This is a genomic window from Bacillus sp. FSL H8-0534 (assembly GCF_038005885.1).
GTDB classification, from domain to species: domain Bacteria; phylum Bacillota; class Bacilli; order Bacillales; family Bacillaceae_G; genus Bacillus_A; species Bacillus_A pseudomycoides.
Window position 1 is genome coordinate 5,114,313 of the sequence record NZ_JBBOUC010000001.1, and the last position, 57,671, is coordinate 5,171,983.

The 57,671-nt window shown below is 34.9% G+C and carries 52 protein-coding genes and 2 pseudogenes (2 of these 54 cut by a window edge); 42 read left to right on the forward strand and 12 right to left on the reverse strand.

Translation table 11 applies throughout. The features are described from left to right. The 9 genes and pseudogenes from MHH71_RS26255 to MHH71_RS26295 form a co-directional block, all read left to right on the forward strand. Positions 1–43 carry the 3' portion of an RNA polymerase sigma factor gene (locus tag MHH71_RS26255; protein ID WP_033799033.1) on the forward strand. The gene continues 491 nt to the left of window position 1, outside the view, so the window shows 43 of its 534 coding nt (coding positions 492–534); the start codon falls outside the window, past its left edge; the stop codon is at positions 41–43. Between the two features lie 9 nt (positions 44–52). Beyond that, positions 53–1,054, forward strand: coding sequence for a hypothetical protein (locus tag MHH71_RS26260; protein ID WP_006095578.1), 1,002 nt, complete (start codon positions 53–55; stop codon positions 1,052–1,054). A 61-nt stretch (positions 1,055–1,115) separates the two neighbouring features. Further along, positions 1,116–2,165, forward strand: a complete 1,050-nt coding sequence (locus MHH71_RS26265) for an LCP family protein (protein WP_006095579.1) — start codon at positions 1,116–1,118, stop codon at positions 2,163–2,165. 89 nt (positions 2,166–2,254) lie between these two features. Next, positions 2,255–2,433, forward strand: a pseudogene (locus MHH71_RS26270) (cation:dicarboxylate symporter family transporter); the annotation flags it as partial. 145 nt (positions 2,434–2,578) lie between these two features. Continuing rightward, positions 2,579–2,722: pseudogene (locus MHH71_RS26275) on the forward strand (C4-dicarboxylate ABC transporter); the annotation flags it as partial. A gap of 353 nt (positions 2,723–3,075) precedes the next feature. Next, the gene (locus tag MHH71_RS26280) at positions 3,076–4,782 is read left to right on the forward strand and encodes a peptide ABC transporter substrate-binding protein (protein WP_006095581.1); all 1,707 of its coding nucleotides are present in this window, start codon (positions 3,076–3,078) and stop codon (positions 4,780–4,782) included. Positions 4,783–5,165: 383 nt separating this feature from the next. Next, complete coding sequence (locus MHH71_RS26285) at positions 5,166–6,872, forward strand: peptide ABC transporter substrate-binding protein (protein WP_006095582.1); 1,707 nt, start codon at positions 5,166–5,168, stop codon at positions 6,870–6,872. 551 nt (positions 6,873–7,423) lie between these two features. Then, positions 7,424–9,130, forward strand: a complete 1,707-nt coding sequence (locus tag MHH71_RS26290) for a peptide ABC transporter substrate-binding protein (RefSeq protein ID WP_006095583.1) — start codon at positions 7,424–7,426, stop codon at positions 9,128–9,130. 151 nt (positions 9,131–9,281) lie between these two features. Further along, on the forward strand, positions 9,282–10,001 hold the full coding sequence (locus MHH71_RS26295; RefSeq protein ID WP_006095518.1) for a class I SAM-dependent methyltransferase: 720 nt from the start codon (positions 9,282–9,284) through the stop codon (positions 9,999–10,001). Between the two features lie 229 nt (positions 10,002–10,230). On the opposite strand, the gene MHH71_RS26300 is transcribed toward MHH71_RS26295, so the two are convergent. Further along, the gene (locus MHH71_RS26300) at positions 10,231–10,605 is read right to left on the reverse strand and encodes a hypothetical protein (RefSeq protein WP_006095519.1); all 375 of its coding nucleotides are present in this window, start codon (positions 10,603–10,605) and stop codon (positions 10,231–10,233) included. A gap of 137 nt (positions 10,606–10,742) precedes the next feature. Between MHH71_RS26300 and MHH71_RS26305 the strand changes: the two genes are divergently transcribed. The 5 genes from MHH71_RS26305 to MHH71_RS26325 all read left to right on the forward strand — a co-directional run bounded on the left by MHH71_RS26305 (position 10,743) and on the right by MHH71_RS26325 (position 17,303). Beyond that, positions 10,743–11,078: a hypothetical protein gene (locus MHH71_RS26305; protein ID WP_029427152.1), complete on the forward strand. Its 336-nt coding sequence runs from the start codon at positions 10,743–10,745 to the stop codon at positions 11,076–11,078. Positions 11,079–11,109: 31 nt separating this feature from the next. Next, entirely contained in the window at positions 11,110–11,295 is a 186-nt protein-coding gene (locus MHH71_RS26310; RefSeq protein ID WP_123767148.1) for a P1 family peptidase, read from the forward strand. Between the two features lie 317 nt (positions 11,296–11,612). Then, positions 11,613–13,712 carry a vWA domain-containing protein gene (locus MHH71_RS26315; protein WP_033799018.1) on the forward strand — a complete coding sequence of 700 codons (2,100 nt, stop codon included), beginning with the start codon at positions 11,613–11,615 and terminating at the stop codon, positions 13,710–13,712. A gap of 29 nt (positions 13,713–13,741) precedes the next feature. Continuing rightward, the gene (locus tag MHH71_RS26320; RefSeq protein ID WP_006095523.1) at positions 13,742–17,104 is read left to right on the forward strand and encodes a tubulin-like doman-containing protein; all 3,363 of its coding nucleotides are present in this window, start codon (positions 13,742–13,744) and stop codon (positions 17,102–17,104) included. Between the two features lie 58 nt (positions 17,105–17,162). Continuing rightward, entirely contained in the window at positions 17,163–17,303 is a 141-nt protein-coding gene (locus MHH71_RS26325) for a hypothetical protein (RefSeq protein ID WP_003199007.1), read from the forward strand. A 34-nt stretch (positions 17,304–17,337) separates the two neighbouring features. Here MHH71_RS26325 and brnQ read toward each other — a convergent pair whose 3' ends face one another. After that, entirely contained in the window at positions 17,338–18,684 is a 1,347-nt protein-coding gene (gene brnQ / locus MHH71_RS26330; RefSeq protein ID WP_006095524.1) for a branched-chain amino acid transport system II carrier protein, read from the reverse strand. 661 nt (positions 18,685–19,345) lie between these two features. Between brnQ and MHH71_RS26335 the strand changes: the two genes are divergently transcribed. From MHH71_RS26335 to MHH71_RS26355, 5 genes are all read left to right on the forward strand, one after another. After that, entirely contained in the window at positions 19,346–20,728 is a 1,383-nt protein-coding gene (locus MHH71_RS26335) for an APC family permease (RefSeq protein WP_006095525.1), read from the forward strand. A 225-nt stretch (positions 20,729–20,953) separates the two neighbouring features. Next, positions 20,954–21,208 carry a DUF1294 domain-containing protein gene (locus tag MHH71_RS26340; protein WP_033799019.1) on the forward strand — a complete coding sequence of 85 codons (255 nt, stop codon included), beginning with the start codon at positions 20,954–20,956 and terminating at the stop codon, positions 21,206–21,208. Positions 21,209–21,432: 224 nt separating this feature from the next. Beyond that, positions 21,433–22,374, forward strand: a complete 942-nt coding sequence (gene rarD / locus MHH71_RS26345) for an EamA family transporter RarD (RefSeq protein ID WP_006095526.1) — start codon at positions 21,433–21,435, stop codon at positions 22,372–22,374. A gap of 77 nt (positions 22,375–22,451) precedes the next feature. Continuing rightward, positions 22,452–22,877 (forward strand): divergent PAP2 family protein, encoded by a 426-nt coding sequence (locus tag MHH71_RS26350; RefSeq protein WP_006095527.1) that lies wholly within the window; start codon positions 22,452–22,454, stop codon positions 22,875–22,877. Between the two features lie 156 nt (positions 22,878–23,033). Continuing rightward, the gene (locus MHH71_RS26355; RefSeq protein WP_006095528.1) at positions 23,034–24,893 is read left to right on the forward strand and encodes a terpene cyclase/mutase family protein; all 1,860 of its coding nucleotides are present in this window, start codon (positions 23,034–23,036) and stop codon (positions 24,891–24,893) included. A gap of 83 nt (positions 24,894–24,976) precedes the next feature. Here MHH71_RS26355 and MHH71_RS26360 read toward each other — a convergent pair whose 3' ends face one another. Continuing rightward, the gene (locus tag MHH71_RS26360; RefSeq protein WP_003198992.1) at positions 24,977–25,126 is read right to left on the reverse strand and encodes a YfhD family protein; all 150 of its coding nucleotides are present in this window, start codon (positions 25,124–25,126) and stop codon (positions 24,977–24,979) included. 132 nt (positions 25,127–25,258) lie between these two features. Here MHH71_RS26360 and fabG point away from each other — a divergent pair, with 132 nt between their 5' ends. Next, the gene (gene fabG, locus MHH71_RS26365) at positions 25,259–25,999 is read left to right on the forward strand and encodes a 3-oxoacyl-ACP reductase FabG (RefSeq protein ID WP_003198990.1); all 741 of its coding nucleotides are present in this window, start codon (positions 25,259–25,261) and stop codon (positions 25,997–25,999) included. A 109-nt stretch (positions 26,000–26,108) separates the two neighbouring features. On the opposite strand, the gene MHH71_RS26370 is transcribed toward fabG, so the two are convergent. After that, on the reverse strand, positions 26,109–27,593 hold the full coding sequence (locus tag MHH71_RS26370) for an aldehyde dehydrogenase family protein (RefSeq protein WP_003198988.1): 1,485 nt from the start codon (positions 27,591–27,593) through the stop codon (positions 26,109–26,111). Between the two features lie 274 nt (positions 27,594–27,867). Between MHH71_RS26370 and MHH71_RS26375 the strand changes: the two genes are divergently transcribed. Together MHH71_RS26375 and panF are read left to right on the forward strand one after the other, a co-directional pair. Further along, positions 27,868–28,146, forward strand: a complete 279-nt coding sequence (locus MHH71_RS26375; RefSeq protein ID WP_003198986.1) for a YhdT family protein — start codon at positions 27,868–27,870, stop codon at positions 28,144–28,146. A gap of 3 nt (positions 28,147–28,149) precedes the next feature. Next, a complete protein-coding gene (gene panF / locus MHH71_RS26380; protein WP_018781507.1) occupies positions 28,150–29,586 on the forward strand; it encodes a sodium/pantothenate symporter in 1,437 nt (478 codons plus the stop codon). Positions 29,587–29,878: 292 nt separating this feature from the next. Here the strand turns inward: panF and MHH71_RS26385 are convergent, their stop codons facing one another. Further along, positions 29,879–30,394 carry a DoxX family membrane protein gene (locus MHH71_RS26385; RefSeq protein ID WP_033799020.1) on the reverse strand — a complete coding sequence of 172 codons (516 nt, stop codon included), beginning with the start codon at positions 30,392–30,394 and terminating at the stop codon, positions 29,879–29,881. A 251-nt stretch (positions 30,395–30,645) separates the two neighbouring features. Here MHH71_RS26385 and MHH71_RS26390 point away from each other — a divergent pair, with 251 nt between their 5' ends. The 4 genes from MHH71_RS26390 to MHH71_RS26405 all read left to right on the forward strand — a co-directional run bounded on the left by MHH71_RS26390 (position 30,646) and on the right by MHH71_RS26405 (position 35,635). Then, entirely contained in the window at positions 30,646–31,578 is a 933-nt protein-coding gene (locus MHH71_RS26390) for a nucleoside hydrolase (protein ID WP_078211701.1), read from the forward strand. Positions 31,579–31,704: 126 nt separating this feature from the next. Next, the gene (locus tag MHH71_RS26395) at positions 31,705–32,814 is read left to right on the forward strand and encodes a serine hydrolase (protein WP_003198980.1); all 1,110 of its coding nucleotides are present in this window, start codon (positions 31,705–31,707) and stop codon (positions 32,812–32,814) included. 228 nt (positions 32,815–33,042) lie between these two features. After that, the gene (gene argH / locus MHH71_RS26400; RefSeq protein WP_033799021.1) at positions 33,043–34,551 is read left to right on the forward strand and encodes an argininosuccinate lyase; all 1,509 of its coding nucleotides are present in this window, start codon (positions 33,043–33,045) and stop codon (positions 34,549–34,551) included. Positions 34,552–34,798: 247 nt separating this feature from the next. Further along, positions 34,799–35,635 (forward strand): GNAT family N-acetyltransferase, encoded by an 837-nt coding sequence (locus MHH71_RS26405; RefSeq protein ID WP_006095533.1) that lies wholly within the window; start codon positions 34,799–34,801, stop codon positions 35,633–35,635. 35 nt (positions 35,636–35,670) lie between these two features. Here MHH71_RS26405 and MHH71_RS26410 read toward each other — a convergent pair whose 3' ends face one another. Both MHH71_RS26410 and ric read right to left on the reverse strand, forming a co-directional pair. Next, positions 35,671–36,423: a (S)-benzoin forming benzil reductase gene (locus MHH71_RS26410; RefSeq protein ID WP_003198974.1), complete on the reverse strand. Its 753-nt coding sequence runs from the start codon at positions 36,421–36,423 to the stop codon at positions 35,671–35,673. Between the two features lie 124 nt (positions 36,424–36,547). Continuing rightward, positions 36,548–37,255: an iron-sulfur cluster repair di-iron protein gene (ric, locus tag MHH71_RS26415; RefSeq protein ID WP_006095534.1), complete on the reverse strand. Its 708-nt coding sequence runs from the start codon at positions 37,253–37,255 to the stop codon at positions 36,548–36,550. Positions 37,256–37,514: 259 nt separating this feature from the next. Between ric and MHH71_RS26420 the strand changes: the two genes are divergently transcribed. The 5 genes from MHH71_RS26420 to MHH71_RS26440 all read left to right on the forward strand — a co-directional run bounded on the left by MHH71_RS26420 (position 37,515) and on the right by MHH71_RS26440 (position 40,732). Further along, complete coding sequence (locus tag MHH71_RS26420) at positions 37,515–37,856, forward strand: ASCH domain-containing protein (protein ID WP_006095536.1); 342 nt, start codon at positions 37,515–37,517, stop codon at positions 37,854–37,856. After that, positions 37,853–38,269, forward strand: coding sequence for an NUDIX hydrolase (locus tag MHH71_RS26425; RefSeq protein ID WP_033799022.1), 417 nt, complete (start codon positions 37,853–37,855; stop codon positions 38,267–38,269). The genes MHH71_RS26420 and MHH71_RS26425 overlap by 4 nt, the downstream gene beginning before the upstream one ends. A 68-nt stretch (positions 38,270–38,337) precedes the next feature. Beyond that, entirely contained in the window at positions 38,338–38,955 is a 618-nt protein-coding gene (locus MHH71_RS26430; protein WP_003198966.1) for an acetate uptake transporter, read from the forward strand. Between the two features lie 408 nt (positions 38,956–39,363). Continuing rightward, complete coding sequence (cspB, locus tag MHH71_RS26435; protein ID WP_003198964.1) at positions 39,364–39,564, forward strand: cold shock-like protein CspB; 201 nt, start codon at positions 39,364–39,366, stop codon at positions 39,562–39,564. 322 nt (positions 39,565–39,886) lie between these two features. Next, a complete protein-coding gene (locus MHH71_RS26440) occupies positions 39,887–40,732 on the forward strand; it encodes an exonuclease (protein WP_033799023.1) in 846 nt (281 codons plus the stop codon). A gap of 930 nt (positions 40,733–41,662) precedes the next feature. Here MHH71_RS26440 and MHH71_RS26445 read toward each other — a convergent pair. Continuing rightward, positions 41,663–42,391: an RNA-guided endonuclease InsQ/TnpB family protein gene (locus tag MHH71_RS26445; RefSeq protein WP_255261231.1), complete on the reverse strand. Its 729-nt coding sequence runs from the start codon at positions 42,389–42,391 to the stop codon at positions 41,663–41,665. Between the two features lie 107 nt (positions 42,392–42,498). Here MHH71_RS26445 and MHH71_RS26450 point away from each other — a divergent pair, with 107 nt between their 5' ends. The 8 genes from MHH71_RS26450 to MHH71_RS26485 all read left to right on the forward strand — a co-directional run bounded on the left by MHH71_RS26450 (position 42,499) and on the right by MHH71_RS26485 (position 51,513). Then, entirely contained in the window at positions 42,499–44,589 is a 2,091-nt protein-coding gene (locus tag MHH71_RS26450) for a right-handed parallel beta-helix repeat-containing protein (RefSeq protein ID WP_006095541.1), read from the forward strand. A 450-nt stretch (positions 44,590–45,039) separates the two neighbouring features. Further along, positions 45,040–45,591 (forward strand): AarF/UbiB family protein, encoded by a 552-nt coding sequence (locus MHH71_RS26455; RefSeq protein WP_006095542.1) that lies wholly within the window; start codon positions 45,040–45,042, stop codon positions 45,589–45,591. A 163-nt stretch (positions 45,592–45,754) separates the two neighbouring features. Continuing rightward, entirely contained in the window at positions 45,755–46,411 is a 657-nt protein-coding gene (locus MHH71_RS26460) for a PIG-L deacetylase family protein (RefSeq protein ID WP_006095543.1), read from the forward strand. Beyond that, positions 46,408–47,736: a glycosyltransferase family 4 protein gene (locus MHH71_RS26465; RefSeq protein WP_018781522.1), complete on the forward strand. Its 1,329-nt coding sequence runs from the start codon at positions 46,408–46,410 to the stop codon at positions 47,734–47,736. The genes MHH71_RS26460 and MHH71_RS26465 overlap by 4 nt, the downstream gene beginning before the upstream one ends. After that, positions 47,726–48,901, forward strand: coding sequence for a carboxylate--amine ligase (locus tag MHH71_RS26470; protein WP_033799024.1), 1,176 nt, complete (start codon positions 47,726–47,728; stop codon positions 48,899–48,901). Before MHH71_RS26465 ends, MHH71_RS26470 begins: the two co-directional genes overlap by 11 nt. A 5-nt stretch (positions 48,902–48,906) precedes the next feature. Next, a complete protein-coding gene (locus MHH71_RS26475) occupies positions 48,907–49,962 on the forward strand; it encodes a phosphotransferase (protein WP_006095546.1) in 1,056 nt (351 codons plus the stop codon). Positions 49,963–50,000: 38 nt separating this feature from the next. Next, positions 50,001–51,329 carry a glycosyltransferase family 4 protein gene (locus MHH71_RS26480; protein ID WP_006095547.1) on the forward strand — a complete coding sequence of 443 codons (1,329 nt, stop codon included), beginning with the start codon at positions 50,001–50,003 and terminating at the stop codon, positions 51,327–51,329. A 7-nt stretch (positions 51,330–51,336) separates the two neighbouring features. After that, positions 51,337–51,513: a hypothetical protein gene (locus MHH71_RS26485; RefSeq protein WP_006095548.1), complete on the forward strand. Its 177-nt coding sequence runs from the start codon at positions 51,337–51,339 to the stop codon at positions 51,511–51,513. Positions 51,514–51,731: 218 nt separating this feature from the next. Here MHH71_RS26485 and MHH71_RS26490 read toward each other — a convergent pair whose 3' ends face one another. Both MHH71_RS26490 and MHH71_RS26495 read right to left on the reverse strand, forming a co-directional pair. Continuing rightward, entirely contained in the window at positions 51,732–52,793 is a 1,062-nt protein-coding gene (locus MHH71_RS26490; RefSeq protein WP_006095549.1) for a DUF3900 domain-containing protein, read from the reverse strand. 161 nt (positions 52,794–52,954) lie between these two features. Then, entirely contained in the window at positions 52,955–53,281 is a 327-nt protein-coding gene (locus MHH71_RS26495; protein WP_018767401.1) for a hypothetical protein, read from the reverse strand. A 406-nt stretch (positions 53,282–53,687) separates the two neighbouring features. On the opposite strand from MHH71_RS26495, the gene MHH71_RS26500 reads away from it, so the two are divergent. Continuing rightward, entirely contained in the window at positions 53,688–54,599 is a 912-nt protein-coding gene (locus MHH71_RS26500; RefSeq protein ID WP_018781528.1) for a VanW family protein, read from the forward strand. A gap of 773 nt (positions 54,600–55,372) precedes the next feature. Here MHH71_RS26500 and MHH71_RS26505 read toward each other — a convergent pair. Beyond that, the gene (locus MHH71_RS26505) at positions 55,373–55,825 is read right to left on the reverse strand and encodes a DinB family protein (protein WP_003198931.1); all 453 of its coding nucleotides are present in this window, start codon (positions 55,823–55,825) and stop codon (positions 55,373–55,375) included. Between the two features lie 19 nt (positions 55,826–55,844). Continuing rightward, a complete protein-coding gene (locus tag MHH71_RS26510) occupies positions 55,845–56,378 on the reverse strand; it encodes a GNAT family N-acetyltransferase (protein WP_003198930.1) in 534 nt (177 codons plus the stop codon). A 236-nt stretch (positions 56,379–56,614) separates the two neighbouring features. Between MHH71_RS26510 and MHH71_RS26515 the strand changes: the two genes are divergently transcribed. After that, a complete protein-coding gene (locus MHH71_RS26515) occupies positions 56,615–56,830 on the forward strand; it encodes an alpha/beta-type small acid-soluble spore protein (protein ID WP_018767404.1) in 216 nt (71 codons plus the stop codon). 442 nt (positions 56,831–57,272) lie between these two features. Next, on the forward strand, positions 57,273–57,671 hold the 5' portion of the coding sequence (locus MHH71_RS26520) for a TrmB family transcriptional regulator (RefSeq protein ID WP_006095550.1). Its footprint extends 387 nt past the window's final position; the window shows 399 of its 786 coding nt (coding positions 1–399); it begins with the start codon at positions 57,273–57,275; the stop codon falls past the right edge of the window.

A 57,671-nucleotide genomic window follows, 5' to 3' on the forward strand; every position in this document is an offset into this window, starting at 1 on the left:
ACGGGCAAGAGAACAATTGCAGAAGCAATTACGAATGGAATAGGAGGTGTATATGTTGGATAAGGATGAATTATTTGATGAAAAACTGAAAAAGCGAATAGACCGAGAGAAAACAATGTTACCGGAGCATTTGAATCGGAAAATTAATGATACATTACATAATCTCCCGGTTAAGAAGAAGTCTTATAGAGTTCAAGCTATGGCTGTTAGTGTGGCAATAATGGCATTGTCAATCGTTTCTATGTTTGAATTTTCTGTGCAAAGTTTTGCGCAAAAAGGTGGAGTATTTGAATATGTAACGAAAAAGGCATTTTCAGATTATGAAAATGAGGAAGAAACAAAATCTAATGTAAATTATCCTGAAAAAGAAAAAATTCACAAAAAAATGCTGGATTCAATCGATCATTTTAAAAATGTTAAGGGGCAATTTGAAGAGTACTCTAGTTCATCTCGCCTAATTACTACTTATAAGTACGCAATTGATACAAGGAATCAGAGAGGGATTTCTTCTAAAGAGGATCGTCAGTCAAAAAAAATGACAGTTTTATATAACCAAGGGAAAAAACAAGAATTTAATGATAAAGATTATACATATAAAGAAGTGAGATGGAAGTCAGAACCTAAAAATATAGAGTTACTAAAACTAACACCTACTGAAAGAGCATTTAATAAAGTGGGGGAGAAAAAGCGGTATGATGATGAATATGTCGGACTAGCAAAATATAGTATTCAATCGGAGTTTGCAAATTTGTTAATTCGATATAAAGATTGGAATTTTAAAGAAACAAAGTATCTTGGATTAGACTGTTATAAAATAGAGGGCGTTATAAACATAGAGATGCCTTTAAGTACATCTGAAGACTTAAGAGGAAAATTCGAAATGATTGTAGAAAAAAATACGGGGATTATGTTGAATTTTCTTAGTTTTCATAATGGAATGATCCAGTATTCTATTACTACGGAAAAGATACAAATAAACAAAGGGATTGATGAGAACGTATTTCAAAAAGATGTTTCTTCATACGAAAAATTGAAAAATGTATTGAATAAATAATGATCTTGTTATTTTGATAGTTTTTAATTCGTATAGAATAATAAATATCGGGGGAGCTAATATGGAGAAGAATTTATCTTCACGTGAAAAAAAGAATAAGAAAAAATATAAAAAAGGAAAAGTGATAGGGATATTTGTAGGGGTGTTGTTAGCTGTTGGAATAGGATATGGTGCGTATCTGTATAATAAAACTTCAAATGCGGTACAAAAAGCTTCTCTCAGTCTAGCACGTGGTGAGAAATCTGATTTGCGTGAGGAAGTTGTAAAGCCAATAACAAATAATGTTTCTCTTTTAATTATGGGCATTGATGAAAATCAAGAGCGTCAAAAAGAATATAATGGTGCATTTCATACAGATGCATTATTACTAGCTACTTTTAATAAGGATGATAAGACAGTCAAGTTAATAAGCATACCACGTGATACGTATACATATGTTCCAATCGAAAAGAAAAAGGATAAAATAACACATGCATATGGTAGGGGCTTTGTAAAGAACGGAAAGGATGGAGGACCGCAAGCGTCTGTTGAAGCGGTAGAAAAATTATTACATGTACCAGTTGATTATTTTGTGAAATTCAATTTTAATTCATTTATAAAAATTGTTGATGATTTGGGTGGTATTGAAATAGATGTTCCAATTGAGTTTTCTGAACAAAATAGTAAAGATGAACCGGAGGCTATTCATTTAAAAAAAGGAATGCAAACATTAACTGGTGAACAAGCACTTGCTCTTGCAAGAACACGTCATATCGATAGTGATGCTATGAGAGGACAGCGTCAGCAGCTTGTCATTGAAGCGATCTTAACAAAATTAAAAAGTGCGGGATCTGTTACGAAAATAGGAAAGATGATTGATGCTGTAGATGGTGAGTTTAAGACAAACTTAGCTTTGGCTGATATGCTGTCGTTTTATAAATACGGATTAAATGCTTCAATTGAGAAAATTCAATTAGCTGGAGATGATTTGTATTTACCGAATGGGCCGAAAGGTGAACGAGTCTATTATTATAATCCAGATACAAAGAGTTTGAGAGAACTTAGTAATATACTTCGAATACATCTTGGATTAAGTGAACAGCAAATTAAAAAAGAAGATGGGGAGAGTTAAAGTATATGAAAAACATAATATAAAATATTTTTTAGTAAAGCAGATCATTATAAATATCTGCTTTTTTGTTTGAATGATACAGTGAAGGTTTTTACCTCGATCTTTCGCTTGGTCAACAATTAACAACAATAGCTATTTTGTTAGTTACTTTAAAAGGGGAAGTTGCTGTAACTGGCGAGGGCTTTATGCATTGGCATCAACTTTATCAGCGATGCGTGTTATTCCGTTAGAAGGATTAGCTCGTCTATTAGGGGGGGATCGTTTTATCCCGCATTAATGGGCAGTAAGACCCACACCTCAAAATTTGGCAAAAGCAAAGAAGTTAGGTGGGGGATGAACTGCCCGTAAAAGCCCGATTGGTTCAACTAATAATCAGTGGGGGATGAAGAAAACCCCACTGATTAAAGTTTCACTTTATGTCAGAAACGCGCGCTATCGTAAATTTAATTGGTAATGGTATTGCAACTGTAGTTGTTGCGAAAAGCGAAAATGAATTTAATGAGGGGAAAGATAAACAGATGCTAATAGGTATGCAAAAAGAAAAAATAGCCGGATAAAAAGGTCAGTAAAGCTGACCTTTTTTATTTTGTTAAGAAAGGATTTACTAGAATTATACATTATTTATTAACAATAATTCAGAAGAGTTTTCTTTACAATTGGAATAAATAGAAGAAAAATCAAATGCATATAGTAATACAAGAAAATTCTATATCAACGTAATAGAATGTTTATGAATATTACTGTAATAAAATAATTTTTACAAAATTTTTAATAATAATACTTTACAAAAAACAAAAAATTAGTAGAATAATAGTTAATAGGAATCTTTTGATAAGAATATAAAGAAAAACAGAATTATCAGAAATTTCTTAATCTAGAAACGTACAGGAAATTAGGGAGGGTACAAAAAATGAAAAAGAAAAAGATGAAGAAATTAACAGCAGTCGTAGCACCAGTTTTAGCAATGAGTATGGCATTAACAGCATGTTCTACAGGTGGAGACAAAAAAACAAGTACGAATTCAAGCGGAAGTGATAGCAAATCGGATGCTAAATTAGCGGCAAAGCAAGTGCTGAATCGTACAGAAACAAACGAAATTCCAACAATGGATACTTCGAAATCAACAGATACTCTTGGATCACAAATTTTAGGGAATACAATGGAAGGGTTATATCGCCTTGATAAAGATAATAAGCCAATCCCAGCTGCAGCTGAATCAAGTACGAAAAGTGAGGATGGCAAAAAATATACATTTAAACTTCGTAAAGACGCAAAGTGGTCAAACGGTGACCCAGTAACAGCGAAAGATTTCGTGTTTGCATGGCAACGTTTGTTAGATCCAAAGACAGCTGCTGAGTATTCGTTTATTGCATACTATATTAAAAATGCAGAAGCGATTAATAAGGGGAAAGCGGAAGTATCTACGCTAGGTGCAAAAGCGGTAGATGATTATACACTTGAAGTTGAACTAGAAAACGCAGTTCCGTATTTCTTAAACTTAACAGCATTCCCATCGTACTATCCATTAAATGAAAAGTTCGTAAAAGAAAAAGGAGATAAATTCGGTTTAGAATCTGATACAGTTGTTTACAATGGACCGTTTGTTCTTACAGATTGGAAGCATGAGGAAGGCTGGAAGCTGAAGAAAAATGATAGTTATTGGGATAAAAAGAATGTGAAGTTAGACGAAGTTAACTATAGTGTTGTAAAGGATATGGCAACTCGTGTAAATTTATATGATAGTGGCCAAATTGACTTTACTTTATTAGCTGGAGAGTTTGTTGACAAATATAGAAATAAAAAAGAAGAATATGGAGTATATTCAGAACCAAGTACGTTCTACTTACGTTTAAATCAAAAACGTGCTGGCCAAGATACACCACTAAAGAGCAAAAAATTACGTGAAGCAATTGCGTTGTCAATTAATAAAAAAGATTTAACGAATGTAATCTTAAATGATGGTTCTAAACCTGCTGATTACTTAGTGCCAAAAGGATTAGCGAATGGACCAGACGGTAAAGATTTCCAAGAGACGTTTAAAACTGGCCTGAAAAATGACACTAAAAAAGCAGCGGCAGCTTGGGAAGAAGCGAAAAAAGAGCTTGGTAAAGATCAAGTGACACTTGAGTTCTTGAACTATGATACAAGTAATGCGAAAAAAGTTGGAGAATATGTAAAAGACCAAATTGAGAAAAACTTAAAAGGTGTAACAGTTAATATTAAAATGCAGCCGTTCAAACAAAAGCTGAAATTAGAATCTGAACAAGATTATGATTTCTCATATGGTGGCTGGAACCCAGACTATGCGGATCCAATGACATATTTAGATATGTTCGAATCAACAAATTCTCAAAACCAAATGAGCTACTCAAATCCAAAATATGATGAAATCATCAAAAAAGGAAAAACAGAGTTAATGGCAGATGCGAAGAAACGTTGGGAAGAGTTAGGAAAGGCAGAAAAACTGTTGCTTGAAGAAGATGTAGCGCTTGTACCGTTATACCAAAGTGCTAAATCGTATGTAATGAAACCAAACGTAAAAGGTGTTGTAAAACATAACATCAGTCCAGAATACAGCTTCAAGTGGGCTTACGTAACAGAAGAAAATAGTAAGTAATAGAAAGATAGAAAAGCATTTCTAAAGGTAGGTTGTCTACTTTTGGAGGTGCTTTTTTCTATGTAATGAATCTTGTTTAAAGAGACTTTAGATATTAGAAGTGGTGTTTGATATAAAATTTATATATGAATAATTTTATATTCATTTAAATGAATGATAAGAAGGGTATTGCTGTCATATAGTGAATGGAGAGATTTTGTAAAGTAGTGTGACTAAAATATACTATCATTATAGTAGAAAATATTTTCGAGATTAAAAAAAATAACTTTACAAAACATAAAAAAATAGTAGAATATTAACTAATAAGAATTTTCTGATAATACAAATATATCAGAAATCTAACAAGGTTATCATCGTACATATAATTTAGGGAGGGTACACAAATGAAAAAGATTAAGAAGTTAACAGCGGTTGTAGCACCAGTTTTAGCAATGAGTATGGCATTATCGGCATGCTCGGGATCAGGTGGGGATAAGAAGACAAGTACAACGTCTAATAGTGGTGAAGAGAAAAAATCTGATATTAAATATGCAGCAAAACAAGTATTAAATCGTACAGAAAATCAGGAAATTCCAACAATGGATACTTCTAAAAATACAGATACTCTTGGGTCGCAAATTTTAGGGAATACGATGGAAGGGCTATATCGCCTTGATAAAGATAATAAACCAATCCCAGCTGCAGCTGAATCTAGCACGAAAAGTGAGGATGGTAAAAAATATACATTTAAGCTTCGTAAAGATGCAAAATGGTCAAATGGTGATCCAGTAACAGCGAAAGATTTCGTGTTTGCATGGCAGCGCTTACTTGATAAAAACACAGCTTCTGAATATGCGTTTATTGCTTACTATATTAAAAATGCAGAAGCAATTAATAAAGGAGAAGCAGACATATCTACATTAGGTGCTAAAGCGGTTGATGATTATACCCTTGAAGTGGAATTAGAAAAGCCTGTTCCGTATTTCTTAAATTTAACGGCATTCCCATCATACTATCCATTAAATGAAAAGTTTGTAAAAGAAAAAGGGAATAAATTCGGTTTAGAGGCGGATACAGTTTTATATAATGGACCATTTGTAATGTCTGAGTGGAAGCATGAGCAAGGTTGGAAGTTGAAGAAAAACGATAATTATTGGGATAAAAAGAGTGTGAAACTAGAGGAAATTAACTATAGTGTTGTAAAAGACGTAGCTACAAAAGTGAACTTATATGATACTGACGCAATTGACTTTACATTATTATCAGGAGAGTTTGTTGATAAATATAAACCGAAGAAAGATGAATATGGTGAGTATGCAGAATCAAGCACTTTCTTCTTACGTTTGAATGAAAAACGTGGTGGCCAAGATACGCCGCTGAAAAATAAAAAGTTACGTGAAGCAATTGCATTGTCAATTGATAAAAAAGGTTTAGCAAATGTTATCTTAAACAACGGTTCTAAAGCAACGGATCAATTAGTACCAAAAGGACTAGCAACTGGTTCAGACGGTAAAGATTTCACAGAAACATTTAAAAATGGTTTAAAGCAAGATACGAAAAAAGCAGCTGCAGCATGGGAAGAAGCGAAAAAAGAACTTGGTAAAGACCAAGTGGCAATTGAATTGTTAAGTTATGATGATGGAACAGCGAAAAAGGTTGCTGATTATGTAAAAGACCAAATTGAGAAAAATTTAAAAGGTGTAACAATTAATACGAAAATCCAGCCGTTTAAACAAAAGTTAAAACTAGAGACAGCGCAAGACTATGAAATCTCTTACGCAGGTTGGAGCCCAGACTATGCAGATCCAATGACATTTATCGATATGTTTGAAACAAAGAGCCCTTATAACCAAATGAGCTACTCAAATCCAAAATATGATGAAATGGTTAAAAAAGCAGGAAATGAATTAATGTCTGATCCGAAGAAACGTTGGGAAGAGTTAGGAAAAGCAGAAAAATTATTGCTTGAAGAAGATGTAGCAATGGTGCCACTATATCAAACAGGTAGAGCATATGTAATGAAACCAAATGTAAAAGGAATTGTAAAACATAATATTAGTCCAGAATACAGCTTTAAGTGGGCGTATGTAGAGGAAAAAGGCGGAAAATAATATGAAATTAGAAAAGAGCCTCCGGAAGTAGGTCAACTACTTTTGGAGGTGCTTTTTCATGGAAAGAATCTTGTTTATAATTTGTTTTATTGCTAAAAGGATAAAAATTCATAAATACTACAATAAAAGTAGTATTTATGAATTTTTAAGATAATATAATCTCATCTCATATTGATTAAGAATGGCAGTGAGGGATTAAAAGGCAATAAGACTCCTACCACAAAAGTTAGTGAAGGTGGGGGATGAAGAAAACCCACACTGATTAAAGTTTCACTTTATAGAGAGAAAGGAGGTTATATATAATTCGAAAAAATAGAGATGAATAAGAAAGCTTTAGTGCTCATATAGTAGATGGGGAGAATCTTGTAATTGTGCTATTAAAAAGCGAATCATTATTATAGAAAAACTATTTTCAGAATTTTGAAAAATAACTTTACAAACTTGAAAAAAATAGTAGAATATTAATTAATAAGAATTTTCTGATAATATCATAAGTATTAGAAAATCTCTCAAATGTATCATCGTACATATAATTTAGGGAGGGTACACAAATGAAAAAGATCAAGAAACTAACAGCGGTTGTGGCACCGGTTTTAGCAGTAAGTATGGCGTTATCGGCATGCTCGGGGTCAGGTGGGGATAAGAAGACAAATACAACGTCTAATAGTGGTGAAGAGAAGAAATCGGATATTAAATATGCAGCAAAACAAGTACTAAATCGTACAGAAACAAACGAAATTCCAACGATGGATACTTCTAAAAATACAGATACTCTTGGGTCACAAATTTTAGGGAATACAATGGAAGGGTTATATCGCCTTGATAAAGATAATAAGCCAATCCCAGCTGTGGCAGAATCAAGTACGAAAAGTGAGGATGGAAAAAAGTATACATTTAAACTTCGTAAAGATGCAAAATGGTCTAATGGAGATCCTGTAACAGCAAAAGATTTCGTATTTGCATGGCAACGGTTAGTAGATCCAAAGACAGCTGCTGAATACGCATTTATTGCTTATTATATTAAAAATGCAGAAGCAATTAACAAAGGAAAAGCAGAAGTATCTACTTTAGGTGCAAAAGCAGTAGATGATTATACACTTGAAGTTGAGCTGGAAAGCGCAGTTCCATATTTCTTGAACTTAACGGCATTTGTATCGTATTACCCACTAAATGAAAAGTTCGTAAAAGAAAAAGGAGATAAATACGGTTTAGAATCTGATACGGTAGTTTACAATGGGCCGTTTGTTCTAACTGACTGGAAGCATGAAGATGGTTGGAAGTTAAAGAAAAACGATAATTATTGGGATAAAAAGAATGTGAAACTAGAAGAAATTAACTATAGTGTTGTAAAAGACGCAGCTACTCGTGTGAATCTATATGATAGTGGTCAAATTGACTTTTCTTTATTAACTGGGGAGTTTGTTGATAAATATAAATCGAAGAAAGATGAATTTGGAACATATCTGGAACCAAGTACATTCTACTTACGCTTGAATCAAAAACGTGCTGGTCAAGATACACCACTAAAGAGCCAAAAATTACGTGAAGCAATTGCGTTGTCAATTAACAAAAAGGATTTAGCAAATGTAATTTTAAATGATGGTTCCAAACCTGCCGATTTCTTAGTTCCAAAAGGATTAGCGAATGGACCGGACGGTAAAGATTTTCAAGAAACGTTTAAAAACGGTTTAAAACAAGATTCTAAAAAAGCAGCGGCGGCTTGGGAAGCAGCGAAGAAAGAGCTTGGTAAAGATCAAGTGACACTTGAATTCTTAAACTATGATACGAGTAATGCAAAAAAAGTTGGTGAGTATGTAAAAGATCAAATTGAGAAAAATTTAAAAGGTGTAACAGTTAACATTAAAATGCAGCCATTTAAACAAAAATTAAAATTAGAATCTGAGCAAGATTATGATTTCTCATATGGTGGTTGGAACCCAGACTATGCAGATCCAATGACATATTTAGACATGTTTGAATCAACAAATTCTCAAAACCAAATGAGTTATTCAAATCCAAAATATGATGAAATGATTAATAAAGGGAAGAAAGAATTAATGGCAGATGCGAAGAAACGCTGGGAAGAATTAGGGAAGGCTGAAAAACTATTGCTTGAAGAAGATGTAGCGCTAGTACCGTTATTCCAATCAGGTAGATCTTATGTATTACAACCAAATGTAAAAGGAATTGTAAAACACAATATCAGCCCAGAGTATAGCTTTAAGTGGGCATATGTAACAGAGAAAGATAGCAAGTAATTAAAAAAGCATTTCCAATGGTAATTACTTTACCTTGGAAATGCTTTTTTATGAGTAATGTGGGAGCTACTTTGAGAAAATAGTACGTTATTTTTGCACAGTACATTACGTTTATGCATATAGGTATTCTAGAAAAAAGAAGGAGAATCTTATGAAACGGAATGTATACATTGACTTTTTAGCTTATTACGGAATTGGAAGCGCACATCCTGGTGGTTTTACATTAACGAAACAGTTATTGGCACAGTTGCCATTATACCGTGAAGCAAATGTGCTTGAAATAGGATGCGGAACAGGGCGTACAGCAGCTTATATGAAAAAACAATATGGTTATAACGTCACAGCAGTTGAAAATAATGAAATTATGATTCGAAAAGCAAAAAATAGATGGACACAAGAACAATTATCGATTGAACTGATTAAAGGAACTGCTGAACAGTTGCCGTTTTTAAATGAGAAGTTTGATCTTGTATTAGGTGAATCTGTACTTGCTTTTACAAACAAAGAACAGGTGATTCCTGAATGTTATCGTGTCTTGCAAAAGAACGGGAAACTTGTTGTCATTGAAATGATAATTGAGAAGCACTTAACAAAAGAAGAAGAGGAGAAAATACTGCAATTTTACGGAATAAAGGAGTTACACACAGAAAAGGAATGGATTGATTTATTTCAAACGACAAACTTCAAAAGGATAACGATTGTAGGTGGAGGAACGATTGCCGAAACGATTGCAGGACAAATGGAACAGCCAGAATGGAACCTGTCAAATTTTATTCCGGCTGAATTGTACGATGCATGGGTGCAGCACGAGCAAGTATTGCAAATGTATCAACATATTTTAGGGCATCGTGTATTTATTTGTGAAAAATAAAAAGCAGATTAAAAAATCTGCTTCATTTATCCTACTATTTGTGGGCAGTAATATTCTCACCTCAAAATTTAGCAAAAGAACAGAAGTTAGGTGAGAGATAACCTACCCGTAAAGGCCCGATTGAGGATGGGTGATTAAAGTTTCACTTTATTCGCGTATGATATGATAACTGTATTTCATTATTTTTGAAAAGGAGTTGACTAAAAAATATAGTCGGCTTCTTTGTATATTAGATGAAAAATAATGCAGCTAAAGCAATACCAAAAATAAATCCGAAAGCTAATTCAACGGCACCACTTCCGCAAAATCCTCCTCCACAGCCTCCATCAAAACCAAAGCCTCCATCAAAACCAAAGCCTCCATCAAAACCAAAGCCGCAATGGTTACATTGACCTAAACCACCACAAAAATCACAGCCACCACCTGCATATGCATCATTGTAACCAAATCCTGTATCAAAAGAGGATCTATAGGGTTCAATCCAAACAGAATCATTTGTCACATCAACAATCTTACCGATATGAACATAACCATCTACATCTTCAATACGTACAACTTTACCAAAATAACGATGACAAGTATTGTAACATTTTTGACAATGCATGTTCTTGCCTCCTTCCATATACAGTAATACGATATGTTATCGGGACAAGTGCGGCTTGTACGATTGACCTAAGTTTCATAATTGTTACGAGAAAGGGGGAATATATGGTGAAAGTGTATGAAAAAGGAGTGGGAAATATGGAATCTAAAGATCAATTCCAAACATATGAAGTTCCTTGGAATGAATTTACGAATGCCCTTCGTAGTGAAATGGAAAAACAAGTAGGAGCAGATATCATTGACCAGGTTGTTTGTGATTTAAAGGATGGGTTTGAAGTGTATACATATATACAAGGAGATTTGGATTTTGAATATAAAGAAGAACTTGAACGAAAATTTGGGAGTGATGGAAAAATTCCTAATTTATTAACTGTTATGTTATTAGCGAGTATTTATCATACAAGTGAAGAGAATATTCGTCTGCATGCGGATCGTAAAGACAATCCTATTGTTGAAGTATATGTGAAACAATAAAACACGCTGTTATAGGCGTGTTTTTATTTGTATGGAAAAATGTAAGGAAATTCACACTTTAAGGAGAGGGGATATTGTGGTTGCTTTTTCAACAGCGCATCGTATTCCTCATACCATTGCTACAGAAACTTTACAATATTCTTTTTTACGTGAAGATGGTAAGGAAGTTTCATATCTGTTTACGATGACTGTAGAAGTGATAGAAGAGGCTATTTAGAAAGCTTTATGCATAGCAAAAATGACAAGTGGAAGTAGGGAATATTTAAAAAAACACCGTATTTAAAGGTGGAAAGTTATTTTTAATAGAAGAGAAAATCAAACTTTTTTATAGGGATTTTTTGTATGAAGAGTCTGTTTTGATTAATTCTCTTTCAAAACAAGATCGTTACTGAAAAGGAGGTTATCATTCCAGTAGTTTAGTTTACATAATGACATTGTAATAATCTACATATCCCAAAATACAAGTCATATATCTTGTTTCTTTTCATAAATTTAAACATAGGAATTTGTCTACAAAGGTGGCGAAGCCTCATCATGAAGATTCGAATTTGTGCCACATTCATCTTTTTTCTATTATTGTGTTTGAATCCTTTTTCAACTTTTGCAAAAGGAGAGGAGGCAAAAGAAAGGGTCGTTTCACTTGTATATGATGATTCTGGCAGCATGAGAAATAACGATCGCTGGAAATATGCCAACTATGCTTTGCAAAGTTTAGTTGCATTATTAGATGAAAGAGATAGATTTTCATATGTTCCAATGAGCCGTCCTACTGAAGCGTTAAATGTCACGCTAACAAATGAGAAAAGACAAATAGAAATTGATCAAATTGGAGCGTGGAAGAATTATTTAAATACGCCGTTTAACGCAGTAGAGACCGCGATGCAATCTATTAAAAAGGAAGCAGACATAAATGGAAAACGTGAATTTTGGCTTATTGTATTAACTGACGGGGCATTTAACGAATTAGAAAAAGAAAAGAATGGTGGTAAAGAACAAATCACGCAGAAACTGGAACAGTTTAAAAAAGAAATGGAAGCGAAAAAAATATCATTGCATCCGGTTTTAATAACAATGGAAGAAAACTTAGGACAGCAAGAGCAACAACAGATGAATACGTTTAAAGAAATTTGGAAGCAAGAGATAAATGGTATCGTCATGCCAACGAGTGGAGAAGATGGAGTTATTCAAAGTGTAAATCAAGCTGCAGCCTTGGTTGCGAATCGAGATCCATTTTCTTCTGTTGAATCTGTCGTGAAAACGACTATATCGGGTAACAAATTAGAGATTACTACACCGTTCCCATTAAAACGAATGACACTGGTACAACAATCTTCTACTGCATCGCAATATCGGATAGAACGATTTTCTAAACCGTTAGCAGTACAATCTTCCTTTTCAATTCACGCACCAGGAGAATCAAAATTATATGGTGGTATTACCCATATCGGCGCTACGAATCATGAAATAATTAAATCAGGGACATACACGTTAGAAATTGATAGTGGTATTGTGAAAGAAGGATTGAAAGTACTTGTTGAACCAGCGCTTGACTATACCGTTTCTACTTATGATAAAGAGGATAAAGCGAAAAAAAACGTTGAGAAAATGTATGAGGGAACGAAAGCAGTGATTGAAGCGAAACCGACGGATTTACCAATACAATCTTCTTATTTCCAAGCAGAAGTAGAACTAGATGGAAAGCTGTATCCGATGAAATGGGATGATAAAGCACATGTGTTTTACTATGAATTACAAATTAAAAACCAATTTGTACGTGGGAAAGTTCATATGAATATAAAAGGGTTTTACAGGCAAACGAGAGAATTTCGAATTGATCCGATACCAAAGGCAAAATTATCTTTGCAAGTCATTACGAAAGATTATGAAGAAAAGGTGACGAATTTAGACAAGAGTAAACCATTTGTCCTGCAGCCATTACTGAATGGTGAACCAATGACAGAAGTGGAGGTAAAAAAGCTACTGCAATCTACTGATGTCACATCGCATCAATCGATTAACTACGAATTGCGGCAACATGACAATCAAATTTATGTGTATCCTCGTCCTTACTACTCCGATACATTCAATTTTACAGATACCGGCACCATAGAAGCTACCATCACTATAAACGATTCAAAGTTACAAGAAGTGAAGAAAACGATTTCGTTTCATATTCAAAATGCACCATTTTGGGAACGGTATGCGCTAATTTTTCAATTTGTAATCCCGGTTGCGTTACTGCTTTTGCTTGTTGCGATTCTTATTTTAGGGTGGATTGTCCGGCCAAGGTTTCATCGTAAAGCAATGTTATATTACGAATGGGATCAAGAAGTAGCAAAAGATTGGCTCTATCAATCTGAACCAGAATTATTAAGAAACAAGTGGTGGAAACATTATTTTGGTATTCCATTTCGAGCAGAACGAAAGACGGTACAATCAGTAACTTTTATAGCAAAAAAAGGTTCGAAGTCTATATTTGTAGCAAAGGAATCACAAGTGATTGGTATGATTATTGACGGTATGTTTATAACAGAGGAAGAGGTCGGAAATGAGCATAAGACATTATATCCGAACGAGATTTTACTAATTGATCGTGGGTATGGAAAAGAAATTTATCGATATGAATGTGAATAATAGGAAGTTCAAATAGGAAGGTGGTTCACATGACATTACAAGTTCCAACAATTTTAATTGGCTTAGGTGGAATCGGGAGTACCGTTACACACCAAATATATGAGAAATTGCCAGAGGAACGACGTAAAAAGGTAGCGATGCATGTCTTTGATACAGATGTGAATACATTAAGTAAATTTGAGCATATTCGTAAGTTCAAGACACAAACGAGCTCTAGTAAAACGCCGCGAGAATATATTGCAGGGGATCCAACGATTCCGGAATGGTTTCCAATGGACCCCACTATTCTAGATAAGCCGTTAACTGAAGGAGCTGGTCAACTGCGTGTGATTTCACGCTTAGCTCTTCGGGCAGCGATGAAAGAAGATAAATTGACTGCTTTTTGGCAAGAAATAGAAAAGATTTTTCCTGTCACAAGTGATCAAACAGAGTATGGTGTTCGAGTTATTATCGTTACATCGTTAGCTGGTGGTACCGGTTCGGGTATGTTCTTACAAATTGCGTTGTACCTACGTGAAATGCTTCGGAAAAAACTGCAGCATCATAACATTTTAATACGCGGTGCGTTTTTAATGCCGGATGCACTTGTTAAGACACGTACCATTAGTGCGAAAGAATTTGAAACTGTTCAGGCAAATGGTTATGCGTCATTAAAAGAACTTCATGCGATTACACTTGGCTCAACGGGTGAATTATCAAAGCGGGGCGGTGTAACAATTGAACTAGAGTATCGTCCAGATCAAGTGGATGAAGACGGAAGAACGAATCATACAATTAAAGAGCATCATTTACCATATAATTATTGTTTCTTATATGATTATGAAAATTTACACGGTCATCATTTACACAATCTGTCAGATTACATGGAACAAATGACAAACACGATTTATTTACAGCTATTTAGTCCGATGTCCACAAGTCATTTTGCACAAGAAGATAATCAGATTCAGCAATTGGCAGAATCGAATGGAAAAGCACGTTATTGTGGTGCTGGAACTGCAAAGCTTATTTATCCATATGAGCATGTGCTAAAATACTGTGCCTTGAAATGGGCTGTGCAAGGATTAGATGAATCCTGGCTACATTTAGATCAATTGTTTCAAGAGAAAAAACAGCGGTATGAACAAGATGTTCGTCGTGGTATGCAGCGTGAGAAGCCAGAGCGGGGAAAGAGTTATTTAGAAGATTTAGAGCATCTTGCCACTCGCCCAGAGCAAGCACATATTTTCTATAGACAAATGTACAATGAAACACGCGAAGGTGCAGAAGGTGGTAAGGTAGGCGTTGCGAAATCCAAGTTATTTTTAGAAGCGGTTGAAAGTTATGTACAGCGTACTGTACAAAAAGATGAAGAATTAAATAGGTTGCAGCATGAGTGTAAAATATCTGCCGCAAAGCTTAAAATGATGGAGCAAATGAAGGGTGAAGTGGCGAGAGTTGATCATGCTGTTAGGTTGTATGCCTATGCGATACCAAGCCGTGTGCATGAGCACGTGACGACACTTTTATATGACATGATAGAATCAGATCGATATACACCGAGTGGATCAGAGGGACAGTCATACCAACTAAATACATGGTTTTTAAAGAAAACAGAAGCTGTTCATCCAGTGGCTGCTCGTTTTATGCTATATGAAATTCGGAAACAATTAGTAGAGAAAATGAATCGTTTACATGAGAATAATGAACAGAAGCGTAATTTAATTCAAAACTATGATAAGAAATTTAATGTAAGCAATATTGATGGTACAGTTACAGCAGTGCGACGTGTTGAGCTGGCGCAACAACAAGGCTGGTTTGGAAAAATGTTCTATAATCAACAGCGTACGTTCCGAAAAGAATTTGAAGATATAGTCACGCAATATGTGCATAAGTTGAATGAATATCGTAAAGAAATGTTACTGGAACTCGTTTATCAATCGCTATATCAGGCAGTAAATAAAATGATCCAACATTGGGAAAGATTCTTTGATAATTTACAAGAAACACGTGAAAATTTGCTGTTTGAAATTCAAAAACGCAGCAAAGAATTTGAAGGGAAAACAAATCCGACGAATGTATATGTGTTAGCAGATGAAAAACTACAAGAAAAAATATGGAAAGATATGCAGCAACATTTAAACTTAGGTGTGCTTCCAAAGGATATATCAGCAGAGATGTATATGAGCTTGTATGCGGAATATTGCCGCGATGCACAAGCAGAGGAAAGTCAATCGAAGAAAGTAGAGGATTTTTATCGAGAGCATATTTTAACATATTGTTATAACGAGCTCCAAGTCCGATATCGTGACAAATTAGAACTCAATATTATTGAAGCATTGCGAAAAGAAGCTGATTTTAAAAAGCGTGATCGTAATGAATATGTGAGAGAAAAAATTGAAGATCTCTTCCATCTAGCAAGCCCATTTATCCCGAAGGTAGCCCATCATCGAGAGTTACAATATTGGGGTATACATCCATCACTAAAACAGGAACTACAGGAAGAACTATTGCAAGAAATGTTTCAAGAAAAAGATACAGTGAATGAAGCATTTTCACCATTTGAAGTAATTTGTTACCGAGCTCATTATGGATTATCATTACAAGATTTTCCTAAGCTTTCATCTGGACATCTTGCAAATGGTTTTATGAATGATAAAGGAGATTATTTTCAGTCTTATTATCGCCGTGTAAATAAATTAAATATCAAAAAATCGAATTTGACACCGCATTTAGATAAATATTGGCACTTACCAGCTTTTATGCCGGACTTAAATGCAACCCAGACGAAGTTAGATTATGATAAATGTAATCGTGCTCTTCTTTATGCATATATGTACCGGTGGATTAGTCTTGTCGCTGTCGATGGTCAGTTTGTCTATCAATATAACGGTGTAGGACGCAGCTTTTTAATTCAGTCCATGGGGAAAAATATTTCAAGTGAAAGTTATAAGTTACATCGGGCATTGCTTCATAATCCGTTTATTTATGAAAATATTCTGTCCCGTTTTGAAGAAGAACAGGAAAAAGCAATGCTTCAAGGTGGACATTTGTATACACAGGCCTTTGTATTAGGGGCTCAAGATGTAAGATGGCTTAGAAAAGAGCACGTTCATAATATTTTAGACATTATTTTAATGTACGACCGGGAGGCAAAATACGATCCAACGTTAGAAGAAACATCAGATGAATTATTGCGATTACTTCTTGATGAAATCGAGTTGTATTTCCAAAATTATTATGGAACAGGTGCAGATATGGTTGCAAAGAAAGAGAAAGAAATGTTTGTAAAACAACTATGGGACCGTTCGTATGCGAAAGGGTATGTTGATCCAAATAGTGCGCCTTATAAAAAATGGCAGCACTTATTACATGTTCAAGATGAAGAACAAGATACAAAAACGAATGTGTAGGGGAAAGATAGGGAACCCTTAAGTATGGAAATACTATTTATGAAAAGAGGGGTTCCAGGTGCCATTTTTAGGAAGTGTGTATCAAATATTTGGATTATATCCGGAGATTTATCATGCGATGATTTCTGTGGAAATGCAGGAAGAAGAATTACGTAATGAGCATGTGGAAAAGAGAAATGAAATAGAAATGGAAGATTAAGAAAAAACCATGCAGATTTTTATCTGCATGGTTTTTAATGATTCGTTTTCGGAGTACCAGTAATGAATTTCATTCGGAATACAAAAATAAAGTAACCAATACACCCTCCAATAAATGCAGGACAGATCCAGCCTAAACCTGCATCGTATAAAGGAAGAATTTTAGAAAAAGTAACATTGATTGCTTGAATAGGTATATTTGCTGCATTTAGTCCATCAAACAAACTAACGACAAAAGTTAGGAGTAAGCTCCATTGATATACCTCTGTTCTACCTTTAAATATAGGGTGTAGAAATGTTAAAACAATTAGCATAATTGCTAGTGGATATATCGCTGTAAGTACTGGAACAGAAACCGCAATTAATTCTGTCAAACCAAGATTTGCAATCAATGCGCTAAAAATAGAAAGCATAACAGCAAATGTTTTATAAGATATTTTCGGGAATACTTTATGGAAGTATGAAGAGCATGCTGTTACAAGTCCAACGCTTGTTGTTAAACATGCAACAGTAATCATTAAGCCTAACAATAAGTTTCCTAAAGAACTAAAATAATAATTAGCTACTTTAGCTAATACTTCTCCTCCATTTGTTAAGTGCCCTAGTTTAGATACGCTAGCGGCTCCCATATAAGAAAGGGAAGTATAGACAATTGTTAATACAATTGCTGCAATACCAGCAGCCTTTGCACAAACGCTCACTATTTCTTTTTTATCATAAGTACCCTTCTCTTTTATAGCATTGATAATAATAATACCGAATACAAAAGATGCAAGTGTATCCATTGTTAAGTAGCCTTCTTGGAAACCTTTAAAAAAAGAATTGTTCACGAATTCTTTTGTAGGTGCCTGAATAGGGCCGATTGGTTGGACAAACGCTGCAACTACTAAAATCCCGATGAATGTAAGTTTGATAGGTGTTAAAAGTTTCCCAACAACATCTACAATTTTCGTTGGATTAAATGAGAACCAACATGTAATACTAAAGAAAATGATTGTGAAAATAAGTAATGCAACCGTTTCTGTTCCGTCAGATAAAAATGGTTTTACACCTATTTCAAAAGAAACACTTCCAGCTCTAGGGAGTGCAAATAACGGACCAATTGCTAAATAAAGAATAAATGTGTACACAGCACTGAACCAAGGATGAACACGATTCGCTAATGTTTGTAAATCATCACTATCAGAAATGCCAAATGCTAGAACGCCTAGTAAAGGAAGACCTACTCCTGTAATTAAAAATCCAGCAGTAGCAATCCACACATTATGCCCAGCTGCTTGTCCTAACATAGCTGGGAAAATTAAATTTCCAGCACCAAAAAACAGTGCAAATAACATAAGGCCGATTACAAGGATACGAGAAAAGGGTACTTTATTTGCCAACTTAAAACCTCCATTGAAATAATTCTTTAAAATACCATAATGCCACATAGAAAATTCTGAATTTTAAAATTGTTATATTCACAACGTTTTTTATTATACTCATATGAAATTTATATAGCAACCAAAAAAAAATTTTTTGAATTAATAATAAAAAGTAAATTTATGATATGAAATTTATATCATGCAAATAATAGAGTTAAGATACAATCAAGTGACTATGGTTTTTATTTCACAAAAATAATTTCAATTATGAAATAGTTGAGCGTACATGTGTCTTGTAGGGGATAATGAATAAAACATTAATATTAGAAAAATGAATCAAGGGATATTCCTGGTAATAATTGAAATTTAATAATTTGGATTTGTAAAACAACACTCTTTATTACATAATTATCCATTCTAGAGTGATTGATCTTATTATTGACAATTGAATTAATTATATGATAAATTCAATTCTGTTTCTTAGTGATGCATCATTTGAAAGAATATCGTATAGATAATTTCAAATGTGCATTTCGAAAAATTCTGTTTTTTCGAAATGCAAAGTTTAGAAATAAGTAAAAATTATAGCTATTGAAAAATAATAATTATAAAAACTTTAAAAAGGAAAAGAAGAAGTTGTACTTAGTAAGGGATTATATTGAAAACGAGGTTTCTATTAATGAGTCTACTAATTAAAAAGGAAATGAATGAAGAAAAGAAAAGGGTATTGAACCAAACGTTAGGAGCATTTGATTTAACTCTTTTAGGAATCGGGGCAATTATTGGAACTGGTATTTTTGTATTAACAGGTATTGTGGCAGCGAAACATGCTGGCCCGGCAATTGTTCTATCTTTTGTATTGGCTGCAATTGTTTGTGCATGTGTGGCATTTTGTTATGCTGAATTTGCTTCTACTGTTCCAGTATCCGGTAGTGTATATTCTTATACATATATTACATTAGGAGAAATTTTTGCTTTTATAGTTGGTTGGTGTGTCATGTTAGAGTATTTATTAGCGACCTCTGCGGTAGCAGCTGGGTGGTCCGCTTATTTTCAATCATTACTTCTAGGATTTCATATTAAAATTCCTACTCTTTTTGCCTCGGCACCGGGCATGGGGAAAGGTGGAATCATTGATTTACCTGCAGTTTTTATTGTTTTAGTTGTTACATTTTTATTAAGTCGTGGTGCGAAAGAAAGTGCGCGTATTAACAATATAATGGTTATTATTAAACTTGCTGTTATTTTAGGATTTATTATTGTAGGTGGACAATATGTGAAACCAGAGAATTGGCAACCATTTCTTCCGTTTGGATTTCACGGTGTTATTGGAGGAGCGGCTACTGTATTTTTTGCCTTTTTAGGTTTTGATGCAGTTGCTACAGCAGCTGAAGAAGTGAAACGCCCACAACGCAATGTTCCAATTGGTCTTCTTGTATCGTTATGTATTTGTACAATTCTTTATATTGGTGTTTCATTTATTTTAACAGGAATGGTACCATTTACTGAATTGAATGTAGCTGATCCAGTTGCATATGCATTGCGTGTTGTAGGAGAGGATAAAATTGCAGGTTTGTTATCAGTAGGAGCCATTGCTGGTTTAACTACAGTTCTTTTGGTAGCCATGTTTGCTTTTGTACGGGTATCTTACTCAATGAGTCGAGATGGATTACTTCCAAAGAAGCTTTCAAGTGTACATAAACGTTTTCAAACACCATTCCTTAATACGTGGATTACAGGAATGCTCGCAGCACTTTTAGCGGGGCTTGTAGATTTGAATTTATTGGCGAATTTAGTGAATGTGGGAACGATAACAGCTTTTATATTTGTATGTATTGCGGTAATTGTACTGCGTAAAACAAACCCAAATATTGAAAGACCATTTCGTGCACCGTTGGTTCCTTTTTTACCGATAATGTCAATAATAAGTTGTATGTATTTAGCTTTAAATCTTTCTAAAGTAACTTTAATCAGTTTTATGGTTTGGGTTATGATAGGTATTTTGGTTTATTTTGTGTATGCTAAAAAGCATAGTAATGTAAGAAAAAGAAATGGCGCATAAAGTGTAATAACCATCCCCTAAGGTGGGGTGTTAGCCCTCATCAATTTAGCTTTACTGCTTGCGAATAGCGGATAAATAATTGAAATAACAGCTGTAGGCTGAAAAGATAGCTTGTTTACAAGTAATTCTTTACTGTCTACAGCGATTTTTATTTGTATATAAATAAAAACCCCATTATTGTAGAAAAAATTAAATTAAAAAAAGAAAGTGATGTGAGAATTAATAATGTTCGTAAAATGTATGTATATATTGTGTATTAGTGTCGTTGCTTTTTCGATGATGGGACTTGATAAACGTAAAGCAGTGAAAAAACAATGGCGTACCCCTGAGAGTACATTGTTTTTAATGTCTGCAGCAGGAGGAGCAATCGGAACGTGGATTGGAATGTATGTTTTTCACCATAAAACTCATAAAAATAAATTTAAAATTGGTATACCGCTTCTTGTTGCTATAACTTCATATGTTTTATGGGTAATTTAGGTTTACTTGGTTAGTTAGAGTTCGTGCAACAAATTAGGTTTCTATGAGGAGTCTAAAAGGAATTTAGCTGTTTTCTGCTAGGTTCTGAAGTATGTCATATTAAAAATAAGTAAGTTTTTTGAAAAAGGAATTTCATTGTCGAAAAAGATAGGGAGAGAATATTTGTAAAGGTTTAAAGATACACCTTATAATGAAGGGAAAAAGAGAAGAGGAGAAAAGGGAAGATGGAGAGTCAAAAAGCACTGCAAAAGCAAGGGGTTTTATACGCAGCTGGTGCTTATATGATGTGGGGAGTTCTTCCGATTTACTGGAAATGGGTGGGGGAAGTTCCTGCAGAAGAGATATTAGCACATCGTATTGTTTGGGCATTTGTTTTTATGTTACTAATTTTGGGAGTATCGAGACGATTGGGGCAATTTCAGAGTGAACTTGTGAGTCTTTTTAAACGACCTAAATTATTAATTTCATTAACGATCGCTTCCGTTTTAATTAGTGGGAATTGGTTTGTGTACATATGGGCTGTGAATCAGAATCATATCATTGAAGCGAGTCTTGGTTATTATATTAATCCTCTTGTAAGTATTTTACTTGGTACAGTTGTTTTGAAAGAAAAACTTAACTTTTGGCAATATGTTGCAGTTGGTTTAGCAGGAATAGGTGTTATTATTTTAGCGTTTCGATACGGTTCAATTCCATGGATTGCTCTTTCACTGGCATTTACATTTGGGTTATATGGGTTAACCAAGAAATTGCTGAATTATGATGCAATGATAGGACTTACGATGGAAACAATGATTGTGACGCCTCTTGCATTCATTTATTTAGTTATGATTGGTGAGCATGGTTTTGGTTCGTTTGGCTCTATTTCGTTTACTTCAACGCTAATTTTAATGGGAGCAGGGACTGTTACTGCATTACCACTTTTTTATTTTGCAAAAGGAGCACAACTTATTCCGCTATATATGATTGGATTTTTACAATATATTTCTCCGACTATTAATCTTATTTTAGGGGTTTTTGTGTTCCATGAGCATTTTACATCGGCTCATATGACAGCATTTTTCTTTATTTGGGTTGCATTATTGATATTTTCGGTGGCAAAAACAAAGTTTTTGCTTCGTAAGCAACCAAAGTTTCTTAAAAATAAATCAGCAAAAGTATCATAAAGCGTAGTATTTTCTACGCTTTTTTCTTTATACTTATAGTATAGAATTTCCATTACTGCAAGTAGGGAGCTGGAAATATGGAAACAATTTTACATAATGATCCGCTTATGGCAGCTGTAATTGCCTGGTTTTTGGCGCAATTAACGAAAGTTATTTTTAAGTTAGTAAAGACAAAAGAGTTCGATTTTGCACAGTTTTTTGCTTCTGGTGGAATGCCAAGCTCTCATTCTTCAACAGTTACAGCGTTAGCAACAGGAGTTGGCATGGTGGAAGGAGTTACGAGTGCAGTGTTTGCTGTAGCAGCCATTTTTGCCATTATTGTCATGTATGATGCTTCAGGGGTAAGGCTTGCAGTAAGTAAACAGGCGAAGATTTTAAATGATTTTTTTCATGGCAGACAAACCGAATATAAAAAGCTGAATGAGCTTGTTGGACACACGCCTTATCAAGTGGTTGTCGGAGCTATTTTAGGAATTGTTGTTGGAATTGGATATTGTTTATGAGCAGAATGTGTATTTACATGTTCTGCTTTTATCATTTTAACCGAGAAGCCCCCCTCCTCTAAACGAAGTGAAGGTGGGGGTAGTTCAATTGTTTTATACATAATTGCGTGCGAAGTGGCATATCGTATACGGATTTAGAAAGGGTAGGTGAAAAGGGTGTTATTATATGAAAAAGTGCGTCAAGAAGTCGAGCGGAAAGTTACTGCACTTCGAACGATGCAATATCAAGATGGGGCTTGGCGTTTTTGTTTTGAAGGTTCTCCATTAACGGATTGTCATATGATTTTTTTACTAAGATTATTAGGACAAAATGGTGAGATGGAGCCATTTGTTACTCGAGTTGCATCTCTTCAAACAAATGAAGGAACCTGGAAGCTATATGAAGATGAATCTGTTGGCAATTTGTCTACTACAATTAATGCATATGTCGCTTTACTTGCTTCTGGAAGGTATACGAAAGAAGATATAAATATGAAGCGTGCAGAAGCGTTTATTCGGAGGCAGGGTGGGATTACAAAGGCTCACTTTATGACGAAGTTTTTATTAGCGCTTCATGGAGGATATGAATATCCTTCTTTATTTCACTTCCCAACACCCATGTTATTTTTACCTGAAGATTCCCCGCTTAGTATATTTGAGCTAAGTAGTTCCGCACGTATTCACCTCATTCCGATGATGATTTGTATGAATAAACGATTTACTGTGTCCAAAACGATTCTTCCTAATTTAGATTATATTTCAGGTGGGAGTAAAAAGCAGTGGTTCCGTGAAGAACGTTCATCATTGTTTCAAAGGCTTCTTGGTGACGTGAAAAAGTTTTTATCTTATCCGTTATCTTTACAACATAAGGGATATAAAGAAGCAGAGCGTTTTATGATTGAGCGGATTGAAACAAATGGAACACTATATAGTTATGCGAGTGCTACATTTTATATGATTTATGCATTGCTTGCACTTGGGCATTCGATTCAGTCACCGCTTATTTCCAATGCAGTATTAGGGTTGAAATCTTATATATGGAATATGAACAAGGGGACACATCTTCAAAATTCACCATCTACAGTGTGGGATACAGCTTTACTAAGTTATTCGTTGCAAGAAGCAGGTGTACCAAATGATAACCAAATGATTCAAAAAGCGACAGATTATTTGTTGCAAAAACAACATAAGGAGAAAAAAGATTGGAGTGTGCATGCTCCATCACTAGACGCTGGAGGTTGGGGCTTTTCTGATGTGAATACAACAATTCCAGATATTGATGATACAACAGCTGCCCTAAGAGCGATAGCACGAAGCCGAGAAGGAAATCAAAGAATAGAAGAAGCTTGGAGAAAAGGCATTGAATGGGTCAAAGGGTTACAAAATATTGATGGAGGCTGGGCAGCTTTTGAAAGAGGTGTAACGAGTCATTTTCTGACTCATTTACCACTTGATAACGCAGGAGACATGACTACGGACCCATCTACGTCAGATATTACAGGTAGGGTGTTGGAGTTTTTTGGAACATATGCTCCGCACCAGCTAAAAGATGACCAAAAGGATCGAGCAATTAAATGGTTAATGCAAGCACAGGAGAAGAATGGATCATGGTATGGAAAATGGGGAGTGTGTTACATATACGGTACTTGGGCAGCCCTCACAGGTTTACGTGCTGTAGGAGTTCCATCTAATCATACAGCTTTACAAAAAGCAGCTACATGGTTAGAGCGTATTCAACATAACGATGGAGGTTGGGGAGAGTCTTGCAGGAGTAGCATAGAAAAGCATTTTATTTCGTTACCGTTTAGTACACCATCACAAACGGCATGGGCACTCGATGCACTTATTACTTTTTATGATACGGAAACACCTGTCATTCGAAAAGGGATTTCTTATTTACTTGCACATCTAAATCAGAATCAGGATTATCCTACAGGCATAGGGCTACCAGATGGTTTTTATATTCGCTACCATAGCTACCATCATATATTTCCAATCCTTACTTTTGCGCATTATATCAAAAAATATATGAAATAAACCGAGAAATGATCTCGGTTTATTTCATTTTGTATGGGTAGTAGTAGGTCCCAATTGCAAAAGGATAAGGGCGAGATAGCGCCTTATTTTTGTTTAGACTGGCGTTTTTGACGTGCATCGGCGGCGTCAGCACGTGCATTTGCTTCTAAGTCATCATGATCAGCAAGTTCACGAGAGAACTCTACATCGATGCCATCAGAAGTTTTGCTATACCCTAGGTTCTTTTTGTTCATTCGACACAATCTCCTTGTGTTTATGCTATGTTGCAAGTTTAGTTTGACACAAATAGACTTTTTTATACAAAAAGGATTTGGAAAGCATAAAGCCGAAATATACAGTATAAGTAATAGAAATGGGGGATAGGGATGGATTTTTTACATGGGAAAACAGCTGTTGTAACAGGAGCAGCGCAAGGGATTGGGAAAGAAATTGCTTGTACTTTTGCAAAGTTAGGTGCAAAGGTGTTAATCAGTGATGTAAATGAGAAGAAATTAAAAGAAACAGCAAGAGAATTTTTAGATCAAGGATATGAAGTAAGTTTATACGCATGTGATGTGAGTAATCAAAGTGAAGCGAAATCGTTAGTCGAATACGCAGTTCAAACATTTGGAGAATTACATGTTTTAGTGAATAATGCAGGGATTACAAGAGATGCGATGTTACATAAAATGGAGAAATCAGCTTGGGAGCAAGTAATGCAAGTAAATTTAACAGGTGTGTTTTATTGTATGCAACCGGCACTTCTTTACATGAGGCAGCAACAATTTGGACGTATCATCAATATTTCTTCGATTAGTAGGGAAGGTAATATTGGGCAAGCAAATTATGCTGCAACGAAAGCGGGCGTCATTGGATTAACAAAAACGGCAGCAAAAGAAGTGGGCGGATTTGGTATTACTTGTAATGCCATTTGTCCCGGTTTTATGGATACAGATATGACAAAAACAATACCAGATAAAGTGAAAGAGAAGATGGTTGGTGCAATCCCAGTTGGAAGAATTGGAATGCCACAAGATATCGCGAATGCAGCGGCCTTTTTCGCTTCAGAGTATGCTTCTTATATTACAGGCGAGGTATTAAATGTGAGTGGTGGCTTGCAAGTGTAAGAGATAGTTCCATATTTTCAAATATGTTACGGAATAAAATAATTGGATTTTCTAAAAAATTTGTTACATAATAAGTAGAGCCTGACCAACCTTGGTCAGGCCCTTTCATTTAGTTTAGGTTCACCCAAACACTCTTCACTTCTGTATAGTTATTTAATGCATAAGAACCCATTTCACGGCCAAGGCCAGATTGCTTAAATCCACCAAATGGAGAAGCTGCATCAAATACGTTGTAACAGTTTACCCATACTGTACCAGCACGAACTTTACTTGCAATGTAATGTGCATTCTTTACATTTTCTGTCCATACACCAGCGGCTAAGCCAAATGATGACTTATTTGCACGTTCAATTACTTCGTCAATATCATTAAACGGCAATGCAGAGATGACAGGACCAAAAATTTCTTCTTTTGCAATTGTCATTTCATCATTTACGTCCGCAAATACAGTTGGAGCGACGAAATAACCTTGCTCGTATGGTTTGTTTCCACCAACAAGTACTTCTGCGCCTTCTTCGATCCCTTTTTCAATGTATCCCATAACGCGTTTTTGTTGTTCTTCAGAAACAAGAGGTCCAATTGTAGTTTGTGGATCTAGACCTGCACCTTGTGTTAATTTTTTTGAATATAGAACAAGGTCAGCCATAACATTATCATACATTTTCTTTGGAATAAATAAACGTGACCCTGCACAGCATACTTGACCTTGGTTAAACATAACACCGGAAAGTGCTGCTGGGATTGCTCGAGATAAATCAGCATCTGGTAAAATAATATTCGGTGATTTACCTCCAAGTTCTAATGTAACTCGTTTTAATGTTTCAGATGCTTGTCTCATAATTTGTTTACCAACCGGAGTAGAACCCGTAAATGCAATTTTATCAACGAGAGGATGATTGACAAGAGCTTGTCCAGCTGTCTCGCCAAATCCTGGTACGATGTTGACAACGCCTTTTGGGAATCCAGCCTCTTCAAATAATTCAGCTAAGTATAGAGCGGAAAGAGGTGTTTGTTCTGCTGGCTTCAATACGATTGTACAACCAGTTGCAAGAGCAGCCCCCATTTTCCACATTGCCATAAGGAGTGGGAAGTTCCACGGAATAATTTGCCCAACAACACCAACAGCTTCATGGCGTGTATAGTTAAAATATTCACCAGAGACTGGGATTGTTTGACCGACAATTTTTGTAGCCCAGCCAGCGTAATAACGCATATGTTCAATTGCAAGCGGAATGTCTGCTGCTAATGTTTCGCGAATTGGTTTCCCATTATCCAATGTTTCAAGTTGTGCAAGTTCCTCTTTGTGTTCCTCCATTAAATCTGCAAGTTTATACATAAGACGGCTGCGTTCAGCGCCGCTCATACGCGACCAAGGTCCTTCATCAAATGCAACTCTAGCAGCTACTACAGCTTTATGAATATCTTCGCGACCAGCTTCGGAAACAATCGCAAGTGTTTCGCCAGTTGCTGGGTTAGGAGTTTTAAATGTCTTTCCGGAAGCGCTTTCGACGAACGCCCCATTCACATATAATTTTTTTGTTCCTTGAAGAAACTTTTCTACTTTTTCATGAAGATTTACAGCTAGTTGACTCATTGTACAACCCCCTTGAAAATATAATGTAAACGCAGTACGAGACGGCGTTTATTCCTGTAACAAAGTTGTAAAGAAACTAGATGGAAGACCTCTAATTTTAATCATAAATAATAAAGACTGAAAATTCAAATTTCATTTACATTACAATTGTAAAAATTATGTAATACAGAGTTGGATTCTATATATTTGCAAAAAATCTTTCTAGTTTTTCTTTTCTAGTAGGAAAAACTAGAAAAACAATGTTACAATTATACATCGTGAGAGGAGGGAGAAAATGAAGGATTATCATGATGATCCACGCTTTCGAATTGCCCATAGAGAGGCGTTAATTGGTCTTGGACTTGCTTTTATCAATTTTATAATATGGTATGGATTTGCCTATGGGCTTGGGAGTAAAGATCCAAGTGAATATACATATGTATTAGGTTTTCCGGCATGGTTTTTTTATAGTTGTATAGTCGGTTTTGGTGTAGTAGTTATACTTCTTATTTTAATCGTGCGTTTTGCATTTCAAGATATTTCGCTCGATGAGGAAGAAAAAAGTGAGGAATGATAAATGAATTGGTACGTAATAATCCCAATGATAATTTCTTTTATCGTTGTATTTTTAATTGGTGTATATGCATCCAGACGTGTACAAGCAACTGCTCATAATAAATTTTTACAAGAATATTTTCTTGGAGGACGTGAGCTTGGCGGTCTATTATTAGCTATGACAATGATTGCTACGTACGGTAGTGCGAGTAGTTTTATCGGTGGACCTGGAATTGCATACAATATGGGGCTTGGATGGGTATTATTATCAGCAATCCAGGTTGTAACGGGTTACATTGTCTTGACGGTAATTGGTAAAAAGTTTGCAATCATTGCAAGAAAGATGGAAGCAATTACGCTTATTGATTATTTAAAAGGAAGATATAATCATAAAGCAGTGGTCATTCTTTCAGCAGTATGTATTATTATCTTTTTATTTTCGGCAACAGTTGCTCAGTGGGTTGGAGGCGGAAGGTTAATTGAATCGTTAACAGGTCTTTCGTATACAACGGCTTTATTTCTTTTTACATTCTCTGTACTTGTATACGTTTTAATTGGTGGATTCCGCGCAGTTGCTTTATCTGATACATTGCTCGGCATTATTATGTTAGCAGGTACGACAATTATTTTAATTGCAACAGTGATTGCTGGTGGCGGGATTGAAAAGATTATGCAAGAACTGGTTCGAATTAATCCCAATTTAATTACACCATTTGGTGCAGATGGCAGTTTAACGAAAACGTATGTGACATCATTTTGGATATTAATTGGTGTTGGTGTTGTTGGATTACCGCAAATTAGCGTGCGTGCGATGTCTTATAAAAATTCAAAAGCGATGCATCAAGCTTTAATTATCGGGACAATTGTTGTTGGTACAATTATGATTGGTATGCACTTAACAGGTGTATTTGCACGCGTGGTGCTTCCAGGCGTAACTGTACCAGACAAAGTAATGCCACTTCTTGCGATGGAAGTATTGCCACCTTGGCTTGCTGGAATCTTTTTGGCTGCCCCAATGGCGGCAATTATGTCAACGGTAAACTCACTTTTACTACTGGTGAGTTCATCCATTATTAAAGATATATATGTGAACTATATAAATGAAAATGCGGCGGATACAACAATAAAAAAAGGAAGTCTATGGATTACGGGTATCATTGGTTTACTTGTATATGCCGCAGCTATTAAACCGCCAGATTTCTTAATATGGTTAAACTTATTTTCCTTTGGTGGCTTAGAAGCAGCATTTATTTGGCCTATTGTTTTAGGGCTATATTGGAAGAGAGGGAATGCAGTTGGCGCGCTTGCATCCATTCTGGTTGGTGTGAGTTCTTATATGCTATTTCACCTTTGTTTTCCAAATCCGTTTGGTATACATACAGTTGTGTTTCCGATTTGTTTTGCTTTCATTGCGTATGTAATAGGTAGTATGTTAACTTCAAATAAAGTGAAACTTTAATTAGTGGGAGGCTTCATTTCCTACCTAACTTCTTTGTTTTGGCTGAATTTTGAGGTGGAAGTGTTACTGTCCGCAAATAGCGGGATAAAGTAGCATAAAGATATAGATTTGAATAAAATATACAAATTGGATAGGTTCTATATTTTTTAATCAATGATAGAAAAAGATGATTAGGTTGGGGCAAAAGAGTTTATGCTTTAACCAAATAAATTTGGTGAAAAAATAGGCAATATAAAAAGTAGGGCTTTTATAGATTCAATAAGAGCTCTACTTTTTATAATTAAAAACGTAATTATGATGCAAATTTATGTGTAGGATAGGTTGGATAGTTATTTTTATGTTTATGGAAAAGTTTTCGAAAAACAAATCCGTCTAGACCAACACGTCCAGCGTTATGTCCTGCAACTAAAACCAGTATAGACAATAGTATCATATTTGGATTTGTACTTATAGTTCCACTTAAAAGAAAAGCAGTGTTCATAATAATCCCGAAAAATACAGCGGTTTTGGTTAGCCCTCCTAAAAGAAGTCCAAGCCCAACTGAAATTTCTCCCCATTGTACGAGAAAGCTAAATAAATCAGCATGTGGAAGAGCAAAATGTTGTAGAAAATCAGCCCACCAGCCTTGTACAGCTGGATGATCTCCACTTGCTTTGGCAATTGCACCTTTTAAAAACCCGCTTGCGTCAAATGACTGACCAAAAAGCTTTCCTAATCCAGCAGATAACCAAGCGTATCCTAAATATAAACGAAGGGGTAATAGAATAAATAAAGCTTTTTTGTTATTACGTAAAAAATCAATAAACATAATAAATTCCTCCGATACATAATAAAATGTATTTACAAGTTTATTATGTATTTTTGTGAATCGAATCACAATGAACGAAATTTGAACAAATGGTTCAATCCAGTGGTTGTTTGAATAATTCATCGTTTGTTCAAAAAGCAGTGTGTGAATACAGTGTGATTTTAATTTATGGCGTATATGGTTTAAAAAATAGTTAACATGTATTTTGGTTTATACCATAATAAGAGGTGCAGGGATGGGGGGGAAGTGCCATGAAAAAGGTGCTTTTTTTGGGAGATCCAGGTATTGATGATTCTTTAGCCATTATGTATGGGCTATTACATCCTGAGATTGAAATCGTTGGGATTGTAACTGGATATGGAAATGTAACACAAGAGCAAGCAACGAGCAATGCTGCGTATTTAATGCAACTAGCAGGCAGAGAGGATATACCGATTATAAATGGAGCAAAAATGCCATTGTCAGGTGAATTTACAACATATTATCCGGAAATTCATGGAGCGGAAGGATTAGGGCCAATTCGCCCTCCAAAAACGATTCAACCAAATATTAAATCGTTTTGTGCAATCTTTGACATAATCCAGCGTTATAAAAAAGAAATTATTATTGTTGATACAGGAAGATCAACAAGTTTAGCAACGGCGTTTATATTAGGTAAAGATATAATGAAAGATGTAAAAGAATATTACTGTATGGGTGGAGCATTTCTTGTTCCAGGGAATGTTACCCCTGTAGCAGAGGCGAATTTTCATGGAGATGCACTTGCTGCAAATTTAGTCATGCAGTATGCAAAAAACGTAACATTAATCCCTCTAAATGTTACAAGTGAATCAATCGTTACACCTGAAACTGTGCATTATATAAAAAAACATTCACAAACTGCATTTAACAAATTAATTGAACCTATATTTCAATATTATTATAAGGCATATAAGAAAATAAATCCGAAAATTACCGGAAGCCCCATTCATGATGTGCTTACGATGATGGCAGTTGTAAATCCTTCTATGGTTGAATATGTATATCGGAAAGTAGAAGTTGATTTAGAAGGTAGTGCAAAGGTGGAAAGTATCGCTGATTTTCGGCCACAACCCGATGCGAAAGCTCTTAAAAATTGGGTGCGAATTGGGTGGAAATTAAATTATAAGAAATTTGTTGAAAATTTTGTTCGAATTATGACGTAGACATAATAGGAGATGACAAGTTAAAATAATAGAGACGATTATTTAGACAATCGTCTCTATTGTTTTGTTTATAACTATATATAACAGATAAAAGATAAAAGATGTAAATTAGGAGAGGGAATTCACTTGAGAAAAGTTATAATATGTGCGGGAATCATTGGTGTATTCGTAGTACTTATATCCGGTAACTTTTTAGTAAAAAAAGTTTGGAGCTCTAATAATGATGATGCTCAATTTATTGCCTCATTTGTTGAAGAACATAAAGATGAAAAAAATAGTGCCCTACTTATAAAGCGAAATGATAAAGTTGTTTATTCTGTGAATCCAGATGTCGTGTTACCAGTTGCGAGCACGATGAAGTTAATTGTTGCACTTGAATTTACGAAACAAGTTGTAGATGGGAGAATTGACCCAAATAGTTATGTGTCAATTGATGATGTAAATCGTTACTATATTCCAAATACAGATGGTGGTGCGCAGGATCGTTGGCAAAAGTATTTAATGAAAACTGGTAAAATGGATGGAAATGCAATTTCTTTAGAAGAAGTTGCGAAAGGGATGATGAAATTTAGTTCAAATGCAAATACAGAATATTTAATGGATCGACTTGGACTAGATTATATTAACCAAAATTTACAAAATCTATCACTTCCTTCACATCAACCGTTATTTCCTATTGTTTCTTCTCTATACATTCCGGGATATTTGCATAAGGAACTGCATATTCCAAAATCTAAATTAGAGAAAAAGTTAAAAGAAATGTCTTCAGAAGAATATCGTCGTTATGCTATGTTAATACATGAACGGTTAAAAGAGAAAGGACCGTTATTACAAAAAGAAATTCCGCTCTATTTAGAAGGGAAATATGAAAAAATATGGTCAGATAAGTTGCCAGCTGCATCCGCAAATGATTATATGGTGCTTCTGGAAAAAGCGAATCATAAAAAAGGATTTACAAAGGCTGGAGAAAATGAGTGGGCAAATCTTGTTGAAACGGACATGAAAGCAAAGAAGTATCGTAAGTCATTCCGGCATGCTGGACAAAAAAATGGGTATACCCCATGGACATTAGCAAAAGCAGCTTATGCCACTGATAAACTTGGGAATTGTACAGAAATTGTATTTTTAGCAAATCAATTGGATGAAGATGATAGTACAGAGCTTCGTAAGCACTTACTGAATTTACAGTTCCAGGTGTTAAAAAGTGAAAAATATGATGCCACTGTTATTAAATAAACCCGATGCGTGAAGCATCGGGTTTATTTTTATCCCGCTATTTGTGGGCAGTAAGACCCCACTGATGGGAGTTTCACTTTATCCCGTAAAGACCCGATTGGTGAGGGCTAATAATTAATGGGGAGATGAAGGGATTCCCCACTAATTATAGTTTCACTTTATACAAGCACCTTTTCAAAAGCTCAGGGTATGATGATTAGTAATAACTGGGCGAAAGGGGAAAAGGTGATGAAACAAAATAAGGAGGAATTTATAAAGAGTGAGGGCGCTGATTTCCCTGGGGAGACCTATGCAAATTGTGTGCTACAGCATGTGTTTCAATTTCAGCGAGATTACTTGTTGCAAGAGATGTTTATGATTCATCGTGCTCATATTATCATGCTTATTGAGCAAAAATTAATGAAACAAAAAGATGCAAAAGTTATTTTAACAGCGTTAGAAAAAGTGGCACAAATTCCAAAGAGTCAATTACTGTATGAGAAGGAGCATGAAGATCTCTTTTTTTTAGTGGAGCATTTAATTGGGCAAGAAGCAAATCATAATTTTGTAAGTAATATGCATATTGGCAGGAGCCGGAATGATATGGGGGTCGCGATGTATCGGATGAGTTTGCGTCGCTATTTACTCCGTTATATAGAGCATTTTCTTCTTTTACAAGAAAGTGTGTTAGAAGTTGCGAATGAACATATGGAAACAATCATGCCTGCTTACACGCACACACAACCTGCCCAGCCGACAACATTCGGTCATTATATGTTAGCAATATATGATACAATGCATCGGGATTTAGAGCGTGTTTGGAAGGTATATCATCTTGTCAATCAATCTCCTTTGGGTGCAGCTGCTCTATCTACTACAAGCTTTCCTATTAATAGACAGCAGGTTGCAAAGTTGCTCGGTTTTTCAAGTGTTATTGAAAATTCATATGACGCTATTGCAAGCGCAGACTATTTATTAGAAACAAGCGCGACACTTATGGTAGCGATGACGAATAGCAGTAGATGGCTCCATGATTTCTTACTACTAGCAACAAAAGAATACAATGGGATTACTGTTGCAAACCCATACGTACAAATCAGCAGTATAATGCCGCAAAAACGGAACCCTGTTTCCATTGAACATGCTCGTGCTCTCGCTAGCAGTGCACTTGGAGAAACTTTCACTGTATTTCAAATGATTCATAATACACCGTTTGGAGATATTGTTGATACAGAAGATGATTTGCAACCTTATTTGTATGAAGGAATCGAAAAGGCAATTCGTGTGTTTTGTATGATGAATGCAGTAATTCGAACGATGAAGGTGGAAGATGAAGTTTTAAGAACTCGCTCGTTTCAACATGCGATTACAATAACCGATTTTGCAGACGCATTAACAAAAAATTATAAGATTCCTTTTCGGCGTGCTCATCGTGCTGCAAGTGATATTGCAACAATGTCTATACAGCAGAAAAAAGAGTTACATGAACTGAATTTCACAGAAGTAAACATATATTTACAAGAAAACTTTCATGTAATACTTTCAGAAAAAGAATGGGATGATATTATATCACCAGAATCATTTGTTGAAAAACGGACTGTATATGGTGGGCCGAGCAAAAAAGAAATGGTACGTATGATTCAAAAGAGGAGAGAGTACTTTAAGAACGAAGAAATTACATTCGAAAGGGAAAAACAACGGATCTCACAAGCTGAAAAAGAAGTAATGACGATAGTCTGGAATATTATTGAATCGTAAAAGCAGGATTTAATGAATGAATCGCCAATATTCTATTTAAATATAAAAATATAAATCCAAATAAACCCCTTCTTTTTAGGTGGGAGAGAGCATACGGCCATGCATAGAAACGGTCAGATCCTTTTCCTGCCTCATGCCAAGGTAAAATAGAGAGAGAAAATGAGTGTAAGTCACCTTTTCTTCTTCGTATCAACGACTTATATGTCGAAAAATCAAAAGGGATTTATATAGAAAGAAGAGATTGTCGATGATTCAATTACAGGTATATAAAGATGTTTCTTACTTTAGGAAGGAAGTCACCTCCATTTTGGAAATGAATGAGCAAGAAAATAATTTATTATTAGGGGTGTTACAGTCTACGGAGAATCCGTTGTTTATGGCAATAGCAAAGCAAAATGAAAAAATTGCTCTTATACTTCTTCAAACTGAGAAAAAGAAAATGATTGTTGCTAAATCCGAGATTTCGCAAGAGGCTATAGAGGGAATAGCGAAACAATTAACAAAGGTGTATCCAGATATACCGGAATTGATTGGTGAAAAGCGAGTGGTGAAACAATTAGCTGAAGAGATTGCAAAATTAGAACAAAAGAAGCTTTCTATTCGTATGAATCAAGGGGTGTATGAATTAAAAAAAGTAAAGAAGAAATGGGGTGAATATGGAGCTTTCCGGCGAGTAAACAGCGTTGAACTACCATTAATTGAAGAGTGGGTGCACCAATTTTGTGAAGATGTTCATTTGCCCACTACGGAAGAAAAAGCAAAACAAACTGCAAACACATTAGTAAGTACAAATCGGTTGTTTGGATGGGAAGTAGATGGGAGATTAGTTTCAGTAGCTGCAATTACAAGGCCTACTAAGAGTAATATTACAATCAATTTTGTATATACACCGAAAGAAGAACGTAAACAAGGGTACGCTTCTAATTGTGTAGCTGCCCTTAGCCAGCTCATGTTAGACCGAGGTTATAAAACAACTACTTTATATACAGACTTAGCAAATCCAACGTCGAATAAGATTTACCAAGAGATAGGATATGAACCAATAATGGAATCTGTATTAATATTTTTAGAACCGATAAGATAAAAGGCTCGCTTATATGCGAGCCTTTTGCTATGAAACTATTTTTCATCAATGCGAATTACGCCGCCAGATTCGAAATGGGGTGTATCTAAAAGATGGATAACCGCTTTAGCGACATATTCAGGGGAGAGTAATTTTCCTTCTTCTTTTAAAGCGATAAATCGATCTAAGTTAGTAAAATCTTCTTTTTCTGTTTGCCGAATTTGTTGCTGCATGTCTGTGTCAACAACACCTGGGGCAAAAGCAATTGTTTTTACTGGATATTCTTTTTCAGCTTCCTCTATAGCGACACATTGTGTAAACATGTTCACGCCAGCTTTCGTTGTACAATATGCTCCCCATCCAAAGTATGGTTTTTGACCGGCTCCTGAAGAAATGTTAATAATACGTTTGTCCACGTTCCAATTTTTCGTATGTTTCATAAACGAAGAAGTAAGGATCATCGGTGCAATTAAATTAATTTGTACATTTGCAATCAAAAGTTCACTTTCTGATTTTTCAATCGGTTTCATTGGTGCGAGGGTACCGGCATTATTAATCAAATGGATAGACGATACGTTTTCTTTTTCAATGGATGAAAAGATTGTTTCAAAATGAGTTTCTAGATTATGTACATCTTGGAGATCGATTGAGTGAAATGTTAAAGGAATATCTTTTTGTTTTGCTTTTTCAATAAGCTTTTCATTTTGTCTTCTAGAAATACAAATGAGTCGTGTATTTTCCTCTAATAATTGTGTAGCGATTGCCTCGCCTAATCCTTGTGAAGTACCTGTTACAATGACGTAGCGCATTTCTTTAAAACTCCTCCCATATTAAATGTAATAAGTGGTGTCGATAAGGTGTTTTATCTACATGTTATAGTATAGAGCATCTTATATAAAGAAATAAATCTCCTCATATGAGGAGATTTATTGTTTATTTTAAGGAAAGTAATCTTTTGAATAAAATGTTGTTTTCAAGATGTACATGCTGGAATAAATCAGATTCAAAATCTTCTAGACGATTATAAACCATACGATATGTGCGGCATGCATGCTCGGGAGGAGTAAAATCATTTGTAATGATTCGTAATTCTTTTATAAGATCGCCAGCTCCATCATGCTCTTGTTCTAATTCTTCAAGCCTTTCAATTGCTAAAATTAAATTTTCTTGAGTTGAATTTTGTTCGTATTTTTTGATAAGCGGGAATACAAGAGTTTCTTCTTTTATTATATGTTGTTCAAGTTCTAATTTTAATTCATGAAAAAGTCGGTGAACGGTACTTAAATGCGACTCTGTTTGACCATGTACGCGAAATACTTTTGTTACATATGGGCTCAGCTGTGGCAATTCTTCTTGAATATATCGATGATGTTTTTGGATAATATGGTCAATTAGTATAGAAAAATTAGCCTCACTCCAGTTTGTAGATTCATTATTTTTTGATTTATATAAAATATATTGTTCATTTAATAGTTTTAAAAGTTCATCAGGAGAAATTTTTTTTGTTTGTGTCGCTATTTCAATTGTTTTGTCCCCGCCACAACAAAAATCAATACGATGTTTTTTAAACAAATCACTTGCTTGTGGAAAAGTGGTAACTATTTCACCAACAATAGATGTTTTAGTAAAAGGTGTAGCCATATGAATCACTCCTCTGTTCATTTGTATGCTTTTAGCATAATGGATAAGAAAAGAGATCGAAGTGATTATAATCACAAATATAATGTAGAATTCATGAATGTTTTGTACATGCGGGGAGCAGTTGTTCAATCTGTTTAAAAAAGTAATGGTGGTGATTCTTCTTTTGAAAATGATATCGAATAAGCCTTGCTGAATTTCTTGCAACAAATGAAAAAAGAGTTGGAAATGCCCATGTATAATAAACTAAGGTGGTGAGGAAATGAAACATAAAATGGGATTATATAATGGGCGATTTCAATCTATTCAATCTGGAAAAAAGGTATTTGAAGTACGCTTATATGATAAAAAGCGTCAGAATATACAAAAAGACGATAAAATCGAATTTACAAATCTAACAACAAAAGAAACAATTTGTGTACAAGTAACTGAGTTAAAATGTTATCAAACATTTCAACAGATGTATGAAGACATTGATAAAGAGTTGCTGGATTGTGCAAACTGGAGTGTAGAAGAAATGCTAGCAAGTACATATGAAATATATACGAAAGAACAAGAGAAAAGGTGGGGAACAATTGCTATTGGGGTTGAAGTAATAGCATGATTCGAAATCGTAGCTCACTCATTTTGATACAAGAAAACACGGTTGCTCTTATAAAACGTGTTCGAAAGAATGAAGTGTATTTTGTCTTTCCAGGTGGAGGGATTGAAGAGTATGAAACACCAAAAGAAGCAACAATACGTGAGGCTTATGAAGAATTAGGCGTGCATGTTGAAGTTCAAAAACTTGTTACGAAGTATGAGTATAAAGGCACTCAGTATTTTTATGAAGCTCGTATCATTGGTGGTGTTTTTGGTACAGGAAAAGGTGAAGAGTTTACAAAGATTGATAGGGGACAATACATTCCAGTTTGGATTCCTGTAAAAGAGCTATTAAATTTAAATATCAAGCCATATGAAGTAGCGAAAATAATATTTCATTGTTACAAAAACGTGAAGTCTGACGACATACAATAAAAACCATTGACATACATACCTGAATTCAGTATTGTATTCAGGTATGTGTTCAAAATCAGGAGGTTTTTATGAGTAATCAAACTACACATCATGTGAAAATGACAACAGCGGATCCATCTGGAATTGGTCTATTTGGATTAGCAATGGTAACACTTGTAGCATCATCACAAAAGCTAGGATTAACTGATGGCGTTTCATTTGTATTACCATGGGCAATCTTTTTAGGAGGATTTGCACAACTTTTTGCTTGCATTCACGATGCAAAGCATAATAATACGTTCGGTACAACTGCTTTTGGTGCGTATGGTCTATTTTGGTTAGGTGTTGGGACATCATGGTTAATTCAACTTGGTGTATTTGGCGAAAAACTGGCACAAGCTGTAGATCCAAAGCAACTTGGTGTTGCATTTATTGGGTACCTAATTTTTACAATTTTCATGACTATTGGAGCAATGGAAACACATAAAGTATTATTTATGATTTTTGTACTTATTGATTTCTTATTTATCGGTCTTTCATTTAGTACTTTAGGTGTTATGCCACATGCTATGCATAATTTAGCGGCGTATTCTGAACTATGTATTTCATTACTATCTTTCTATGGTTCAGCAGCTGCTGTATTAAATACACATTTCGGAAAAGTTGTATTACCAGTAGGAAAGCCATTTGGCATTTTTAAAAAATAAGAGTAGAGGAGCACGAATGACAAGAAGAGTCATTCGTGCTTTTTTTATAGCGTGCCCAGTTAAGCTAAGTATTGCTTACTGGTGAAAGTCTAGGTAAGAACCAACTCGCCTAGTAGCTGATAGGCAACTAGTGGAGAAATTCTAAAGTTGAAGTCCTGGGAGAAAAATGTTGTGTAAAATGTACAAAAAATAGAGAATTCAGCTTTACTTTTATTATATCGATATGATATAGTGATTATAAACCATTTTACTTTTAATAATATAGAGATTTAAATGAGCTGTAACTTCAGAAGAGGATAGCAATGTTAAATCTCCTCTGCGGTTGCAGTTTTTTAATGTCGTTATTATTGTTGTAAAGTGGTCGAAAATGAATATGTACATATAGGTACATTGTAGGAGGATTTTTTCATGCAAAACGGTAAAGTAAAATGGTTTAACTCAGAAAAAGGTTTCGGATTCATCGAAGTTGAAGGCGGAGAAGACGTATTCGTTCATTTCTCAGCTATCCAAGGCGAAGGATTCAAAACTTTAGAAGAAGGTCAAGAAGTTACTTTCGAAGTAGAACAAGGTAACCGTGGACCACAAGCTACTAACGTAGTTAAGAAGTAATTGAATTGAAAAGAGAAGGGCTTGCCCTTCTCTTTTTTTTATTGTGCTTGATTCATTTCATTCTTTCGAATGTATGTTTATCCCGCTATTCGCGTGCAATAATACTCTCACCGCAACATTCGACGAAAGCAAAGAAGCTAGGCGAGAGATAAAGTCAACCTCGCTGATTAAAGCCTTACTCTATATACAAAAAATTTAGTTATTTTTATCTGAATATTCAAAAAATAATCTCGGGATCTTTTTTATAAATTTTGTTTTGTGTATTTGTACAGTGGGGAATATATAATTAAAAATATAATCAGATAAGGAAGAGGGATATGACTTGAATGAACCTAAATATTATATTGTCTTTGATGTTGAACGGAATTTTCGACCTTATAAATCGCAAGATCCCTTGGAAGTGGTTGATATTGGGGCAATCAAGGTAGAAGCAAGTACAGTGCGTATAATAGGACAATTTTCTTCACTTGTTAAACCAACCGCACCTCTAACCCGCCATACAACAAAATTAACAGGCATTACAAAGCAAGATTTAAAAGAGGTAGAAGTGTTTCCAGAGGTAATGGAGCGATTTCTTCAATTTGCTGGGGATGATTATATGTTTATAACATGGGGAAAGGAAGACTATAAATTTCTTGCGCAAGATTGTAAGCTACATCATATAGAATGCCCTAATATAGAGGATGAGAGAAAATTTGATTTGCAAAAATTTGTATTTCAAGCATATGATCAACTATTTATACATACACCAAGTTTAAAATTTGCGGTGGAACAATTTTCTTTAGAATGGGAAGGAAAGCAGCACCGTGCCTTTGCAGACGCTAAGAACACCTTGAATATCTTTCTTAAAGTATTCAAGGAAAAGGATATTTATAAGCGGTATAAACGAAATGAAGAACTCGTACTTGTAAAGAATGGTTTATTAACTGAAAAAGCAAAAAAGAAAATGAAAAGATGGGTATTTAAAGAATTAAAGAAAAAAGAACACAGTCCATTTACTTGGGATGATTTTCAAAATAGCAAGACATGGGGGAATATAACGGAACGATATTATATTGATAATAACACAATACGACTTTTACAAAATTACTTTACTATGGCTGTAAAGAAAGGTGAGCAGCAGTTGCGAGTGTTAGAAGAGATAAATAACAAAATAAATGATGCATAGTCAAAAGTTAAAAGTGTTCGTGTAAATGAATATATAAAGGATTGTTTTTTTTGTTAGGCTTCTTTAATTAGAATAACAATGATTATATACACGTATTTTTTGAGGTGAATAGATGAAAAAATTGTACTTAGTAATAAGTGTGCTTCTAAATTTTATTTTTGGTTTTCTTTTTGGGTATGCTCTTTTAGGGGGGAATAACTGTTTATTCAATCAATTGTCTGTTTAATGGTTGCTCAGATATGGTAGAAGAATGGGTGGGTATTGTTATGGGGTTAGTTATTACTTTGATAATAGGTGGTATTCTTTTTTCGATGATTATATTTACGAACAGAAAGTTTTTACATGCTGTGAAGATGAGAAAAAAACATTATTTTCTTGTCATTTCCCTTTTTTTTATTCTAGGTACTTTTTTTAGTTTTTCTTTAAGATCGAACCATATCGGTCCATTTTAAAGAAAGTGCGGCATTTTCCGTGATTATTCCCCTCTCATCAGTTGTTTCTTACGGACAATTCTCCTTGAGCTGTCTCCCTTAAATTCTGATATATTTTATTTAACTGCTTTTCTTCAGTTCTAGTAGTTATACAAACAATAGCCTGATAGGATATATTGAAGAAATGTCATCTTTTTGAATTCTAATAGTAGGTTTTCGTGTCCGGATATGTATAGTAACCAAGGTAGAGGCAAAGGGATGTGAGTAAAAATAAAAGAGCGCTACAGAATAGCGCTCAATAAAAACTATAATATGGAATAGAGGGTGTAATTGTAAAATAAAACTGGTCTGTGAATGCCCCCTCCTTAACACTCTTACGAGTTGTTTGAAGAAGGGACTTCCTGTTTCATAGAGCGTTGCTGCTTGGGAATCTAAGCAGTCTTACATACTCTCCACAGGCGTCGTTTATACTGTTTGGACACAACCTTGCCCTACAGTTTCATTCTTCGGTCGTTCTCATAAGTAATCGCTCTAATCCTTTTCGCAAAATGTTGAGACTTGCATTATAATCTCTGTCTAACACTGTTCCACACTTTGTACAAATATGTGTCCGAATCGAAAGTGATTTTTCCACACGATTCCCACAGCTAGAACAATCTTGTGATGTGTACGCTGGGTCTACTCTCACAAGTAAACTGCCAAATTTCTCACACTTATACAAAAGCATCTTACGAAAAGTGCCCCAGCCTGCATCAGAGATCGACTTCGAAACTTTTCGATTCCGAACCATCTTTCGAATATCAAGATTTTCTATACAAATCACCGAATACATTTGCGTGAGATGATAACTTAATTTGTGTAAGAAATCTTTTCTTTGATTCGCTACCTTTTCATGAAGGATCTGAATTCGTTCTACTTGCTTCTTATAGTTCGCAGAGTCCTTCTTTTTCTTCGAAAGGTTACGCTGTGCTTTGCGCAGTTGTTTTTCTTTTTGCAGAAGAAATCTTGGATTTTCAAATACCGTTCTATTTGAAAGAACAGCGTATTGATTCAGTCCTACATCTATACCAATTGCATTCTCTATATCAATAGAGGGAGGTACATCCTGTCTTTCGACACTAAAAATAGCGTACCATCTCTTCGATTGGCGTTTCAGAATCAACTGTTTGATCGTTCCTTCTATCGGCCGATGCAGATGAATCTCTATTTCTCCTAACTGTTTTTTTATGAATAGGGTTGTAAATTTTAGTGATTTTTAAAACAGTTTCCTTTTATAGGGACGATTTCTTTTATCAATGAATATACTATTTTAAGAAAATGAAGGGGTGAAGGGAATTGGATTATTTAATTGAACTAAATCAGTGGGGTATAAAAGAAGGATTGCCCACCAAGCCCTATGCAGATGCTGATTATATACAAGCTGATAAGAATATACAGGGAATAAACAGTGCATTACAATTTGCGGCGGTTAACAATTATGCTGAAGTGATTCTTCCAAAGGGGAATTATGCGATCTGTTACCCTCGTGAAATCGCTATGGTTTCTAATATTGACTTTAATTTAAATGGTTCAACATTAAAAGTAATATATGATTCTAACAAAAAATCACCATTCGATAATAGAACAACCACTGATTATTACAACTTTAAAGGAAATAGTGTTGTTTTTAGCAAAACCACTAATTCTCATTTGTTTGGCGGAACCGTCATTGGATGTAGGGATGATAGGAGTTTCTCGAATCCTTTAGAAGCAGCAATGGAGCACACATATGGAGTTCTCTTTCAAAGAAGCTCAAGTTATTGTTCTATGACAAATTGTACAGTTCGCGATTACATGGGTGATAATGTTTCATTTAGCTCAGATTCTATATATAACTATGGTGAATTTGATCAAGGACTTACATTAAGTGCTTTAGATTACACAACTGGACAACCAATCACCTCGGCTAATACACTCATAACAAAACTGTTAAACATACCTCAAGATTTAACACCAAAGATAAATTCTTTCCTTATAGCTGGCGCAGGCTACGCTAGAAAAACTAATTTAAATACTAAAGAATTGGACATCTTCTTTTACGACAATAGCAACAAATTCATAGGGGTTATGAAGAAAAGACGAATTTATACCGATATTTCTATTCCTGTTACTGCAACTAGGTTTAGATTGCAGTATTACAATGAAACCAACCCAAATAAGAATATGCAGATTACTATTATGTTTGGCGGGATTCCCCATCATAATACAGTGAAAAAGTGTGAAATATATAATGGGCATAGGGGCGGTATTACTTTAGGTGGTAGCTATAACAAAATTGTAAACAATAAAATCCGTGATAATGGAAAAGGTTTGGTTAGGTTTTTGGATGGAAAACCGCTTTTCAATGACCCGACTAGATATTCGATAAATATGGAAGATAGTTATGGGGCAAGCTGTACGATAAAAGATAACGAAATTTACGGTAGTTATCATGGTATCTTAGTCGGGTGTTACGATGTTTTAATAGAGCACAATCACATTTACAACATTGATAATATTGCAATCAATTTGTATTCTCTCGTGCATGCAAACATTAAGGATAACTTCTTATACAACTGTCAAAACAACATTGGCCTTATGACTTCTAATTTCAGTGCGGCGTTTGTGAATATCGAAGGCAACAGCTTTACAGGTGGCATCATGAATGTAACTAGTGATTCATACAGGGTTTCATTATCAAACAATCAATACGTAAATCCTGACATGATTGCAATGGGCGATAATTGCACGTTTGATAATAATTACATTATTTTTACAGAAAATCTAGTTACTGCACCGTGGCTAAAGGCAAACAAAATAAGCAGATGTACCTTTAAATCTGTCCCTATACAAAAGGAAATGACGTTTAAAGTGAAAGAGTATGATAATTGTAGATTCGAAAACTTACGAGTCAGATCTGAAAATCCAAATCCTAAGAATGTAGATGTCTGTGAATTCACTAGATCAGAATTTATTAATTGTGAGCTGAGAAATCATATGTTTAACGGATGCCCCATGAACGTTAAGGTTACTAAATCAAAGCTTATAGATACGACCTGTGAATGCGGTATTACAAATGTGGACAACCAAGTATCATACACGTCATTAGAAGAATGCGATATCACTATCAATACCAAAAATAATCTGTTTTTATCAGATACAAACAGACCCTATACAATTTATAAAGCAGCAAATTGTATAGTCACGATAAACAATACATCTTTTGGTGCCTTATTAGCATCTGGCTCAGCTAATGCAGCGAATGAACTAGTTCTGGAAGGAAATGAGTTTGTTTATACAGGCTCCACACCTCTGAATTTAAAATACTATACAAATAAAAATCACATACGTAACTTTGTTGATTCAGACAATATTTTTACAAATATCACTTTACCTACTGTTTCCTAATGAAGACTAAGTGTATGTGAAGCAATAAAAGAAACCGGCTATGTAATAGGAGTCGGTTTTTAATACATAACGTATTTATTCCATGTTAAGCGGGGGCAACCGGTTTAATAGGGTCAGTCGCCCCCGGGAATCGCCTTATCTCTATCAATCTAAAAAATAAACTACCTCAAGATGAGAAAAATGAATTTCGTTGCTATAAAAGGCACAAATTTCTCGTTTTGGGGATATTTGCATTTCTTAGCTTGATGGCAATGGGATGAAGCCCCCACTGATCAAACTTTCACTTTATTGCATTTCAAGGTTTAAAAATAATATCTATTAAAAAACCATATGAATTGAATCAAGTTATAAAAATATATATTAATCTAGGTTACATATGTAAGTGATGAATCATAGAATATGAGGTAATACTAGTGCAAAAACACGAAATACTTATTAAGGAGCGATCAAATGAAGACATACTTTAATAAAAGAAGAATAAGCAGAAGAGACTTGAAGGAATATAAGCTCATTGGGGATGGGAAGGATGGAGAAGTATATCAATTAACTCATGATAAATGTGTGAAAATGTTTTTCCTGGAAGAAACTCGAAAAAAAGAGTTGAAAGCTCTGGTAATTGGACAATCATCACCTATTATTCCACGACTTTATGAATATGGAGAAAATTATATTGTCATGGAGTATATACATGGAATTTCACTTGCACGTCACTTGAAAAAAGAAAAACAGATCACTGAAGAATTAACTGAAAAAATATTAATAATGTTGGATGAATTTAAAAAGATCGGATTTACCAGATGGGACACGGAAGTAAGACACGTTTTAATAAATGAAGAAGGTCAGTTAAAAGTTATTGACCATAAAAGAGCTTTTACCTCAAATAGCAAGGCTCCTATTAAATTATTAAAGGGGTTTAAAAAATTTGGACTGTCACAGGATTTTTTAAACTATGTGAAGAATATACCTTCTTCTGCTTATAATACATGGGTGAAACATAGATAAAAAACCGAACGACCTGGGCCATGCCCTGCACATGCTTAAGGAAGGGGACTTCTGTTGGAATACTGTTAAAAGATGATAAACAATAGAGCAAGCTCTCCGCTAATGACCGTTTCTTTTTGTAGCATCAATCATAAGTTAAGTAGTACAAGGAGTGATAAAAATAATGAGAGAGTGTGTTTTAGTCATTGGTGCTCACCCTGACGATGAGCTATTAGGAGCCGGCGGGACTTTAAAAAGACTAGTAGAAAATGGCTATCGGGTAATTTCAATCATTACCGCTTTAGGAAGAAAAGAGGAAGCACATCACATACAGCAGCTAAGCCGGTGTGCAAATAAGGTAATTGGTATTGAAGAAGTGATATTCCTCGAGCATGCTAATTTAGAGTTAGAATTAATTCCGCTGCATCAGTTAACGAAAGAAATAGAACAATTAATACAGACCTATAAACCGAGTAAAATCTTCACCCACCATTATGGAGATGTCAATATTGATCATTTAATTACTTTTCAAGCGGTTTTGACCGCGACTCGACCTCTGCCGAACCAAAAACCGATAGAATTAATTACATTTGAAACGGTTTCCTCTAGTGAGTGGAATATCCACACGAATGATAAGGCTTTCAAAGCTAATTATTTTGTCGACATTACAGATCAAATGGATTCAAAGATTGCGGCGCTCAAACATTACGATGTAGAAATGAGAGATTTTCCTCATCCTCGTTCATATGAAGGAGTTCAGTATTTAGGAAGAGTTAGAGGAATGACGATTGGCGTACAATACGCTGAAGCGTTCGAAGTGGTAAGGAGGATATGGCGATGAAAAAGAAGCCTATGTTTCCATATCCCTATGTAATTAAAGAAATGGATAAATATTTTGGAATTCATTCGTTCTCATTTCAAAAAAAGAAGAATGAAATGTATGAACGTTATACAAATACAGGGCCAAAGACGGTCCGAAAGAAAAGCCTTTCTATATTAATTGCTACGTTTTGGGACTATCCTCATACTGGAGGTTTATCTAATTATATTACGGCACTTAGTGAAGGGTTAAGACAACAAGGACATCAAGTTGACATTATCTCCCCTAATCAATTTCCTCGGAGTAAAGTAGAGACCCTGCGTGAAGTAATTGTTCCCAGATTAAAAGATTTCTTTAATACACGTTATGGAAGTTATAATAGCATGATTTTGAAAAATCACAGACATATGTATATCTATGAAAGGATGCTTCTTCACAATATCGACTTAAAAAAATATGATATCTTCCATGCGCAAGATTTGTTTACAGCGAATATATTAGGAAGAATCAATGTATATTACGGAAAACCTTTGTTGTTTACACCCCATGGGATGTTTACCTTTAACCGGCTGAAATTTGGTATATTTAAAAAAGGTTCGCTGGAAGAAGTCTATTATAAAACATTAGAAAGAAAGGCCATTGAATTTGCCAATCATCTCATCATTCTCAGTGATTCATTTCGTGATCCGTTAATGCAGCTAGGGACCAAACAAGAGAACATGACAACTGTGCTTACAGGCATTGATTACCCTGAGAAGTATCGCACAAAAAATACATCAGCACACAAGAAGGTCGTTATTACATGTGTGGCAAGATTAGGCCCAAGAAAAGGCCATAATGTATTATTTGACGCACTTTCAAAGCTGAAAAGAAAATATACTGATAACATTAAAGTGCTCATTGTCGGAGATGGTGAGATGAGAGACACTTTAGAAAAGCAAGTCGATTCTTTGGGTCTTTCCATGGTGAAGTTTTTAGGGGCAAGGGATGATGTGCCAAACATTTTAAGCAAAACCGATATTTTTGTACTTCCAACCTTAAACGACAGCCTGCCTATTTCTATCATTGAGGCCATGCATAGTGGAGCTTGTGTCATTTCGACAACATCGGGAGGCATACCTGAATTGGTGAATCACTCCAAGACAGGCATTCTAGTCGCTCCAGGAGATACAGATAAACTGGCACGTGCATTAAAGTTCGTCATTGCAAATCAGCAAGATCGGGAGCAGTTGGGTGAAAATGCAAGAAACTTTGCTAAAAAGCATTTAACTAGAGAGACAATGACAGCTCATATTGAAAAGATCTACAAAAAGTATTTGAGTGAGGAAGAATTCTATGAATCATGAACACGCAGCAGTTGTACTGGACTTAAGTGCCAATGGAATCGGAATCATCAGAAGCTTAGCGAGAAAAGGGATCAACGTTTATGCGTTCGATATAGAGAAACCTTATAAGATAGGAAAATCACGTCTTGCTTCATGTGGAGTATGCCCAAGTCCTTTATCAGAAGAAAAGGAATTACTAACTTTTTTAATCAATTTGGCTAAAGAATTTAAACTGAAACCGATTTTGTATACAGGTGCGGATGATTATGTGGTGTTCATTTCAAAATATCGAATGGAACTGTCTAACTACTATTTATTTTTGTTTCCTGAACATTCGCTGATTGAAGAAATACTGGATAAACACAAAATGTATGAATTAGCAGTGAAGCATAATATTCCATGTCCTAAAACGTATGTGATCGAACATAAAGAACAAATGGAAGAAGCGATATTGGCCCTCGATTTCCCATGTATATTAAAGCCGACTTTGGGCCATGAGTTTCGAAAAAAAATAAATAAAAAGGCCATATTCATAAAAGATCCAGATCAACTAAGAAATGAGTATGAATTGTATCGACAGCATGGAAAGCTCATCATTCAGGAAATCATTCCTGGCGACAATCAGCATTTTTATAAAGTGGCCACTTTTTATGACGACAATATGGAGCTACTAGCGTTATTTTCTTTGCAAAAGAATCATCAATTCCCAGCTGAATTTGGAACGGGAGCTCATATTGTTAGTAAACAAGTTCCAGAATTGGTGGATATGTGTTTACCATTTTTTAAAAAAATGAACCTTAAAGGTATTGGTATGGCAGAGTTTAAAAAGGACCCCCGAGATGGGATTTATAAGTTTATTGAAATAAATCCTCGTTTTTGGTTAACGCATAGCTTGACAGGACCTGCTGGCGTGGATTTTGTTTATATGTATTATTTATATTTAACCAAGCAAAACCCCGGGCCGAGGCTCAAACAAATAGACGGTGTCAAATGGATTTATCTTGTGCGGTATTATTTAACGTTCCGTCACAAGAAAAAAAGAGCTGAAATGACGTGGAAAGATTTTTATGAAGGTTTGCGAGGCAAAAAAGAGTTTGCTTTGTTTGCATGGGATGATCCAATGCCATTCATTAGAAGTGCGTGGTCTCATTTGAAGAACGCCTGGAAACAAAAACGAAAGGAATGAAAACGTTGTACGAGGCAAAAGTATTATTCCATCATTTTGAGAAGTTGAAGATTTCAGAAAAGCTTTCTTATTCAATGGCCGAGAGGGTTGTAATAGACCCTGCTAAAATCGAGTGTCTAAAATCAACAACAAGAATGAGTATCTACAAATTATCTCTTCGAAAGAAAACGAATCATTATCCCATTATTTTAAAAATATATCATTCAACAAACTATAAAAATGAAGTAGAGATTAATGTATATCAGAGAGCTTATCCTATATTGAAAGAGTTTCTTCCTCAAATATACCATGTTGAAAAAAACGGAAATGACACCTGGATATTCATGGAATTTGTTCAGCAAGTACGCGGCCAGATCACCTTCTCCCCGAAACATTTTGACTACATTATCCCCACAGTTGCCAAACTTCACGCACACACATTTGAAGACAATTTTAAAAAGCATAAAGATGTTTGGAAATCTTGGCTTCCTATTTATGAATCAAGCCACATGAGAAGTAATCGAGCCAAATATATTGGAAAGACGATTGCTTTTCTCGATGACGCAGCGAAAGACGACCGGTTAAGGGAGATCATTAAACCCTATCATAAACCGTTAATAAAACTATGTCATAAGGGACCGGATTTTTTCCCGAAACTATTTGAAAATGGTTCATCTATAACGCATGGTGATCTTCATATGCAAAACATATGCAGCAACAATGTGACACCGGGTGCACCATGGAACATCCAGTTTATCGATTGGGAGTCCATTAAATATGCACCCGTCTGGTTTGATATGGTTGTTTTAGTCGAAATATTATTAGGTTTCAGAAAAGATTGGCAGAGCCATGCAGAAGAAATTCGCACGCATTGTGTGAAATTATATACAAAACAAATGCAGAAGAATGGCATTCAATTTAAAACGGCTCCAATTGACCTTTATAAAATGGCGTATTTGCAGAGAACATTAGAAAAGGGATTGCATACCCAGCTACGAAGAATATTTGATAACCGCGGTGGCGAGCTATTAACGTATCATCTTGAAAGAGTTTCAACTTGGGGAAGAGAATTAGGTTTATAAGATAAATAAAATTTTCACATTAGTAGAGTTAGGAGGAGATGCTTCTGAATACAATAAAGGAAGAGCGAAATGAATACATCTGTCCCTTCCATGCGAGCCTGCTAAAAGTCATGGATGAATACTATAAAATAGATAGTAAAAAGAATCATTTAATGGAACCATTTCAGACATTTGGAATCAAAAAGAATCGCATACCAAGTAAAACAAATAAACTAAAGATCCTCTACGTAACGTTTTTGCGATATCCAAATACTGGAGGGTTATCAAATTATATTACTTCCTTAAAAACAGGTTTTGAAAAGTATGGTCATGACGTAGATGTCATCTCACCTACTCAAATGACAGCAGTTCATCTAGAGCAAGATATCCCGCAGGCTGCCGAACATGCAAGGGACTTTCTGCTGCAACGATATGGTACAGTTAATGAAAAAATTATAAAAAACACTAGTTTCATGAACGTGTATAAGTCTTTCTTAAGAGGAAGAGGTCTAGAACAATATGATGTGTTTCATGCACAAGATTTATTTTCTGCCTTTTTATTAGGACAACTAAATCTAGAATATAAGAAACCTCTTTTTTTTACACCGCATGGACATTTTACAAAAAGCCGGTTAAAGTTCGATAAAATAAAAAAAGGATCAATTGAGGAAGTTTATTTTAGTGAAATTGAAAAACAGGGAATAAGAGCATCTGATCAAATCATAACGATCAGTAATTCTTTTCATTCCCCTTTAAAAGAGTATGGCGCAAAGATAGAACAACTGGTTACTGTTCATACAGGCATACATTTTCATCAAGCTTCTATACCTAAACAAGAGTATGATGATAATCTTGTAATTTCCTGTGTTTCCCGCCTTTCTCCCAGAAAGGGTCATGACATTTTTCTCAAAGCGCTCTCGCAAATTCAACAAGATTTATCTAATGTAGAAATATGGATTGTTGGTGATGGTGTCATGAGAGAAAGACTAGAAGACCAAGTACTACAACTTGGTCTCGACAATATCAGGTTCTTTGGCAGAAGAACAGATATACCAGAAATCCTTTCCTCTTCTGCTATCTATGTCTTACCTACCATTAACGATAATTTTCCGATTTCAATTATTGAAGCTATGTTTTCTCGTCAAGCTATTGTTACAACAAATTGCGGTGGTATACCAGAAATGATTCAAAACGGAAAAACAGGGATCATTTGTGAACCGGGAAATGTACAACAACTTTCCGATGCTCTTAAATTGCTTTTAGCAAATAAGAGTCTTCGTGAACGTTTAGGAAGAAATGCTCAGGAATATTCACGACAACATCTAACTCAAGGTGGGATGATTTCAAAGATAGAAAGAATCTATCACTCTTTTATAAGCGATATGTAGAACATGTATGGAACGTCGTAATAAAAGAAATGATGCCTCAATCTATAAAGGAGAAATTCTTCATAGCCAGTTAAATAATAGTAAAGCGATTGAAGTATTAAAATGGAAGCCTGCTTCAGACGTCTCATTTGGTTTAGACCAAACGATTTCTTACTTAAAGAAAGCAAATCAAAGTAAAAGCTGACTTAAAGAAATTTGTATGTATGAAGAATGAATAGATAACTCATATGTGAGGAGCTAGTGTATTTGTCAATTGAAAATCCAGCCATTTTGTCATTAAAAACCCAGCCACTTCTTCGAAGTAATTGAAGAAGAATGGCTGGGTTTTTAACGATTATACGGGCTGACTTTTAGATTACCAAATACAAAAGTCGCTTTAGTGACACTAAAATTTCTTTTATTTTACGTCTTACTCGCAATCCGCTCCATTACTTTCTCTAACTCATCCGGCTTCAAAAACTCAATAGGAGAGAATCCCTTCTCAAACGTAAGTGTATCCGCCTCAATCATTAGTACATATTTATCATTAACCTTGGCAATATGAATCTGTTCCCCAAAATCTGCAAGCAATGCCTTCACAGAAATATGATCTGCCTTTAGCTTTAATTCTATCTCAGGGGTATGCTCCACAATTTGCGCTGTAGCTTCCATTACTTCTTCCGTTGTGAAATGTTCCATAATTTCACGCTTAGGACTGGCGGCCCATACTTCCATCGCTTGGTCGAATTGTTCTCGTTCTTCCGTACCTTCTTCAAATACGTCTTCGATTTGGTCGTATACCATGTCCATAACTTGTGTTTTCATAATTTCTGGCATAGAGCGTTCGTATTCGACGAATTTTAAGAAATCCTCAAAGTAGCGTGCGTGTGATGCTTGGTGGATTTTTAGTTCGCCAGGCTCGACAATGCCTTCTTCTGGCATGTATGGGTATTGAATAGATTTCATATTTTTTGTCGTAATTGCCATTTCAACGTTGCGAATAAGTGTTGTTTCGTCGGAAATGGAAGCAACTTTTGGCTCGAAGTCACACTTCATAACGAATACGAATGGATCGTCAAAGTATTTCCTCAGTTTTGCTTGAGTAACTAAAAATATACCACCGCGTACTGCACTTGTATCGATATATGTATAAACGAGAGGTTCACTCATATCTTTAAAATTCTCTTTCGTTTCTGCAAAACGGATACGATTAAATAAATTATAATGAGGGTTGGAATCGAATTCGTGCCCAGTTTCTACAATAAATCGACCAATCTTTGTTGGGGCTTGTTCGGTTTTTGCATGACGTTCTACTTTTCGTTTAGATATTTTTAATAATTCACCATCTAAGAACTCTTTTAATGGGCTGTCCTCATATTCTTCAGCATCTAACGTTTGAAAATGTTTATATCGCTTATCTGCTTGTTCACCTTTTCCTTCTACTTGTACGACATAGAAGGAGAGGAAGTTTATTTCAAAATCCATATTTATCACCTTGTTTCATTTCATTGACTCTTATCAGTATAGAGATGGAGAAAACTTTCGTCAATTTAATAAAATAAAACGGATAACAGAGGCTTACTATCTGTTAATTTGAAATATAGGAAGGGAGAGTCCCTTCCTATATAGTTCTTTGTTTTACTAATTTAAAATCCATCCTCAAGTGCTGAAAATGGAATGTTTAGTCGATTCTCTACAGTACGTAAACGCTGATTTAATCGATTGAGTCTACGTGTATGACGTTCTACTGTCTGCTGAAGTTGATTTACTCTTTGTTCTAGCTCATTTACTCGTCTTTCTAACTGACGGCCGCCACTACCTGGAAAGGAAATTGGAATTTGAAATTGTCTATTTGGATCATATGGATCAATTTGTTCTGTTTGTTCTATATATGGTTGATATTGCGATTGCCCGTCATATGATGGTTGATAGTTATAAAGGTTGTAGGGGGCATATGAATTATAGGGATACATAAACATCCTCCGTTCTCTAAATTTGCTTGAATTCATCATAATGTATGTGTAAGAGCGGATAGGTGGCACGGCAAATACCTATTTTGAATAGGGTGCTTCATCAAATGTATTTAAGAGAATTTGTGATAAGTTTTTATAAATGAGAATTGCCTATGAAGAATTCCAAAATATTAATGTATTAAAATTGTTTTTGAATAATCATTTGGTATATACTGGTTAAATAAGAGGGGCATTACAAACTTAAGTTTTTTAAGTAAATATGTGTAGACATTTCTTAAAGAAAAGAGTAATTTTAATATAGTGGAAATCAAATTGTAATATTTTGTAGTCATATTGCAAAGTCATGTAATCATACATACATAAAATTGAAAACAAAGAGTAATGGTAGGGAAAAGGAGAGAGTATATTGTTACGTAAGGTACAAAGTATAGTAATAGGGGCACTATGTGTAAGCATAGTGAGTGGATGTGGTACAAAAATAAGTGAAGTTTCATTAGTAAGTGGCATAGGAGAGCATGCAGTAGAAGCTAAGACTGGTGTCAATGAAAGTGTAAGTTTAGTAGATGCTAGAAGTGGTAAAGAAGTAAAAAATGTTAATATAGCAAGCTTAGGTTATTTTGAAGATGAAAATAAGTTTAAAAAAGAAGTAACGAAGGTTGCTAAGGAAGTCGGAAAAACTATTGATCAAAAGATGGTCCCTTCTCGTATGGCAAGTGATGGAACATGGCAAGAAGGTAAGCCTTCTTATGAGTTAATGGAAAAAGAGCTAGTAGATAAACTAATGAACGTAGGAATGTGGGATTCTTCGTACCAACTACCAATTGTTGAGAAAAAACCTGTAGCGAAGCCGGAAGATGCAAGTGGAAATGGTGCAGTTTTAGGAAGGTATGAAACAAACTTAGGTGGTTCTACAGGTGGTAGAATCGAGAATATTCGTTTGTCTGCAAGTAATATTAGTGGTGTCGTATTAGGAAAAGGAGATCGTTTCTCTTTTAACGCATTAATTGGAGATACAACACCAGACAAGGGGTATCAGTTAGGAAAAGAGATTGTTGACGGGAAACTAGTAGATGGTTATGGCGGAGGAGTATGTCAAACATCTTCTACTCTTTTTAATGCTGCAGATCAAGCTGGTTTAAAAATGGTGGAGAGAACTACACACTCCAAAACAGTAGGATACGTTCCACAAGGCCGAGATGCTACAATTGCATATCCATATTTAGATTTAGTGTTTGAAAATACAAATGAAGTGCCTGTGAAGCTTTATATGAGCATAGAGGGTGGAAAACTTGTTGCTGAGGTACGTGCAGCAAGATAAGAATTACCGTACATAAAAGTCTTATAGATTCAACTAACGATTAGTGGAAGATTAGGGGAATCTCCACTGATCGAAGTTTCACTTTATTATGATCTGAGCCATTCTTTCTAGTATTTTTCTAGAAGGGGTGGCTTTTTGTATACGTATAAATCAGTAATGAAAATTTATCCGCTATTCGCGGGCAGTAATACTCCCACCTCAAAAATCAGCAAAAGCAAAGAGATTAGGTGGGAGATAAACTTCCTGTAAAAGCTCGATTCTTGAGGGCTAATAATCAGTGGGGATGAAGCCCCAACCGATTATTAAAGATTTACTTTATCTACTGATTTAAAAAACTTCTTTTGATAAACTAGAATAAATAGGAAATAGGGTGTTTTAAAAGTATATTTACAATTAGACAGCTATAATTTGATATAAAAACGCCAAGTGAACCAAATGAAAGTTTGTCCAAATAGATAACAGTTTTAATAAAGGATAATAGGCAGAACTTTGAGGAGGAGAGAACTATGCAATTCATTTTAGAAATGGTAGCAATTGCTGGAATAATATTTATTATTTTGATTTTAGGATTTAGTAAAACGTTAAAAGATGTCAATAGAAGGAAGAAGAATAAAGAAAACAAATGACTCATCATGCATAATGATAGAGAAAAAAGGTGCTTATGTATAGAAAGCATAAGTTTTTTTATAACAAAAATAAGGAGGAGGTCCGGCTGTGAGCTTTCCTCTTTATTTTTGTTATGTAATCCAAATCGGGAAAGGGTGAAAAGGAATTTAGTTTTTATGTTTTGTAAATATTTGATTAAGATGATGGTTCATATGATCAATATAATCTGTAACAAGCCATTCTAAAGTTACTTCCTGTTGGTCTTCCAACTTACATGTAAGTTGCCAGTGTTCATTCTTTACATTGCTTAGTAATTTTATCATTTGTATGTTAATAGCTTCCCATAATTTTAGAATTTCATTTGCTGAAAAAGATTGTTGATAATTATGTACTTGAACCCACAAATCTTGATCATAGCCAGTGAGTATAATTGTTTCCTTTGAAGTAAGAATATCAACAAAGCGTCTATGGTTTACCGTACCGGAATCGCAAAGATGACCTAATATTTCTTTTTTAGACCATTTTGTTGGGGCGAGTTTTATATCCATGTCAGAAAAAAGTATAATTTTTTGAGATGCAGTATGAATTATATGTTCTAATTGGGTTGCTAATGTAGACATGTGAATCCCTCCATTTTCATTAATAACTGAATGTTTGCAGCTCAATCCAATACCTTTTTACAACATTACCATCTTCTTCGATAAAATCATTATCACGAAGTCCTCTGTTATGCAAAATTGTTTTTTCTGAAGCAGTATTACCTTCATCACAAACGACAAGTACTTTTGTAACACCTAATTCTTTTATTTTTTCTAATGATAAAGCTAATAATTTTGTAGCATATCCTTTTTGTCTTGCTGAAGGACGAATACCATAACCGATATGCCCACCAGCATTGAATAGATGCTCAGTTAAACGATGACGAATATTTACAGCACCAACGATTTTGTTGTCATTTGTGATAAGCCAATAGGTAGAGTCCGGTACCCAACTATCGGGAATGTTTTTACCTTTCGCTGCATCCAGTAACTCTTGAACCATTGCTGGAAAATTAGAAGGATCTTTTGTGATAACCCAAGGAATCATCGTTTCACCACTATTTTTCCATTCTTGATAGAATTCTAAATATTCTTCTTGTAAGTCAATTGTGGGTTGTACTAAGTAGACATCCATTATTATTAGGCTCCTTTTATATATTTTTCGAAATATTAAAATAATCTTAACATAATTTGGATGGTAGAGAAATAAAGTACTTGGAGATATTGATGTTGATGAATTTAAAGGATATAGATTAGGAAAAGATTTCTACTCTAGAATCCCTTTGTTATGAAGTTAAATATTTTGAATTTATGTATGTATATTTATGGGTAATTAGAGAAACATATAAGAAATTAACTGGAGGTGAAGCAATGAATATTCGTGAAAATTACAATACAAATGAAATACTTATAACAGCTTCAGCGAGTGCTATTGAGCAAATGAAATATGAAATTGCTCGTGAACTTGGTGTTACACTTGGACCAGATTCTACAGCGCGTGCAAACGGTTCTGTAGGCGGAGAAATAACGAAGCGTTTAGTTCGTATGGGAGAAGAACAATTATCTGGACAATATAGAATTCATTAAAATATTTCTTTTTGAATATAGGTTATAAGTATTTTTTCTGTCTGGAATGTGTTTTGTTTCTTAGTCTGATGACAATAGAATACTGTCAGTAAATTAGAATAAACAAAAAAGTACTCTCAATGAGTACTTTTTTGTTTTCGCGTATTGAAATGACTTTTCAGAACCTTATTAGCAGGGGAACAAGGTTTTGAAAAGAAACACTCTTCATTATAAACTCCCCCGACTTTACGAATACATTTCGATATAAAAATGAGAAATACCATAATTATACATGTGAAACTTATCCGTAATAAAATGTTGTTCTGATTTTTTATAAGTAAGAAAAGACGGATAAAGTTTTGTTGACTTTCTCTTAAGGGAAGATTAATATGAATTTAAGTAGTATTATAAAATACCACTTAAATTCAATGTGAAATTTATGTGCAAAGTAAGGAGTGTTTCCATGATTGATTTATTAAAAAAGATAGGATTATCAGATCTAGAAGCGCGATGTTATTTGACATTACACGAAGAATCTGATTTGTCTGGCTATGAAGTTGCAAAACGGGTATCTGTTTCAAGAACAAATGTATATGCTGCGTTACGATCATTAACGGATAAAGGAGCTTGTCGAAGCATAGAAGGGGAGACGGTTCTTTATAATGCTGTTCCAATTGAGCAATTAATCCGTCTTTTTCAAACTGAATTTGAACAGACTTCGAAGGCACTTATCAATCAATTAAAAACTCCACCTAGACCTGCACCTGCTTTTTATAATTGGCAAGGAAGTAATGCATTAGATAATGCTGTACGCCGCGTTATTGCAAATGCGGAAACATCTATAGTTGTAGATGTTTGGTCA

Coding starts and splice junctions, on each gene's coding strand:
- MHH71_RS26260 (WP_006095578.1), top strand. CDS start 53: ATGTTGGATAAGGATGAATTATTTGATGAAAAACTGAAAAAGCGAATA.
- MHH71_RS26265 (WP_006095579.1), top strand. CDS start 1,116: ATGGAGAAGAATTTATCTTCACGTGAAAAAAAGAATAAGAAAAAATAT.
- MHH71_RS26280 (WP_006095581.1), top strand. CDS start 3,076: ATGAAAAAGAAAAAGATGAAGAAATTAACAGCAGTCGTAGCACCAGTT.
- MHH71_RS26285 (WP_006095582.1), top strand. CDS start 5,166: ATGAAAAAGATTAAGAAGTTAACAGCGGTTGTAGCACCAGTTTTAGCA.
- MHH71_RS26290 (WP_006095583.1), top strand. CDS start 7,424: ATGAAAAAGATCAAGAAACTAACAGCGGTTGTGGCACCGGTTTTAGCA.
- MHH71_RS26295 (WP_006095518.1), top strand. CDS start 9,282: ATGAAACGGAATGTATACATTGACTTTTTAGCTTATTACGGAATTGGA.
- MHH71_RS26300 (WP_006095519.1), bottom strand. CDS start 10,605: ATGCATTGTCAAAAATGTTACAATACTTGTCATCGTTATTTTGGTAAA.
- MHH71_RS26305 (WP_029427152.1), top strand. CDS start 10,743: ATGGAATCTAAAGATCAATTCCAAACATATGAAGTTCCTTGGAATGAA.
- MHH71_RS26310 (WP_123767148.1), top strand. CDS start 11,110: ATGGAAAAATGTAAGGAAATTCACACTTTAAGGAGAGGGGATATTGTG.
- MHH71_RS26315 (WP_033799018.1), top strand. CDS start 11,613: ATGAAGATTCGAATTTGTGCCACATTCATCTTTTTTCTATTATTGTGT.
- MHH71_RS26320 (WP_006095523.1), top strand. CDS start 13,742: ATGACATTACAAGTTCCAACAATTTTAATTGGCTTAGGTGGAATCGGG.
- MHH71_RS26335 (WP_006095525.1), top strand. CDS start 19,346: ATGAGTCTACTAATTAAAAAGGAAATGAATGAAGAAAAGAAAAGGGTA.
- MHH71_RS26340 (WP_033799019.1), top strand. CDS start 20,954: ATGTTCGTAAAATGTATGTATATATTGTGTATTAGTGTCGTTGCTTTT.
- rarD (WP_006095526.1), top strand. CDS start 21,433: ATGGAGAGTCAAAAAGCACTGCAAAAGCAAGGGGTTTTATACGCAGCT.
- MHH71_RS26350 (WP_006095527.1), top strand. CDS start 22,452: ATGGAAACAATTTTACATAATGATCCGCTTATGGCAGCTGTAATTGCC.
- MHH71_RS26360 (WP_003198992.1), bottom strand. CDS start 25,126: ATGAACAAAAAGAACCTAGGGTATAGCAAAACTTCTGATGGCATCGAT.
- fabG (WP_003198990.1), top strand. CDS start 25,259: ATGGATTTTTTACATGGGAAAACAGCTGTTGTAACAGGAGCAGCGCAA.
- MHH71_RS26370 (WP_003198988.1), bottom strand. CDS start 27,593: ATGAGTCAACTAGCTGTAAATCTTCATGAAAAAGTAGAAAAGTTTCTT.
- MHH71_RS26375 (WP_003198986.1), top strand. CDS start 27,868: ATGAAGGATTATCATGATGATCCACGCTTTCGAATTGCCCATAGAGAG.
- panF (WP_018781507.1), top strand. CDS start 28,150: ATGAATTGGTACGTAATAATCCCAATGATAATTTCTTTTATCGTTGTA.
- MHH71_RS26385 (WP_033799020.1), bottom strand. CDS start 30,394: ATGTTTATTGATTTTTTACGTAATAACAAAAAAGCTTTATTTATTCTA.
- MHH71_RS26390 (WP_078211701.1), top strand. CDS start 30,646: ATGAAAAAGGTGCTTTTTTTGGGAGATCCAGGTATTGATGATTCTTTA.
- argH (WP_033799021.1), top strand. CDS start 33,043: ATGAAACAAAATAAGGAGGAATTTATAAAGAGTGAGGGCGCTGATTTC.
- MHH71_RS26405 (WP_006095533.1), top strand. CDS start 34,799: ATGATTCAATTACAGGTATATAAAGATGTTTCTTACTTTAGGAAGGAA.
- MHH71_RS26410 (WP_003198974.1), bottom strand. CDS start 36,423: ATGCGCTACGTCATTGTAACAGGTACTTCACAAGGATTAGGCGAGGCA.
- ric (WP_006095534.1), bottom strand. CDS start 37,255: ATGGCTACACCTTTTACTAAAACATCTATTGTTGGTGAAATAGTTACC.
- MHH71_RS26420 (WP_006095536.1), top strand. CDS start 37,515: ATGAAACATAAAATGGGATTATATAATGGGCGATTTCAATCTATTCAA.
- MHH71_RS26425 (WP_033799022.1), top strand. CDS start 37,853: ATGATTCGAAATCGTAGCTCACTCATTTTGATACAAGAAAACACGGTT.
- MHH71_RS26430 (WP_003198966.1), top strand. CDS start 38,338: ATGAGTAATCAAACTACACATCATGTGAAAATGACAACAGCGGATCCA.
- cspB (WP_003198964.1), top strand. CDS start 39,364: ATGCAAAACGGTAAAGTAAAATGGTTTAACTCAGAAAAAGGTTTCGGA.
- MHH71_RS26455 (WP_006095542.1), top strand. CDS start 45,040: ATGAAGACATACTTTAATAAAAGAAGAATAAGCAGAAGAGACTTGAAG.
- MHH71_RS26460 (WP_006095543.1), top strand. CDS start 45,755: ATGAGAGAGTGTGTTTTAGTCATTGGTGCTCACCCTGACGATGAGCTA.
- MHH71_RS26465 (WP_018781522.1), top strand. CDS start 46,408: ATGAAAAAGAAGCCTATGTTTCCATATCCCTATGTAATTAAAGAAATG.
- MHH71_RS26470 (WP_033799024.1), top strand. CDS start 47,726: ATGAATCATGAACACGCAGCAGTTGTACTGGACTTAAGTGCCAATGGA.
- MHH71_RS26480 (WP_006095547.1), top strand. CDS start 50,001: ATGCTTCTGAATACAATAAAGGAAGAGCGAAATGAATACATCTGTCCC.
- MHH71_RS26485 (WP_006095548.1), top strand. CDS start 51,337: ATGGAACGTCGTAATAAAAGAAATGATGCCTCAATCTATAAAGGAGAA.
- MHH71_RS26490 (WP_006095549.1), bottom strand. CDS start 52,793: ATGGATTTTGAAATAAACTTCCTCTCCTTCTATGTCGTACAAGTAGAA.
- MHH71_RS26495 (WP_018767401.1), bottom strand. CDS start 53,281: ATGTATCCCTATAATTCATATGCCCCCTACAACCTTTATAACTATCAA.
- MHH71_RS26505 (WP_003198931.1), bottom strand. CDS start 55,825: ATGTCTACATTAGCAACCCAATTAGAACATATAATTCATACTGCATCT.
- MHH71_RS26510 (WP_003198930.1), bottom strand. CDS start 56,378: ATGGATGTCTACTTAGTACAACCCACAATTGACTTACAAGAAGAATAT.
- MHH71_RS26515 (WP_018767404.1), top strand. CDS start 56,615: ATGAATATTCGTGAAAATTACAATACAAATGAAATACTTATAACAGCT.